The organism is Flavobacterium pasteuri (genome assembly GCF_048286615.1).
Lineage (GTDB): Bacteria > Bacteroidota > Bacteroidia > Flavobacteriales > Flavobacteriaceae > Flavobacterium.
The window spans coordinates 115,343-173,013 of the sequence record NZ_JBLVPN010000007.1 but is presented as its reverse complement, the minus strand read 5'-3'; the positions used below and the strand labels follow the sequence as shown (position 1 = coordinate 173,013).

General features: G+C 33.1%; 55 protein-coding genes and 1 pseudogene (2 of these 56 running past the window's edge). 5 read left to right on the top strand and 51 right to left on the bottom strand.

What is annotated here, in order from left to right; all coding sequences use genetic code 11:
* Nucleotides 1-824 carry the 5' portion of a lysophospholipid acyltransferase family protein gene (locus tag ACNQF6_RS12005; protein WP_417966141.1) on the bottom strand. Its footprint begins 46 nt before the window's first position, so 824 of the gene's 870 nt are visible here — the first part of the coding sequence; it begins with the start codon at nucleotides 822-824; its stop codon lies off the left edge, out of view.
* A 115-nt stretch (nucleotides 825-939) separates the two neighbouring features.
* On the opposite strand from ACNQF6_RS12005, the gene ACNQF6_RS12000 reads away from it, so the two are divergent.
* A complete protein-coding gene (locus tag ACNQF6_RS12000) occupies nucleotides 940-1,578 on the top strand; it encodes a rhomboid family intramembrane serine protease (RefSeq protein WP_417966140.1) in 639 nt (212 codons plus the stop codon).
* A 50-nt stretch (nucleotides 1,579-1,628) separates the two neighbouring features.
* Entirely contained in the window at nucleotides 1,629-2,318 is a 690-nt protein-coding gene (locus ACNQF6_RS11995) for an SIMPL domain-containing protein (RefSeq protein WP_417966139.1), read from the top strand.
* A gap of 764 nt (nucleotides 2,319-3,082) precedes the next feature.
* Here the strand turns inward: ACNQF6_RS11995 and ACNQF6_RS11990 are convergent.
* The 37 genes and pseudogenes from ACNQF6_RS11990 to ACNQF6_RS11810 form a co-directional block, all read right to left on the bottom strand.
* Nucleotides 3,083-3,163 (bottom strand): annotated as a pseudogene (locus tag ACNQF6_RS11990) (hypothetical protein); the annotation flags it as partial.
* A 104-nt stretch (nucleotides 3,164-3,267) separates the two neighbouring features.
* Nucleotides 3,268-3,630, bottom strand: a complete 363-nt coding sequence (locus tag ACNQF6_RS11985) for a Fe-Mn family superoxide dismutase (protein ID WP_417966138.1) — start codon at nucleotides 3,628-3,630, stop codon at nucleotides 3,268-3,270.
* Nucleotides 3,631-3,638: 8 nt separating this feature from the next.
* Nucleotides 3,639-3,809 (bottom strand): hypothetical protein, encoded by a 171-nt coding sequence (locus tag ACNQF6_RS11980; protein ID WP_417966137.1) that lies wholly within the window; start codon nucleotides 3,807-3,809, stop codon nucleotides 3,639-3,641.
* 18 nt (nucleotides 3,810-3,827) lie between these two features.
* Nucleotides 3,828-4,952, bottom strand: coding sequence for an efflux RND transporter periplasmic adaptor subunit (locus tag ACNQF6_RS11975; protein ID WP_417966136.1), 1,125 nt, complete (start codon nucleotides 4,950-4,952; stop codon nucleotides 3,828-3,830).
* Nucleotides 4,953-5,022: 70 nt separating this feature from the next.
* Nucleotides 5,023-6,867: a heavy metal translocating P-type ATPase gene (locus ACNQF6_RS11970; RefSeq protein WP_417966135.1), complete on the bottom strand. Its 1,845-nt coding sequence runs from the start codon at nucleotides 6,865-6,867 to the stop codon at nucleotides 5,023-5,025.
* Between the two features lie 8 nt (nucleotides 6,868-6,875).
* On the bottom strand, nucleotides 6,876-8,111 hold the full coding sequence (locus ACNQF6_RS11965) for an MFS transporter (RefSeq protein ID WP_417966134.1): 1,236 nt from the start codon (nucleotides 8,109-8,111) through the stop codon (nucleotides 6,876-6,878).
* Nucleotides 8,111-12,451 (bottom strand): CusA/CzcA family heavy metal efflux RND transporter, encoded by a 4,341-nt coding sequence (locus tag ACNQF6_RS11960; protein WP_417966133.1) that lies wholly within the window; start codon nucleotides 12,449-12,451, stop codon nucleotides 8,111-8,113. Before ACNQF6_RS11960 ends, ACNQF6_RS11965 begins: the two co-directional genes overlap by 1 nt.
* Before the next feature lie 30 nt (nucleotides 12,452-12,481).
* Nucleotides 12,482-13,096, bottom strand: coding sequence for a hypothetical protein (locus ACNQF6_RS11955; RefSeq protein WP_417966132.1), 615 nt, complete (start codon nucleotides 13,094-13,096; stop codon nucleotides 12,482-12,484).
* Between the two features lie 10 nt (nucleotides 13,097-13,106).
* Nucleotides 13,107-13,790 carry a HupE/UreJ family protein gene (locus ACNQF6_RS11950; RefSeq protein WP_417966131.1) on the bottom strand — a complete coding sequence of 228 codons (684 nt, stop codon included), beginning with the start codon at nucleotides 13,788-13,790 and terminating at the stop codon, nucleotides 13,107-13,109.
* A gap of 70 nt (nucleotides 13,791-13,860) precedes the next feature.
* Nucleotides 13,861-14,076: a hypothetical protein gene (locus ACNQF6_RS11945; RefSeq protein WP_417966130.1), complete on the bottom strand. Its 216-nt coding sequence runs from the start codon at nucleotides 14,074-14,076 to the stop codon at nucleotides 13,861-13,863.
* 44 nt (nucleotides 14,077-14,120) lie between these two features.
* A complete protein-coding gene (locus ACNQF6_RS11940) occupies nucleotides 14,121-14,549 on the bottom strand; it encodes a hypothetical protein (protein ID WP_417966129.1) in 429 nt (142 codons plus the stop codon).
* A gap of 251 nt (nucleotides 14,550-14,800) precedes the next feature.
* Nucleotides 14,801-15,190 carry a hypothetical protein gene (locus ACNQF6_RS11935; protein WP_417966128.1) on the bottom strand — a complete coding sequence of 130 codons (390 nt, stop codon included), beginning with the start codon at nucleotides 15,188-15,190 and terminating at the stop codon, nucleotides 14,801-14,803.
* An 878-nt stretch (nucleotides 15,191-16,068) separates the two neighbouring features.
* Complete coding sequence (locus ACNQF6_RS11930) at nucleotides 16,069-16,149, bottom strand: heavy metal-binding domain-containing protein (RefSeq protein ID WP_417966212.1); 81 nt, start codon at nucleotides 16,147-16,149, stop codon at nucleotides 16,069-16,071.
* Between the two features lie 157 nt (nucleotides 16,150-16,306).
* The gene (locus ACNQF6_RS11925; RefSeq protein ID WP_417966126.1) at nucleotides 16,307-16,444 is read right to left on the bottom strand and encodes a hypothetical protein; all 138 of its coding nucleotides are present in this window, start codon (nucleotides 16,442-16,444) and stop codon (nucleotides 16,307-16,309) included.
* A 30-nt stretch (nucleotides 16,445-16,474) separates the two neighbouring features.
* Complete coding sequence (locus ACNQF6_RS11920; protein ID WP_417966125.1) at nucleotides 16,475-17,092, bottom strand: membrane or secreted protein; 618 nt, start codon at nucleotides 17,090-17,092, stop codon at nucleotides 16,475-16,477.
* An 84-nt stretch (nucleotides 17,093-17,176) separates the two neighbouring features.
* Nucleotides 17,177-17,284 carry a heavy metal-binding domain-containing protein gene (locus ACNQF6_RS11915; RefSeq protein WP_417966123.1) on the bottom strand — a complete coding sequence of 36 codons (108 nt, stop codon included), beginning with the start codon at nucleotides 17,282-17,284 and terminating at the stop codon, nucleotides 17,177-17,179.
* Nucleotides 17,285-17,317: 33 nt separating this feature from the next.
* Nucleotides 17,318-17,740: a membrane or secreted protein gene (locus ACNQF6_RS11910; RefSeq protein WP_417966122.1), complete on the bottom strand. Its 423-nt coding sequence runs from the start codon at nucleotides 17,738-17,740 to the stop codon at nucleotides 17,318-17,320.
* Between the two features lie 86 nt (nucleotides 17,741-17,826).
* The gene (locus ACNQF6_RS11905) at nucleotides 17,827-18,174 is read right to left on the bottom strand and encodes a four-helix bundle copper-binding protein (protein ID WP_470303393.1); all 348 of its coding nucleotides are present in this window, start codon (nucleotides 18,172-18,174) and stop codon (nucleotides 17,827-17,829) included.
* A 205-nt stretch (nucleotides 18,175-18,379) separates the two neighbouring features.
* Entirely contained in the window at nucleotides 18,380-21,256 is a 2,877-nt protein-coding gene (locus tag ACNQF6_RS11900) for a multicopper oxidase domain-containing protein (protein ID WP_417966120.1), read from the bottom strand.
* A gap of 37 nt (nucleotides 21,257-21,293) precedes the next feature.
* A complete protein-coding gene (locus tag ACNQF6_RS11895) occupies nucleotides 21,294-21,779 on the bottom strand; it encodes a DUF305 domain-containing protein (protein WP_417966119.1) in 486 nt (161 codons plus the stop codon).
* Nucleotides 21,780-21,808: 29 nt separating this feature from the next.
* Nucleotides 21,809-22,678, bottom strand: a complete 870-nt coding sequence (locus ACNQF6_RS11890) for a DUF2911 domain-containing protein (protein ID WP_417966118.1) — start codon at nucleotides 22,676-22,678, stop codon at nucleotides 21,809-21,811.
* A 40-nt stretch (nucleotides 22,679-22,718) separates the two neighbouring features.
* Entirely contained in the window at nucleotides 22,719-23,783 is a 1,065-nt protein-coding gene (locus ACNQF6_RS11885; protein WP_417966117.1) for a YncE family protein, read from the bottom strand.
* An 11-nt stretch (nucleotides 23,784-23,794) separates the two neighbouring features.
* Entirely contained in the window at nucleotides 23,795-25,039 is a 1,245-nt protein-coding gene (locus tag ACNQF6_RS11880) for a hypothetical protein (protein WP_417966116.1), read from the bottom strand.
* Nucleotides 25,040-25,073: 34 nt separating this feature from the next.
* Nucleotides 25,074-27,611, bottom strand: a complete 2,538-nt coding sequence (locus tag ACNQF6_RS11875) for a heavy metal translocating P-type ATPase (protein ID WP_417966115.1) — start codon at nucleotides 27,609-27,611, stop codon at nucleotides 25,074-25,076.
* The gene (locus tag ACNQF6_RS11870; protein ID WP_417966114.1) at nucleotides 27,608-28,147 is read right to left on the bottom strand and encodes an AAA family ATPase; all 540 of its coding nucleotides are present in this window, start codon (nucleotides 28,145-28,147) and stop codon (nucleotides 27,608-27,610) included. The genes ACNQF6_RS11875 and ACNQF6_RS11870 overlap by 4 nt, the downstream gene beginning before the upstream one ends.
* Nucleotides 28,148-28,330: 183 nt before the next feature.
* The gene (locus ACNQF6_RS11865; protein ID WP_417966113.1) at nucleotides 28,331-29,545 is read right to left on the bottom strand and encodes a heavy metal-binding domain-containing protein; all 1,215 of its coding nucleotides are present in this window, start codon (nucleotides 29,543-29,545) and stop codon (nucleotides 28,331-28,333) included.
* Between the two features lie 2 nt (nucleotides 29,546-29,547).
* Nucleotides 29,548-30,795 (bottom strand): heavy metal-binding domain-containing protein, encoded by a 1,248-nt coding sequence (locus ACNQF6_RS11860; protein ID WP_417966112.1) that lies wholly within the window; start codon nucleotides 30,793-30,795, stop codon nucleotides 29,548-29,550.
* Between the two features lie 2 nt (nucleotides 30,796-30,797).
* The gene (locus ACNQF6_RS11855; protein WP_417966111.1) at nucleotides 30,798-32,051 is read right to left on the bottom strand and encodes a TolC family protein; all 1,254 of its coding nucleotides are present in this window, start codon (nucleotides 32,049-32,051) and stop codon (nucleotides 30,798-30,800) included.
* The gene (locus ACNQF6_RS11850; RefSeq protein WP_417966110.1) at nucleotides 32,038-33,975 is read right to left on the bottom strand and encodes an efflux RND transporter permease subunit; all 1,938 of its coding nucleotides are present in this window, start codon (nucleotides 33,973-33,975) and stop codon (nucleotides 32,038-32,040) included. The genes ACNQF6_RS11855 and ACNQF6_RS11850 overlap by 14 nt, the downstream gene beginning before the upstream one ends.
* A complete protein-coding gene (locus ACNQF6_RS11845; RefSeq protein ID WP_417966108.1) occupies nucleotides 33,972-35,270 on the bottom strand; it encodes an efflux RND transporter permease subunit in 1,299 nt (432 codons plus the stop codon). The genes ACNQF6_RS11850 and ACNQF6_RS11845 overlap by 4 nt, the downstream gene beginning before the upstream one ends.
* A 5-nt stretch (nucleotides 35,271-35,275) precedes the next feature.
* Nucleotides 35,276-35,746, bottom strand: coding sequence for a heme-binding domain-containing protein (locus tag ACNQF6_RS11840; protein WP_086452985.1), 471 nt, complete (start codon nucleotides 35,744-35,746; stop codon nucleotides 35,276-35,278).
* A gap of 1 nt (nucleotide 35,747) precedes the next feature.
* Entirely contained in the window at nucleotides 35,748-36,482 is a 735-nt protein-coding gene (locus ACNQF6_RS11835) for a DUF3347 domain-containing protein (protein ID WP_099716324.1), read from the bottom strand.
* Between the two features lie 189 nt (nucleotides 36,483-36,671).
* Nucleotides 36,672-37,298, bottom strand: coding sequence for a heavy metal-binding domain-containing protein (locus tag ACNQF6_RS11830; protein ID WP_417966107.1), 627 nt, complete (start codon nucleotides 37,296-37,298; stop codon nucleotides 36,672-36,674).
* 103 nt (nucleotides 37,299-37,401) lie between these two features.
* Entirely contained in the window at nucleotides 37,402-38,454 is a 1,053-nt protein-coding gene (locus ACNQF6_RS11825; RefSeq protein WP_417966106.1) for a YncE family protein, read from the bottom strand.
* A gap of 20 nt (nucleotides 38,455-38,474) precedes the next feature.
* Nucleotides 38,475-39,320, bottom strand: a complete 846-nt coding sequence (locus ACNQF6_RS11820) for a DUF3347 domain-containing protein (protein ID WP_417966105.1) — start codon at nucleotides 39,318-39,320, stop codon at nucleotides 38,475-38,477.
* A 153-nt stretch (nucleotides 39,321-39,473) separates the two neighbouring features.
* On the bottom strand, nucleotides 39,474-39,842 hold the full coding sequence (locus tag ACNQF6_RS11815; RefSeq protein WP_417966104.1) for a hypothetical protein: 369 nt from the start codon (nucleotides 39,840-39,842) through the stop codon (nucleotides 39,474-39,476).
* Nucleotides 39,843-40,366: 524 nt separating this feature from the next.
* Complete coding sequence (locus ACNQF6_RS11810; RefSeq protein WP_417966103.1) at nucleotides 40,367-41,071, bottom strand: hypothetical protein; 705 nt, start codon at nucleotides 41,069-41,071, stop codon at nucleotides 40,367-40,369.
* Between the two features lie 133 nt (nucleotides 41,072-41,204).
* Between ACNQF6_RS11810 and ACNQF6_RS11805 the strand changes: the two genes are divergently transcribed.
* From ACNQF6_RS11805 to ACNQF6_RS11795, 3 genes are all read left to right on the top strand, one after another.
* Nucleotides 41,205-42,335, top strand: coding sequence for a serine hydrolase domain-containing protein (locus ACNQF6_RS11805; RefSeq protein ID WP_417966102.1), 1,131 nt, complete (start codon nucleotides 41,205-41,207; stop codon nucleotides 42,333-42,335).
* A 284-nt stretch (nucleotides 42,336-42,619) separates the two neighbouring features.
* Complete coding sequence (locus ACNQF6_RS11800) at nucleotides 42,620-42,931, top strand: diacylglycerol/lipid kinase family protein (protein ID WP_417966101.1); 312 nt, start codon at nucleotides 42,620-42,622, stop codon at nucleotides 42,929-42,931.
* Between the two features lie 470 nt (nucleotides 42,932-43,401).
* Entirely contained in the window at nucleotides 43,402-44,142 is a 741-nt protein-coding gene (locus ACNQF6_RS11795; protein ID WP_417966099.1) for a phosphatase PAP2 family protein, read from the top strand.
* 270 nt (nucleotides 44,143-44,412) lie between these two features.
* On the opposite strand, the gene ACNQF6_RS11790 is transcribed toward ACNQF6_RS11795, so the two are convergent.
* From ACNQF6_RS11790 to ACNQF6_RS11730, 13 genes are all read right to left on the bottom strand, one after another.
* Nucleotides 44,413-45,927, bottom strand: a complete 1,515-nt coding sequence (locus ACNQF6_RS11790; RefSeq protein WP_417966097.1) for an MFS transporter — start codon at nucleotides 45,925-45,927, stop codon at nucleotides 44,413-44,415.
* A gap of 251 nt (nucleotides 45,928-46,178) precedes the next feature.
* Nucleotides 46,179-46,388, bottom strand: coding sequence for an SHOCT domain-containing protein (locus ACNQF6_RS11785; protein ID WP_417966095.1), 210 nt, complete (start codon nucleotides 46,386-46,388; stop codon nucleotides 46,179-46,181).
* A 4-nt stretch (nucleotides 46,389-46,392) separates the two neighbouring features.
* Nucleotides 46,393-47,031: a class I SAM-dependent DNA methyltransferase gene (locus tag ACNQF6_RS11780; protein ID WP_417966093.1), complete on the bottom strand. Its 639-nt coding sequence runs from the start codon at nucleotides 47,029-47,031 to the stop codon at nucleotides 46,393-46,395.
* Nucleotides 47,032-47,044: 13 nt separating this feature from the next.
* The gene (locus ACNQF6_RS11775; RefSeq protein WP_417966090.1) at nucleotides 47,045-47,776 is read right to left on the bottom strand and encodes a thioredoxin domain-containing protein; all 732 of its coding nucleotides are present in this window, start codon (nucleotides 47,774-47,776) and stop codon (nucleotides 47,045-47,047) included.
* 88 nt (nucleotides 47,777-47,864) lie between these two features.
* A complete protein-coding gene (locus ACNQF6_RS11770; RefSeq protein WP_417966087.1) occupies nucleotides 47,865-48,464 on the bottom strand; it encodes a Crp/Fnr family transcriptional regulator in 600 nt (199 codons plus the stop codon).
* A 15-nt stretch (nucleotides 48,465-48,479) separates the two neighbouring features.
* Nucleotides 48,480-48,710 (bottom strand): acetolactate decarboxylase, encoded by a 231-nt coding sequence (locus ACNQF6_RS11765; protein ID WP_417966211.1) that lies wholly within the window; start codon nucleotides 48,708-48,710, stop codon nucleotides 48,480-48,482.
* A gap of 392 nt (nucleotides 48,711-49,102) precedes the next feature.
* Nucleotides 49,103-50,551, bottom strand: a complete 1,449-nt coding sequence (locus ACNQF6_RS11760; protein WP_417966085.1) for an IS1182 family transposase — start codon at nucleotides 50,549-50,551, stop codon at nucleotides 49,103-49,105.
* Nucleotides 50,552-50,701: 150 nt separating this feature from the next.
* A complete protein-coding gene (locus ACNQF6_RS11755) occupies nucleotides 50,702-52,750 on the bottom strand; it encodes a heavy metal translocating P-type ATPase (protein ID WP_417966083.1) in 2,049 nt (682 codons plus the stop codon).
* A gap of 159 nt (nucleotides 52,751-52,909) precedes the next feature.
* Complete coding sequence (locus ACNQF6_RS11750; RefSeq protein ID WP_417966081.1) at nucleotides 52,910-53,593, bottom strand: DUF1345 domain-containing protein; 684 nt, start codon at nucleotides 53,591-53,593, stop codon at nucleotides 52,910-52,912.
* Nucleotides 53,594-53,621: 28 nt separating this feature from the next.
* Nucleotides 53,622-54,089 (bottom strand): MgtC/SapB family protein, encoded by a 468-nt coding sequence (locus ACNQF6_RS11745; RefSeq protein WP_395381482.1) that lies wholly within the window; start codon nucleotides 54,087-54,089, stop codon nucleotides 53,622-53,624.
* A gap of 11 nt (nucleotides 54,090-54,100) precedes the next feature.
* Nucleotides 54,101-54,976, bottom strand: coding sequence for a bestrophin family protein (locus tag ACNQF6_RS11740; protein WP_305629089.1), 876 nt, complete (start codon nucleotides 54,974-54,976; stop codon nucleotides 54,101-54,103).
* 154 nt (nucleotides 54,977-55,130) lie between these two features.
* Entirely contained in the window at nucleotides 55,131-56,390 is a 1,260-nt protein-coding gene (locus ACNQF6_RS11735) for an efflux RND transporter periplasmic adaptor subunit (protein ID WP_417966078.1), read from the bottom strand.
* 8 nt (nucleotides 56,391-56,398) lie between these two features.
* A protein-coding gene (locus tag ACNQF6_RS11730; RefSeq protein WP_417966076.1) for a CusA/CzcA family heavy metal efflux RND transporter crosses the window boundary here: on the bottom strand, nucleotides 56,399-57,671 show its 3' end. Its footprint extends 3,050 nt past the window's final position; 1,273 of the gene's 4,323 nt are visible here — the last part of the coding sequence; the start codon falls outside the window, past its right edge — the gene reads right to left on this strand; the stop codon is at nucleotides 56,399-56,401.

Genomic DNA, 57,671 nt, shown 5'->3' with positions numbered 1-57,671 from the left:
GGAGCTTCCAGAATTTGTTTTTCTACTTCTCGTAAAAAGGTATTGGTAATTTCAAAATCAGGAATTGATGTGGGATTGTCTGTAATGGGTACAAAAGTAGCTTCATAAAAACCTCTTTTTACTTTTTTTACTTTTACAAAAAGAATATTCAAATCATATTTTTTGGCTAGCATTTCGGCACCGGTATGAACTGGAACTTCAATGCCCATGAATTTATCCCAATGAAAAGCTCTGTTTAATTTTGGAGATTGATCACTGGCAAGTCCGTACATACTAAGAATTCCATTTTTTTGGTTTTCTGCCATCAACGGAATCGCTTTTTTAGTTTCTACTAATTCAGCATTGTATTTGGAACGAATGTCACGTATTAGTTTATCAAAATATTTATTGGCAATTTTTTTATAAACGCCTATTCCTTTAAATTTTGTTTTCTGGTTAATAGATAATAACCACTCCCAACTTGCATAATGAGAGGCCAGTAAAACAGTGCTTTTGCCTTTGTTTTCATATTCTTTTACCAATTCAATATTGGTAACAACAAATCTTTTGTTCATTTCTGCAGATGAAATCGTCATAGTTTTAATCATTTCTAAAAACATATCACATAAATGGTGGTACGATTTCTTTTCAATTGTAAGACGTTCTTTGTCATTGAGATGAGGTAATGCCAAAGCTAAATTTTCCTTTACGGTTTTTTTGCGGTAGCCAATAATATGATAAACTATTAAATAGATGAAATCAGAAAACCAATAGAAAATCCTAAATGGAAGAATGGAAATAATCCATAAAAACGGGAAGGCTAAGATAAAAACAAGAAATTGCATGCCGTTATTTTTCTTGCAAATATAAGCCAAAAATGTAGACTGATATAAATTTTGACAGCTTACTGTATCCCTATTTTAGAATGACTATATTTACAATTCACAATAAATATACTTTATGAATACCGTTTTAATAGCAATAATTGTAGTAAATGTTTTAATTAGTTACAAAGGGTTTAATGACCTTTCTTTTTTTAGAAAATATGAATTCCATGTTGGAAGTATTCGTTCCGGAGAACAAATTAGGATGTTATCCTCTGGTTTTCTTCATACTGATATGACCCATTTGATTTTTAATATGTTGACACTTTGGTTTTTTGCGCCTGTAGTCATTAGTTATTTAGGTGATTTTTCCTTTTTATTGGTTTATTTCGGGAGTTTGATTTTTGGAAGTTTACTAACAATGGTTTTTCATAAAAATGATTATGGTTACAGAGCTGTAGGAGCATCTGGAGCGGTAACTGGAGTTTTATATTCGGCAATATTGTTGCAGCCTGACATGATGTTGGGAATCTTTTTCGTTATTCCAATGCCCGCTTACATTTTTGGAATCCTTTATTTGTTGTATTCCATTTATGGTATGAAGGCTAAGAATGATAATATTGGTCATACTGCCCATTTTGGAGGTGCTGTAGGAGGTTATTTGATTACTTTACTAAAAGAACCTACATTGTTAGTAGATCATACTTTAATGGTGATATTATTAGCTATTCCAATAGTCATTCTTTTCGTGATGGAAAAAATGGGAAAATTATAATGGCACAACTTTTGAAAAGGAATTAGTACAAACAATTAAATTATATAAAAATGAAAAAAGCACTATTAATTCTGTCTGTTCTATTTATTTCTATGTCTTATGGACAAGAAGTTAAGCAAGTTCCTCAAATAAATGTAAGTGGAGAAGGAAAAGTAAAAGTTATTCCGGATCAGGCTACTATGACAGTAACTGTTGAAACAAAAGGGAATAATGCCAAAGATGTAAAAAAACAAAATGATGAAAAAATTGAGGCTGTTTTAAAGTTTATAAAAAAAATGAACTTAGCGCCAGCAGATTTTAAGACACAACGTGTTTCATTGAATCCACAATACGATTATGAAAAAAAGAAACACAGTTATAATGCCACTCAAACAATTGAAATTCTATTGAGAGATTTATCTAAATATGATGAATTGATGGAAGGTTTGGTAGACCAAGGAATTAATAGAATTGATAATGTTACTTTCCAATCTTCAAAATTAGCACAATATCAATCTGAAGCTAGAAAATTAGCGATGAAGGATGCAAAATTGAAAGCCGAAGATTATGTTTCTGTTTTAGGACAAAAAGTAGGGCGTGCAATGACTATATCGGATAATTCACAAACCTATTATCCGCAACCGATGTATGCAGCAATGAAAACAATGGAAAGTAGTGATGCTAGTGCTCCAAGAGAAACGTTAGCGGTAGGAGAGATCAATATTACGGCTAATGTGACTGTGAGTTTTATTTTAGAATAAAGAAGCTAAAAATTATATTTTAGAAATCCCATCTCAGATAAAAATGAGATGGGATTTTTTTTGAATCAACTATATCCTAAATATATAAAAGTATCAATTAAGGTAAATAAAAAAACTCTTCAATTGTTTGAAGAGTTTTCGTGGGGAGAGCAGTCCCGAAGCTTCGGGAGAACCTGCTAAATTGTTTGCAAAAAAAATGTCTCAATTGCTTGAAACGTTTTAGTGGGGAGAGTAGTCCCGTAGCTTCGGGAGAACCTGCTAAATTGTTTGCAAAAAAAAACGTCTCAATTGCTTGAAACGTTTTAGTGGGGAGAGCAGGATTCGAACCAATAAGTTGGAACCCGCGCCTATACTGCATTTTCAACTACTTATAAACTGATGTGCCACGATTTTGCCACAAAACTCAACATGACAATTTTAAGCCATTTTTTAAGTAAATTATTTAATTAACTTGTTTAAATTGAATGATGTAATTCATGTTTTGAAAATCAAAATTAAGTAATTTTATGATAGTCTAAAAAGTTTATTTAATATTTTTTTAGTTTACGCTAATTTAATATTTTTTACTAATAGTGTCCTAAACAGTATCTTGAATCAATTGTAATACAGAAAAAGACATTGCTTTTGGATGGAAATGCGTATCGAACTCCAAGAATGAATGTGATTTAAAATAATATTTATTTGATTAACAACGATTTAATGAATAAAAGAACCTGACTAATGAGTCATTTTCTGATTTGTCCTGATACCCTAATTTCAAAATTTTATAATGTCAATTTTAACGCATCATTTAGTCGTAATGCTACATTATCCCAATTAATATTAGTAAACAAAGCATCCACGAAATCGGTTCGTTTATTTTTGTATTTTAAACAATAGGCCTATTCCGTAACATCAATAACCAATAAAGGAATGGGAGCCATTGTGTTAGTTTTTCGTGGTTTTCGCATTATAAAATTACCAAACTATCGCTGTATGGCTGATATGCCAAAATTCCCCAACCATTGCCATCTACATTTTTTGAGGTAGCAGCAATTAATATTTTAAGTTTATCGAAACTCCCTAAATTTTTCTCAATTCGCTTTAGCAACTCGTCTTGTGATGCTGTTTTTTTATTAGTTAGGTTTGTCCAAAATATGGAATGTAAGATATGCGATGAAAAATGATAGGATAACTTCTTTGTCCAGAAATCTACAGTTTCCAAATTGTTTTCGTCCGACGCTTTTTTTATCATTTGCAAATCCTTCTTTGCTACTTTTACCCCATCACCGTGATGAAAAGTATAATGTAGATGTAAGGTTTTGGCATCCATATAAGGTTCTAAAAACTTTCGTTATATGATAAAGTCTGTTGAATATAATTACCATTGGCATCGACCAATTCATCAATTGAATTTTCAGCTAAATTTTTAGCAAATGCGCTTGTGGTTGGAAGCATTAATGCAGATGCGCCAAATAACGTACTTGATTTTAGAAACTCTTTTCTGTCCATACTGTGAAGTTACTTTTTTTAGTCTTCTACATTCTTCATTTTCATCAAAAGTGAATAAGCCCCTTTTATCACGATCTTTGCATCATTTAAATCCTCTGAAATAATTTCAGTAAATTCATTTTCTGTATTTCCTGTTGTTACTTCTCTCATTTCAAATTGATTGGTTCCCTTTTCTATAAAGATATAATTTTTGTTTTCATAATTCACAATAGCTTCAGATGGCAGCACATTTGACTGCTGGCTACTTAACTCAATTTCAGCATTCATATACATTCCCGGTAAAAGTGCTTTGTCGAAGTTTGTAAAATGGCAGTGCATTTCGGTACTTCTGTTTTCGGAAAAATCTTTACCGATTAGAATAATTTTGCAATAATATTTTTTCTCTGTATTGGTATTGGTATAAGCAACTACCGATTGGCCAATAGCCAATTTATCGATATCTTTTTCAAAAACGGTCAAGGCCAAATGAATGTCAGATGGATTTACAATCTCGAATAAAATGTCGCTTGGGCTTACATATTTGCCAGTATTTACATTTACTTTCGATACATAACCGCTTATTGGCGAATAAATATTGATACTTTTTGAAATGTTCTTGGTAGAAACATTACTTGGATTTATCCCTGCGAATTTTAATTTCGCTCCATATGTTTGGATCATTACCGATAGTGAGTTGTATTCTGATTGTGCTTGTTGATACACTTTATCGCTGCTAGCTTTGCTTCGGTTGAGTTCTCTTTGTCTTTCGAATTCGGCTTTTGCATATCCTATTTTTGCTTTAGCCAAAAGGTAATCTTCCTGCAGTTGAATGTATTGTTGGTCTTCTACCACACACAAGACCTGCCCTTTGGTTACATACATTCCCTCTAAAAGTTTGGTGTATTTTAAATAACCACCCATCGGCACACTTATTGACACTAAGCTTTGAGGCGGTACATCTATTTTACCATTTAATTTTAAGGTAGAAGAAACTTCTTTTTGCTCAATTTTTCCCGTTACAATACCTGCATTTTTTATTTGTGCATCAGTAAGAGTTGTCGTGTTTTCGACAGTTGGAGTGACTTCTGTTTCGCTTTCCGTTTTCTTGTCTCCACAGGAAGAAAGGAAGATTAAAGCTGCAATTGTAATGACTATATTTTTCATAATTTGTATTATTTGTTTTGAAGATTTTAAGAGATTGATTTAATAATTCTCTTTTTAAATAAATGATTTGTTATACTTCTATTTTAACACGAAGAAGTTTTATGGAATTTATAAAGACTAAAGTATCAGGAAGTAAATGAATAGCTGCAGCTTCAATCGGTCCAATTATTCTAAGCAAAACAAGGGTAATTCCAATTACATGAACGACACCAACCCCTACAAAAATATTTTCACGAATAGTTCGATAGGCTCTTTTACTAATAGCACGAGCCTTGGCGATTTTTTCCAACTTATCCTGCATCAGAACGATATCAGCCGCTTCCATTGCTGCTTCTGTTCCCATAGCACCCATTGCTATGCCAATATTTGCCTGGACTAAAGCAGGCGCATCATTAATGCCGTCGCCCACCATTGCAATCTTAGAACCGTCTTTTTGCAATTCTTTTATGATATTGATTTTGTCTTCGGGCAATAAATTGGCTCTGAAATCGGTAATTCCTATCTGATTGGCAACGTGCTTGGCCGTTTCAGGATTATCTCCGGTAAGCATAACTATGTTTTCAATTCCACTTCTTCTTAAACCTTCAATCATTTCTTTTGCACCTTCACGTATCGCATCGGATATATAAAAGATACCCGCCAATTTATTATCAACTGAAAGGTAAATAACAGAATCGGTACTACTTTCTGAGGATTTCGACACCGGTACTTTACTTTCTTCCATAAAGAGCTTGTTTCCTAATAAAACAGACCTGCCATCTATTTTTGCTGAAACACCACGTCCTTTTACCACCTCGAAATTTTCAGGCTCGCCATAGGTAAGTTTTAATTGATCGGCATAGCTTAAGATTGCTTTTGCCAATGGATGACTGGAACGTCGGTCAACAGCAGCAGCAAATTGAACTAATTGGATTTCATTATAAGCTGGATCTAATATTTCAACGGCATTCACAATAGGACTTCCAACAGTTAATGTGCCGGTTTTATCAAAAACAATGGTTGTTACTTTTGCAAGCTCTTCTAAAAATAAACCTCCTTTTATCAAAATGCCTTCTCTCGCAGCACGTGCAATCGCCGCAATGGTAACAAGCGGTGTTGCCAAACCTAATTCGGCAGGGGAGGTAAAAATCAGCAATGCAATGACCAGTTTGACGTCACGTGTAAAAAAGTAAACCGTACCCACAAAAATAAATACCACCGGAATAAGCCACGAAGCCACTTTGTCGGTGAATTTTTCAATAGGTGCTTGCTGGCTTTCTGCCTCTTCCACCAGTGAAATGATTCGTGAAAAAACGGTATCTAATCCTGCTTTTGTCATTTCTATATCGAGCGCACCTAATTCCAGTATGGTTCCGGCAAATGCTTCACTTCCTGCTGTTTTTTCCTGAGGTACACTTTCGCCGGTTATAGGTGCCTGGTTCACAGAACCCGATCCGCCAATCACTTTACCATCAACTGGGATTTTTTCTCCGGCTTTTACCAGAACAATATCACCTATTTTTAAATCGGTTATTTGCACTACGGATTCTTGATTCTCTTTTTTTACTATTGCCGTTTTAGGAACGGAACCTATTAACTCTTTGATAGAAGCTCTTGCTTTTTCGGTACTCGCACTTGCGATATATTCTGCAATAAGGATTATCATAAGTACGACAGCACCAGCCAAATATTCCTTACCAAGAACTGAAATTATTACCGCTATGGTAATAAACAATTCGGTACCTATTTTTTTTTCTTTGATGATATCCAGTACTGCGGTTTTTACTAATGAATAAAGACCGAAAGCCATTGCGACTATCAAAACGGGTAATGGAATAATTTCAAAATAAAATAACAAGCTCGCAATTCCTACGGTGATAATCCGTACAATTTCCCAAAGGAACTGCCGCGAAAAAAAGGTTTGTGTATAATTCATAATTAAAATTATTTATTTTGAAAATTAATATTTGGCTTAAAAATAATAACACATAAAATGGCTAAAGATAAGGTTAGAATCCCACCATATAAAAAGTCAGTTTTAGGGAACTGCGAACCTAAAAAACCAGCTATCGGATAGGCTATTGCCCACCATAGATGCGAAAATGCAAAGTGGGAACCATATACTTTTCCCTGATTTTCGGATGAAATGGTTTCGGCAATTAATGTTTCTGAAGGCATTTCAGCGAGACTTTGGCCTAAACCCGCAAAGAGCCATAAAACTAGAAGTGTTGCATATCCAAAATAATTAACCAAACAAATTGAAATCCCTAATAATAATGCACCACTGATTAATGATGTACTTCGTGTTTTAGATTTGTCTAAACTTCCTAAAATAAAAGCTGAAATGGCTGCACCAATCCCGAAAGTTGCCATGGCCCAACCATAATATTTATCGTCAAGCAACAAATCATTCTTAATGTGACTTATGGTATTTACCAAAATCATTGCACCGGCAATTGCAGAAACAAATTCGATACCCAAAGCAAATTGCAATATTTTATTACCGAACAACAAGCGAATCCCTTTTATTACATCGTTCCAGGTACTGCTTGATTGTTTTGCCAGATCATTCACTCCTTTTTGAAGATCGTTGGCAGAAATAGAAAGAATTAAAATTCCTGCAATAATAAACGAAATTGCATCTAAAAAAAATATTTGTCTTACGCCAAACCAAACGGCTACAATTCCTGCTAATGCTGGACCTAAAATTCCCAGTAATTGAAATGTTGCAGTTGACAGTCCAATAGCTTCCCTGTAATATTTATTTTCAATAATTTGTGGAATGATAGCACGGTAGGTTGGGGTAAAAAAGGCATTAAACACATTTAATAAAAATACTAAAACGTAAATTTGCCAAGCAGACGTGATAAAAGGAAGACAACAAACCAGTGCCATTCGTGTAAAATGGGTTACATATAGAATTTTTTTTCGTTGTACTTTATCAGCCAAAACTCCTGCAAATGGAGAAAAAATTATAAATGCAGTAACTCGTAAAGTTAATGCTGTTGCGAGAATTATTGGTGAATTTGCTGCGTCTATCTGATAGGCTAATAAAGCCAACCCAACCCACGAAAACGCATCACCCAAAAGACTGATGGTTTGCGCCATATACAACTTAGCAAAGGTTTTATTTTCTAATACTATGAAAGGTTCAATCAATATTTGTTTTAAATTCATCATTAATTAGATAGATAATTAAGTTCAACAACACTTATATTCAATTTTTTAACCGCTTCAATATAATTGTTTTGAATTTCGGTACTTTGATTAATAAGCATTACCCATTCCAAATAATTGATATCACCATTGATGAATTTATCATTAGCAGCTTTGGTTACCGAATCCACATTTTTCAACGCCTGACTTTCGTAATAGGCAATCGTTTCTTTGTGTTTTTTATATTCCTGGACTACTTGCTGATATTGATTTTGAAACTTGATTTTTTCATTATTTAAATTATTTTCAGCTATTTGAGTGTTTATCTCTAATGCCTTTTTCCTGTTATTAATTGCTGTATTGAATACCGGAAGTGCCACTCCAAATTGTCCGTAAACACCATTATAACTGTCTTGAAACTCAGTATTTGCTTTGAAAGTCTGCCAATACACGCCGCCTATTAATTCGGGCAATTTTTTAGATTTTTCAAGTGAAACTTCCGCTTTGCTGCTATTGACTTCTTGCTCAAATAATTTTATACTGGGTTGATTTCCAATAGAATTTTTATCTAAATTTTCGGTAAAATCCATTTTTAATTTATCGGAAACCGGGACAAAGTCTTTATCGGAATTAAGTAAATACTTGAATTGTGATTGTATTATTTTATAATCACTTTGTAATCCCAGAAGTTGAATTTTTATTTGCCCAGATTGGTTCTCAGCGGTTGCTTTTTCTAATATATTGCTTTCGCCTTTGTCAAAACGAAGCGCTGAAATCCTTAAAAATTCAGAATAAACACTATCACTTTTTAGCAACAATTTTTCCTTTTCTTGTAGATACATCATTTCGTAAAACACGACTGTTACCTGTCTGGTCAATTCCTTTCTTTGAATAGCTTCGTTCCATTGCCCTTTTTTGGCTTCTTCAATTAAAAGTTGTTTCTGCCTTTTGTAAACGGTTGGAAATTTTATGCTTTGCGAAATACCAATTTTCATATCATTTACATTGCTGTTAAACTGACCGTATTCGCCAATAATTCCCGTGTTGGAAATGTCATAACCTGTTTTGGTCATTTGTTGCAAGTACTCTGAATTTAGTTTTCCGCTTTTAATTTTGATATTATTTGAAAGAGCCGTTTCAATCGCTTTCTCTAATGAAATTTTTTCCTGAGCATCTGCATTTTGAAAAGAAAAAAACAGTCCCAATACCATGATTGTTGTAATTGATTTTATCCTTTTTGGTTTTAAATTAATTCCTTTTTCAAACATGATATATAATATTGGTAAAACAAATAATGTTAAGAATGTGGCCACTAATAATCCTCCGATCACAACAGTTGCTAATGGTTTTTGCACTTCGGCTCCGGAACCGTTGCTTAATGCCATCGGTAAAAATCCTAATGAGGCTACAAATGCGGTCATTAAAACTGGGCGTAAACGTACTTTGGTGCCTTGTAAAACAATTGATTTTAAATCGGTTTCACCCGATTTTCGTATGCTATTGAATTCTGCAATCAATACCAATCCATTCAGAACCGCTACACCAAATAAAGCTATAAAACCAACTCCGGCACTAATGCTAAAAGGCATTCCCCGCAACGCTAAAAAGAAAATACCTCCAATTGCCGAAAGTGGAATTGCAGAGTAAATCAATAGCCCTTGTTTTACTGAATTGAATGCGAAATAGAGCAGAATAAATATTAATAGTAATGAAACCGGCACAGCAATCATCAAACGGTTTTTGGCTTCATTTAAGTTTTCAAAAGCTCCGCCATAAGTAGGGTAGTAACCCGCAGGAAATTTTATTTGAGCATTGACTTTGCCTTGTAATTCTTTTACAATACTTTGTACATCACGGCCACGAACATTAAAACCAACAACAATCCTACGTTTGGCATCTTCTCTTTGGATTTGATTTGGGCCTTCGGTAATTTCAACTTTGGCCAACTGTGATAAAGGAATTTGCGAACCCGTGGACGTTGGAATTAATAAATTTTGAACATCCGCCAAATCCTGACGTTTTTCGCCTGTTAAACGAACCACTAAATCAAATCGTTTTTCACCTTCGTAAACAACCCCAGTACTTTGTCCTGCAAATGCGGTGTTTACTATTCGATTAATATCCTGAATATTCAATCCGTATTGCGCAATAGAAGCTCTGTTGTAGTCAATTACCACTTGTGGCATTCCAGTAACAGTTTCTACATAAAGGTCGGAAGTTCCTTCTACTGTATTTACAATTTTACCTAATTTATTAGCGTACAAAGCCAGTGAGTCTAAATTTTCTCCAAATATTTTGCAGACTACATCTTGCCTTGCACCAGTCATTAATTCATTAAATCGCATTTGCACTGGATACTGAAAACCGTAAGAAACACCGGGGACAGCTTCTAATTCTTTTGCCATTTTTTCTGACAATTCATCAAAAGTTTTAGCAGAAGTCCATTCGCTTTTGTCCTTTAAGATGATCATCATATCACTGGCATCAATGGGCATTGGATCAGTAGGCACTTCACTACTTCCTGTTTTGCCTACAATTTTCTCCACTTCGGGAAATTTTTCTAGTAATATTTTTGCACCTTGCGAAATGGCTGTCATCGAAGTTTGCAAATTACTTCCCGGCAAAACCCTTGTTTCTACTGCGAAATCTCCTTCTTCTAATGAGGGCATAAATTCGCCACCCATAAACGAAAGTGTAATCAGTGCTAAAACAAATAATGCCAAAGTTACAGCGATAATTGTTCTTGGAATTCCTAATGCTTTGTTCAGAATGGGTTGGTAGAAATTTTCTAATTTTTCCATCATTCTATCTGAAAAATTTTTTTTGTGGGATATATTTTTATTCAAAAATAAAGCGGTCATCATCGGAACATAAGTCAGCGACAATATAAAAGCACCAAACAGAGCAAATGCAATTGTTTGTGCCATAGGCAAAAACATTTTCCCTTCAATACCACGCAAAGTAAAAATGGGAATGTACACGATCAATATAATCAACTCCCCAAATACGGATACATTACGCATTTTTATTGACGTTTTCAATACGGTGTTGTCCATATCTTGCTGTGAAATTTGTGAAGCTTTCCTGCTGTGAAGACTAAATAAACAGGCTTCAACAATAATAACTGCACCATCTACAATCAGTCCAAAATCTAATGCTCCTAAACTCATTAAATTACCGCTCACCCCAAACATATTCATCAGTATGACCGCTATCAACATCGCTAAGGGAATAACTGAGGCAACAATTAATCCTGCTCTTATATTTCCTAAAAAGAAAATTAAAACAAAAAGTACAATTAATGCTCCTTCCAATAAGTTTTTTTCTACTGTTGAAATGGAATTATTCACCATTTTGGTTCGGTCTAGAAAAGGTTCCAGAATAACGCCTTCGGGTAATGTTTTTTCGATTTGTGCAATACGATCCTTAATACTTTTAATAACCACATTACTATTGGCTCCTTTTAACATCATTACTACCGCACCCGAAACTTCGCCAGATTGCACTCCTTTCTTATTAAAAGTCATTGCACCATATCGAATAGCGCTACCAATACGAACATCGGCTACGTCACGGATAAATAACGGGCTACCACTATTCGTGTTTTTAATAGAAATGTCTTTTATATTTTCGATGGTACTAATTAATCCTTCACTTCGGATGTATAAAACTTTAGGTCCTTTTTCAATATAAGCACCACCCGTATTTTGATTGTTTTTTTCTAATGCAGTAAAAACATCCGTAATTGTAATATTATACGATTGCAATTTATTTGGATCAATGGCAATTTCAAATTGTTTCAATTTTCCACCGAAACTACTTACTTCTGCAACACCTTCAACGCTTAATAATTGACGGCGAACAATCCAATCCTGAATAGTTCTCAACTCGGTTACATCATATTTTTTTTCGTAACCGGGTTTGGTTCGAACAGCATATTGGTAAATTTCACCTAGTCCTGTTGTTACTGGAGCCAGAAATGGATCTCCAATACCTTTGGGGATTTGGTCTTTTACCGCACTTAATCTTTCGGTGACTTGCTGTCTCGCCCAGTACACATTCGTTGCATCATTAAAAACAATGGTAACCACTGATAAACCGAAACGAGAAAAACTTCGAATTTCTTTCAGTCCAGGAATATTACTGTTGGCTTGTTCAATTGGAAAAGTAATCAGTCGTTCAATATCGGTTGCACCCAATGAAGGTGCCGATGTAATAACCTGAACTTGATTGTCTGTAATATCAGGAACGGCATCGATTGGCAATTTGGTAAATTGATAACTCCCATATCCGATGAGCGCAAAAATAAATAGTCCAATAATGAGTTTGTTTTTGATTGAAAACTCTATAATTTTATTTAGCATATTTTTTTTAGATTTATGGTTAGTCAATAGTTAAATTGAATATTGACCTTTTAATTTTAGAGTAACTGTAATATCTTTATTTTCATTATTCCTAAAAAACCATCCATGCTTTCCTTCAAAAGGAGCATAAAAAGTTCCTACCATATTATTGGAATAAGCAAGGGTGTAACTTTCAAAATAGACATCATTAACTGCCTTTGCCTGTTTTACTTCACCGTGAAAATCTAAATAAACGGTTCCATCATTAGTTTTCCATTCGTATTTCATTTTCCCACCTTTTAGCATATAGGTCTTATATTCAATCCCTTTTCCTGCAGGAACAATTACTTCAACCGTATCTTCTCTTTCTGCGTATTGCTTTTTTGGAATAGGATTATCTGCCTCGACTGGTCTTTTTACTTCTGGTCCAGAACCTGCTTTTTCCATTTTTATTAGAGGAAATATTTTTTGTGCAGTTGTTTCTTCTTGATTTTTTTGAACATGAAGCTTACTGAACCCGAACAATTTGCCTGTTCCTATTGGGTCTATTCCATATTCGGCAGGTAAAACAGCGCTTACTAAAATTAATATGGAAAGTAGTAAAGCGAAGATAACTGCTTTGATAATTTGTTTTTTATTTACTGTTTGATGATTTATTTCTGACATTTTTTAATTTTTAAGATGTAAAATAACCTGTTAATTGATACCCTATTAAAACAAATCCAGCAGCCATAAGTATCGTATTTGTTATTGTTGAAAATTTCATAAAGCTGGAATGTCTGCGCCATAAAGTGATAAAGATTAACACAAAAGTTAATGCTATAAATTGACCTATTTCGACACCAATATTGAACCCAAGCAGATTACTATACAATCCTTCTTTTTCAAATTTGAAATCCTGCAATTTGCTGGCAAGCCCGAAACCATGAAATAATCCGAAAATCAAAACAGCTGCTTTTGTATTGGGTTGCATTCCGAAAAATCTCTTGAAACCACCTAAATTATCAAAACCTTTGTACACTATTGAAAGCGCAATGATTGCATCAATTAAATACGAATTAATTGATATATTACTCATAACGCCAAATAACAATGTTGCGCTGTGACCAATTGTAAAGAAACTTACATAAAGCAAAACTTCTTTTGGGCGATAAAGGAAAAAGATAACGCCCACTAAAAAAAGCAAATGATCGTAACCCGTAAGCATGTGTTTTGCACCAATGTAAAGAAATGGACCAAAAGCTACGCCATCATTTCCTGTTAAAAAAGTCTTTGTATTTTCATCGACACCATGAGCAAATACATTTCCGATGCATACAAAAAGTAGTATGACAAGGAGTATTATTTTTTTTGAGTTCATAATTTTATTTTCTTTTAAAAACTACTTCTCTCCTGAAATTTTCGGAAGAGAAGCAGCCTGATAAATTATACTAATGAGTGTGTCCATGAGCCGCATCAACTTTGTCTTGCTCCGCTTGATTAATGCTATCCGTACTTACTTGATTAGTAGTATCTGTGATTGTTTGAACTTGTTCTGTGGTTTCGATTGTTTGAACTTCAGTGTTCTCCGTTTCGTTGTTTGCTTTTTTGTTACAAGAAATTAACATTCCGATTGCTATAGCAGCTAGGATTAAAATTTTTTTCATAATTGTAAATTTAAATTGGGTTTATAAAGAATAATAAAATTGAATTAATGTTGATGTCCATGATTAATATCTTGTTCAGAAACTTGGCTGTTTCTAAATTTAGAAGAGATTGTCTTTCCATTGACAAGTAATGTGATGGTACAATACGCATATATGCTTGCTTTAGGAACTTGGACAAATAAAGAATTGTTGGTGTCCAAAGAAACTGGATTAGTTGCTTTTGTTTTATTGAAAAATTCAAAAACTACCAATCCAGTAATTTTTTTATTTGAAACTGTTTTTCCTTTCGCATTGAGTACGTAAAAACTAATATTATTTTCTCTTTTGACCATTTCTATTTTGTAGTCGCCTGAATTCTGAATGATGCCACCATTTGGTCCTTTTGATTGATTTTCGTTTACTTGTGCATTAGAAATTATTGTTCCTGCTACTAGTAAGAATATGCCAATTGCGATTGATTTTATTTTTTGCATTATGGATGTTTTTAGAGTTAAAAAAATGCATTGCATTACAGGAAAGCACTAAAAACGCTATGAGAGTTTGTGATAACTAAAAAGATTTTAGTTATTGGGTAACATAAAATTCTTAAACGTCTCGCTAGTGATGAATGGTAATGGAATTGATACAAGGTGTCGATTGCTATAGGAAAATAGCAAAGCCTATTTTAAAATAAGCAATCAGAAATATTTAAAATATAACTAATTACGATTTAAAATAAAATTAATTAACTCAACTTAGGAGGAAGCCAGATAGAGGCAAAAACGCTGGAAATGTAAAAATCCTGACTGAAAGGTACAGTGCGGTTTAGATTAATAATGTTAGGCTTGCGAAAAGAAAACTCTGTTTGGTTTTCAAAAGCAAGAACCGTATTCACATTTGCATTAATTGTCTTGAAAGGTAAATTTTGATGATTCTCATTTTCTTTGCTCGAGTGTTTCTCAGTATTATTATAATGAAAATCAATAAAATCAGCAAATGAAATATCAAGATCATCATCGTGGTCGTGATGTTCTGTAAAGTGTTCTATTAAGCTGGGTAATTTCAATAATTGCCACATCTCTGTGTTGGCACACAAAAAGATGAATAGGAATGATATGGAAATTATTTTTTTCAAGAATGTAAAAGTAATAAATTTTATTGATTACCAATATTTTGAAAACAAAATATTAAGTAAATCTTAATTTACCAAAACTTCTAAACCAATTTTAATAATGGCGCATCAATTGTGTTGACTTTTAGATTGTAATGTTCTCTGTCAACTAATCAATAGATGTATTTTATTAGGTATTTCATACTAAACTCATTTAAAATCGTTTGAAATAAGATTTTTTTAAAATTGTAATCTGAAGTTGTCATCACTAAGTAATTTGGCTTGTACATTTATAAACATAGGTAAAGTATTATTAGACATGGCGATGGCGATATGGGTAGAATAAAGACGATAAAACTGCTAATTGTTTTATGAAGTTAATCATTCCTACAGTATGGAATATATTATTTATTTGTGAAAATAAAAAATTCCTAGTTACATCCTTAATTGAACCGTAAATTTATAGTAAAAAGTATCGAGAATTTGTATTTGGTTGATGGTTTAACTTAAAAACTAGAACGACAACTGTGAAAAAATCAAATCAATATGATGAGTCCTTCAGTCACACTCTGCGTAAACTCTTCCGAGCTACCAAAATAGAGTTTACGATCATTACCAGAGAAGGAAGTATTGAGGTTATTGCCTCATACGGAGATTCTATAATAATAGCCAATAGCAATCATTTGTTTGTTTTAATCAATTATGAAACTGCTGAAATCGGGTTAACACTTAGTCCAACTACTTTACGCACTACAATAGATTCAATGAATGTAAAACTTATTAACACATCCATAAAGCTAATAATCCTGAAAGGAAAACTGAACATTCCCTACTTGAAGACATTTACATCCAGATCACAAACTAAATTTTGAAGCTTACTTTTTTTGAACGGATTTTTTTACCTATTTTGCTTTTTCCTTAATCAAATCCATACCGCATTTGGGACATTTTCCCGGTTTAATGGCATGAATTTCAGGATGCATTATACAAGTGTGGGTTATAGACTGCGTCTAGAGAATATCTGTTTTTTTGAAAATTTTCCTTTCATTTCTATCTTCTGCATAGCATAGGAGCTTATCGCGAGTATAAATGCTAATGCTATTATTATTCCCATTTCTATAATTATAAAAGTCGCATTAATCATTTTCTTCTTCTGAAATTGTTGGCTCCTATAACGAGTATTAAAATAATAACTACTATAAAAACCCACCAAAAAGTGTGCATTCCCATGAAAGCATAATCTCTCAAATACATTTCTCCGTTACCGTTATTCAACATAATTCTATAGTGTTAGGGTTAAATAAATTATTAATGATGCGCTTTATGATCTTCTTTCTTTTCTGGCTTTTTATCCATTCCTTTCATTTTATTCATGTCTATTTTTTCTTTTTTCATTTTCTCCATCATTTTCATCATTTTCTCACTTCCCATCATCTCCTTACACATTCCAGCCATCATAGCGTCATCGCCTTGTGATGATTCTACCATTTTTGACATCATGCTTTTCATCATTTCTGGATTATCTTTCATTCCTTTCATCATTTCTGACATCATGCTTTTCATCATTTCAGGATTTTCTTTCATCATTGCCATCATTTTAGCATGATTTTCTTTCATCATTTCTGGATTCTTCATCATCATCTCTGACATCATACTTTTCATCATTTCCGGATTTTCCTTCATCATTCCCATCATTTTCGCATTACTATCCTTCATCATTTCCTTTTCCTTCTCCTGCATCATTATACCGCTTTTGCTATTCATAAGTATCCCCATCATCTCTTTTGACATACTTTCATTATTAGCAATCTCATTCATAATTTCCATTTTCTTATCTGATTTTGAGAGAACTTGGTTGGTTGACTGGCAGGAATATAGAAGACCAATTAAAACAACCGTTAATGCAACTTTTTGTACCGTTTTCATGATATTGAATTTATTTGTTAAACATATTAACAGTATAAAGGTCTGCGTTTTAAAGCGAAAAAACCTTGTTAAATATTAGAATTTTCATTCTTTTTTCTCCATTAAATTCATTCTCCATTTGGGACATTTTCCGGGTTTATCCGAAGTAACTTCTGGGTGCATGGGGCAGGTATACGTTTTTTGAGTTTCCATTTTTTTTATATTTTAATGTTGTTTGTATTTGTATTATTTGGACATATCCATATTTTTATCCATTCCAGTCATTTTGTGTGATTGCATTTTTTTATCATTCATCATATCCATCATTTTAGGATTATCCATCATCGATTTACACATTTCAGACATCATCGTAGTATCTGTTTTAGATGCTTCCATCATTTCGGTCATCATTCCTTTCATCATAGCTGGATTATCCTTCATCATTTTTATAATATTTTCGTGATTTGTCATCATCATTTTTCCTTTACTACTGGTCATCATTGCTTGCATCATATCTTTAAACATATCGCTATTGTTAGCAATAGTATCTATAATTGCCTTTTTTGTATCTGAATTTGAAAGAATTTGATTTACATCAGTTTTGGATTGACACGATGTAAACAAACCAATCGATACAATAATTAATGTGATTTTTTGTAATGTTTTCATAGTTTATAATTTTGATTGTTTAAAATCTCTTAAATAATTCCTCTAAACGAAACTTTATTTAAGAGATTTAAATACTCATATTTTACTCATGATACTGCACTTAACTTACTCATATTACTGCACTCAACAGCACATTTGCGACAGGCTTCTGCACAATTTTTGCAATGCTCCATGTGCACATGTTTTTCACATTCTTCGGCGCAAGCTGTACAAATTTCGGCGCATAATTTGCAGATTTTTTCAGCAAACTCGCTTCCGCTTGCCATAGCCTGCATTGCAAATAAACAAATAGCTGCGCAATCATGATCTAGTTTTATGCAACGCGCTAACATTTTTACGTCTTGCTCATTCAAACATTCACTTTCACAATGTGAACACTCAACTGCACATTCTGAACATGCATCGATACAATCTTGAAATTTTTGATGACTCATCTTTTTTAAATTTAAATTGCAAATTAATTTTCGCAGTATAAAGGTAGATTTTTAGCATATAAAAACGTAAAAGAATTCTATAAAATAATTACATAATTCACACATTATAAGAAGCTTATCGTCATTTTATAAAATGTAATTGCAAAAAAAGGACACTTGTCTTTTAGAACAAGCATCCTTTATATAAATTTAAAATTTGAGTTTTTTAATAATTCAAAGTAGCACCAAAACCAATTCCCATATCACTATCATAGTGTGTAGTTATTCCAAAGTTTCTTTTGATAATATAACGTAAGCCTGCCATATATTCTTTGTCGGTATTCCACATTAAACTCATTCGTAGTCTTTTAGAAACTGGGATGTCTTTTCGTTCAAACTGTAAACGCACATTTCCATCAGTAAACACTTCGGCTTGTGCCATTATAAGCAGTGGTAAAGTGTAATTAACCCCTGCACTAAAAACAGCTCTATTGTCTTTGGTATTCGTTTGCCCAAATAGATTTCTTTCTTGCACGTCTATTCCCCCTTTTCTAGATCTCCAATCAAAACCTATAAAAGGCATTATCCATTGCATTTTTCCAATGTATCTTCCAATATGGGTTTCGGTTTCATAACCGTGGTGTTCTTTGTAACCTAAACGCCATTCTGTTCCTATGCTCCAACGTGTACTTTGATACATTGCTTCTCCATCGTTTCCGTTTGTGGCAAAATCATTTTCGGCCATAAAGTGAAATGCTCTATCGTCAGCAAACAATTTGCGTTGCGCCAATTTAGGGTTTGGGATTAATGGATTTGCAGGTGAGTCTTCATAACTAAAAACCCTGCCCATTCCGCTCATCATGTGATATAAAATATGACAATGAAAAAACCAATCGCCACTTTCTGTTGCAGCAAATTCGAGCGTATCAGTTTCCATTGGCATAATGTCAATGATGTTTTTCATTGGAGCGTAATCTTCTTGACCGTTGATTACCCTAAAATCATGTCCGTGCAAGTGCATTGGATGGCGCATCATAGAATTGTTGTGAAGTATCATGCGTACGATTTCTCCTTTTTTAATTAAGATTTTATCACTTTCTGAAACTACTTTGTTATCCAGACTCCAAACATAACGATTCATATTTCCGGTAAGTTCAAACTTTAATTCTTTTACTGGTGCATCTTTCGGAAGATTGGTTTTTGTTGGCGATTTGAGCATGGCATAATTTAATGTAGTAATATCTGAAAGTGCATTGGAATCATATTGATTGTCCATGCCTTGCATTTTATGGTCTCCCATATTCATACCCTCTTTTTTCTCCTTGCCTTTATCCTTATCTTTCATCTCCCATTTATTCATCTCCATTCCATCCATTTTATCTCCCTCCATATTCATATCCGGCATTTTATCGTCGCCTTTTTTCTTTAGCTCACCAGTAATTTCGGGATACATGACTACGTTCATGTCCATTTGGTTAAGCGACATTTGCATTCCCATATCGTCTAGATCTCCGTTCATTTTCATCATGCCGTTCATCATCTTCATTCCTTCAAAATATTTTAACTTGGGTAGAGGAGAGGCTAATTGCTTGATACCATCACCTAAATATAATGAAGCTGATTTCGTGCGATCTTCGGATGTAACTAAAAATTCATACGCCGTTTTATCGGCAGGAATGGTAACGATAACATCGTAGGTCTCGGAAACGGCGATAATTAATCGATCTACTTCGACTGGTTCTACATCGTTACCATCGCTTGCTACAACTGTTATTTTACCGCCAGCATACGTTAGCCAGAAATAAGTGGAGGCACCTCCATTTGATATTCGTAATCGGACTTTATCGCCTGCTTTAAATTGTGAAAGTTGGCTTTCATTTTTTCCGTTTATTAAGAATTTATCGTAGTACACATCGCTCACATCCATCGCGTTCATTCGCTTCCATTCGTTCTTAAGTTTGGTTTTAAAATAGCCGCTTCTTATGGCTTCTGCATAACTTTGGGTTGTTCCTTTTTTAATAGCAAACCAATCCGAAGCATTATGCAACATTCGATGTACATTATTGGGATTCAGATCTGTCCACTCACTCAAAACTATGGGTATGGTGGGAATATCAAGCTCTTCTCTTTTATTCATAGTAAAAGAACCGTACATCCCTATTTGTTCCTGTAATCCAGTATGGCTATGATACCAGTGCGTACCGTGCTGAATAATTGGAAATTTATACAAGTGGGTAGTATGCGGTTTGATTGGCATTTGTGTAAGGTTTGGTACACCATCTTCTTTGTTGGGTAAAAACAAACCGTGCCAATGCAACGATGTTTCTTCGTCCAATTCATTGTGCACATAAATTTCAGCGGTATCGCCTTCCGTAAACGTAAGTGTTGGCATTGGTATTTGTCCGTTTACGGCAATGGCTCTTTTAGGTTTACCCGTGAAATTTACGATGGTGTCTCTCACATACAAATCGTACCGAACTGTTCTTGGCGGTGTATTGTTTACAATTGTTTTTATGGAGCCTAAGTTTGCTTTTGGCATATCCATTTTGCCCATCTCATGATTTTTAGGAGCCTCATTATTATCCGTTTTCATATTGTCCATGTTGTCTTTCTTTTCAGAAGTCTTTTCCATGGGCATTTGCATATCATCATGCTTTTTAACTACCGATTTCTTAACTGCTTTCGGTTTTTCCTTTATCAAAGTCATCCCGCATTTAGGGCATTTTCCTGGCTTGTCAGCGTGAATTTCGGGGTGCATTGGGCAGGTGTATGTTGTGGATGCCACCTTATTATTATCCGTTTTCATATTGTCCATGTCGTCCTTCTTGTTAGAAGCCTTTTTCATGGGCATTTGCATTTCATCCTGCTTTTTAACTACCGATTTCTTAACCGCTTTTCTTTTTTCCTTTATCAATGTCATTCCACATTTAGGGCATTTTCCCGGTTTGTCAGCGTGAATTTCGGGGTGCATTGGGCAGGTGTACGTTGTGGGCTGCACCTTTTGCGTCTTTTCTTTTTTTGACATATCCATACCTTTCATATCCTGTGCTTGGGCAAAGGAATAAATAGACATAATGAATATTAATACTATAATTTTTCTCATTTTTTTTAGTTTAAAATTGATTTACTAATTCTCATGGTTATTTGTCCAATTCTTTGAGCTTTGCTTTCATCTGGTCAATTTCCGCTTGCTGGCTGGTAATAATATTTTTAATTAATTCCTTTATTTCAGGGTCGGTAACCGATGACTCTTTACCCATTAATATTGCTGCAGCATGGTGTGGTATCATTGATTTTAAAAATTCTTTATCTCCAACCGCTGCCTGTTGCCTAATGCCTGCAAAAAATAGAATCAAAGCAATAAAACCAGTGACAATCAGTGAAATATTTAATTTCTTATTTCCGTACATGCTACCCATTACTAGAAGTTCAATTATGAGCATCGGCATGGTCATCAGTCCAGCCATGTAAAATTGGTTTATATTGGGTATTACATTGGCAAAAACATCTACCATTGAATACATTAGTATGTACATAGCTATAAATGATACCACTATCATAATCGCTAATTTCTTGTACATAGTCAAACTTAGTGCTTTTGGATGCTCTTCTGTTGTGTGTTTCATTTCCATAAATTTTTGATTTAAAAATTAATTTATTTTTTCAATAGTAACTCTAACTCTAAAATTTGTTTTTTAAGTGATTCAACACTTTTCATTTTTTTTAGTTCTGCTATTGATAAAGCTTTTTTCCCTGCTTCAATTGCACTTGGATAGTCTTTTAGTTCCGTTGCTATTTTTTGTCTCAAATTAGGATAGTAAAAATTCTGCGGATCTAATTTTTCGGCTTCAATTAGCCAAGCTATTGCTTGTTTGGAATCTCTGTTTGTACTGTAATAATAGTTTGCCGCTTGAAATAATAAATTAGCATCTTGAGTTCTTTCTTTAATGATGTTTTTATCTATTACTGCTAAAATATTTTCATCTGCTTTACTTTTTAATGGAATTTTCACCATCGAATTTTCCCATACTATTTTTAGAAATCCCTCCCCTTTACTGTTAATATCATTTACTTCGATTGTAAATGTTTCATAGAAATTGGGTATGCTTTCTACTGGAACTGTAAAACGAAAAACATCTTTTTTGGCATCATATCCAGTTTCGCCATGTAATGTAGTATCTGTATTTACAATTATTGTCCACTCCTTTTTTGAAGGTATTGTGAATATTGAGTAACTACCCATTTTTAAAGTAGTATTTCCAAACACAATATCTTCATTGGTCGTTATTGAAGTACAATCACTGGCGCCAGTTCGCCAGAGTTTTTCAAAAGGGACTAATTCACCAAATATTTTTCTGCCTCTTGCTAGTGGTCTGCTGTAAGAAACTTTGATCATTGTGCTACCCAATTCTTGTTCAAAGGATGCAGATGGACTTGCAGAAGTTAGTTTTATTTGAGCTTTTTCTTGTGCCGAAATTACTAAAGCTTGTAAAATAAAGAAATGTATTAGAATTACTTTTTTCATGGTTTTTAATTTTAAATTGTTTTTTTTATTATCTTAATTTCTATTCCATTCCGCCACTTTCGGACAAATAACTTATACCATTCGGTTTTTTGCCTACTGCAATTGTATTAATTACTTTTTGAGTTGCCACCTCTATTACTGAAACAGTATTGTCACCACTATTGGTTACATAAACTGTTTTTCCGTCTTTGCTAATCACTACACCATGCGCTTTTTTGCCTACGGTTATCGTTTTAATAACTTTGTTACTTGTTATGTCAATTACAAAAACTTTATTTGAAACAGATCTACCCATTGTTTCCCCTTGATCGGCTACATATAAAAATTTGCTGTCTGGCGTGGCATATAATTGAATTGGACCTTGTGCATCATTTGGTAATTTTATTCTTGTTATTTGAGCATTTTTAATATCATATTTTACTACTTCTTTAGTATCATACAAACTCGCAAAAATAAATTTTTCATCTTGTGTAGTTGCAACTTGCACAGCCACTCCTCCCAGAGGAATATCAGTTATTGTGCCATCAGCAATAGTAATAATCGACATACTTTTTGCATCCATATTCGCAACATAAAGTTTTCCGTTTTGATGTCTAAAACCGTGTGGTAAATATCCTTTTCCTAGTTCAAATTTTTGAGTTATTTTATATGTTTTGGCATCGACTTTAAATATCTGATTTGTTTCATTTGCAGATGCATAAGCATATTCTGATTTATTATCTAAAACGACATGCGCCAGATGCAAATCCTTACCAAGCTCAATACGTTTTTTTATTGAATTAGTGTTTGGATCGATTACTATCAATTGGTTTGTTGCTGTACTATCCATAGGTATTGCCGTCACCCAAACAGATTTTCCATCAGGTGCAACTTGTACGTTATGAGCCATGAACATCATTCCTGAAGAGTCACTAATTGATATTTCTGTATTTTTTGTACTGTCCTGAAGGTTTATAACAGAAATACTACCTCCGTCCTCATTGGCTACGTATACTTTTGCTAATTGCATTGTTTTTTTAGGATTATTGCAGCTGCCAATTATTAAGCCAGCCACTACTAATACTACCATAATCTGAAATTTTTTGAGTACTACAAGATTTTTCATTTTTTTATTATTTAAGTTGATTTTGCTATTTTTTCCATTATTGAATAGTCTGAGCCAAATTTGCAAATTGCGTCACATTGGTTTCGCAATTCAGAAAACAGAATGTATTTGATATTCATTTTTGAATTTTTTATGACTGGTCTATTTAGCTGAAGAATCACATCTTTTTCGCGACTGTCCGGAATGATGATATAGAACACCTCTTCGCCATTGGAAATACTAAAATACAAGTCGGAAAGTCTTAAAATTCCAGAATAAATACTGGTGCTTTTTTCGACTTCAAATGCACCGATGATACTGTTTGTTCCTTTTTTAAACCAAAGTACATCAATGAGTTTAATCGTGTTTTGGGTGTCTTTGTCCGTTGGTAATTCTGGAAACTTACTAATTGACATAAACGAAAAACTTTGACCATTAAACGCTTTACTTTTATCATTACTGGCTGGTGTAACATCATAACCCAATGAAACTCCAATTTTAAGCAAATGGTACTGCATTTCGTTATGAAGATTTTCTGCCAATTTTTCTTCCTGAATTTCTTTTTGTCGTTTTAGTATATTCTTTTCAAACCGAGTACGTTCGTCTTCGCTTAAATATTCATCATTACCAATTAGCATTTTTTGGGTTCCAATTTCAAAACACAATCCCGCAATCGCTCCTAAATCATTTGATAATTCAGATTTATGTTTGCTGTTGGTTTCTATTAATGTCTCTCTAATTTTTAAATATTCTGTCCAACTTCCTAACTTCTTTTTGTCTTTGAATAAAAAATTAAATCCGTTTAGAATTGCCGTATTGAAAGGCGGACACCAGGTTGGGTGTAAAAAATATAAGATACTTGCCACTGCGGGGCCTAAACCTTTTATTTTTAATTCATCCAATTTTACAATTTCTTTTACAACTTGTTCCTCGGTTTTTGCGTTTATACAGTTTTCGAGAAATTGCCCAAAAGCGATTTTATTATTTTGATTTTCGTAAATATCTGGAATTCTTAATTTTGGTTTCCAATAAAAAGGATGTGCAACTCCAACAAATATTTGTTTTTGTTCTGCAATACAACTCAACACAAATTCTAAACTACTCCCTTTAAAATCATTTGGAAAAGTCTTGTTTTTGATATCGTCAATGACTTGTAAAATTCCTCTACGAATGGTTCGAAACGCTTTTAATCTTTGGTCGTTATCGACAAACCAAGTATTGTAGACACTTTCTGTATCAGTTTTGTATTGTTGAATGATTTGAGTAAGGTTATTCATTTTAATTCATTATATAAATTTCTATTCTTATTTTCTAAAGTTTCAAACTTCTTAATCTTAACGCATTTACAATTACCGATACAGAACTAAAACTCATTGCCAAAGCCGCTATCATAGGAGAAAGTAAAATCCCGGAAAATGGATATAAAACTCCGGCTGCAATTGGCACACCTAAAACATTGTAGAAAAAGGCAAAAAACAAATTTTGTTTAATGTTACTCATTACTGCGTGGCTCAAATTTTTGGCTTTCACAATACCTTGTAAATCGCCTTTTACTAAAGTTATTTTAGCACTTTCTATCGCCACGTCAGTTCCGGTTCCCATGGCAATTCCGATGTCTGACTGTGCTAATGCAGGGGCATCGTTGATGCCGTCTCCTGCCATGGCGACAATTTTTCCTAGGGATTGGAGGCGTTTTATTTCATTTAGTTTGTCTTCGGGGAGGGCTCCTGCGATGAATGAACTAAGGCCGAGTTCGGCGGCAACGGCTTTTGCGGTGTTTTCATTGTCGCCCGTTATCATTATTACTTCAACACCCTGACGCATCAGTTCTTTTATTGCTTCTTTGCTTGTCTCTTTTATCTTGTCTGCAATGGTAACAAAACCAATTACAATTCTATCTACAGCAATATAGGAGACGGTTTTTCCTAGTTTTTGTTCGGCTACAATTTTATTTTCCAATTCATCAGAAACTGTGGCGTTCACTTGCTCCATTAGTTTTTTATTTCCGAGTGCCACTTTCTTACTGGTTACCGTACCAATAACCCCTTTTCCGGCAATAGCTTCAAAATCCTTTACGTCGATTAATGAAATGTTTTTAGCTTTCGCAAAATTGACTACGGCTTGCGCCAAAGGATGTTCGCTGTACTGATTTAAGGAAGCGATGTTTTGCAATAGTCCATTTTCGTCATTTTGTAAGGAGAACACTTTTTCAACAGAGGGTTTTCCTTCGGTAATGGTACCTGTTTTATCGGTTATCAGAACATTTACCTTGTTCATGTTTTCCAATGCTTCCGCATTTTTTATGAGCACTCCAGATTGTGCCCCTTTACCTACGCCAACCATTACCGACATTGGTGTGGCTAATCCCAAAGCACAAGGACAGGCAATTATTAATACTGCAATGGCATTGATAAAACCATAGACTAGGGCAGGTTCCGGTCCAAATTTTGCCCAAACAAAAAAGGTTAAGACAGAAACTACAACTACAATCGGTACAAAATATTTTGCAATGCTATCCGCGAGTTTTTGAATCGGTGCTTTGGATCGGCTCGCATCATTTACCATCTTAACAATTTGCGAAAGCAAGGTTTCCGAACCAACTTTCTCGGCAATCATAACAAAGGATTTATTTCCGTTTATTGTTCCCGCTATAACTGAATCATCAATCTTTTTATCAACAGGAATAGGCTCTCCTGAGATCATAGATTCATCTATAGTACTTTCTCCATCAGTAATTTTTCCATCTACTGGAATTTTATCTCCCGGTTTTACTCGTAATAAATCTCCTTTTTTGATGTCGTGAATCGAGATTACTTTGTCCCCTCCTTCGATAACCAAAGTCGCTTCGGTGGGCGCTAATTTCAATAATTCTTTTATGGCACCGCTAGTTTGACTGTGTGCTCTTGCTTCTAATAATTGGCCTAACAAAACCAAGGTTAATATGACCGTTGTTGCTTCAAAATAAAGTAACACTGTGCCGCTTACGGTTTTAAATTCATTTGGAAAAATATCAGGAAAAAACATGCCAACCAAACTAAACAAGAAAGCTACTCCAGTACCAATTCCTATCAGCGTAAACATGTTGAGATTCCAGGTAACAATTGACTTCCAGGCGCGAACAAAGAACATCCAACACGCATAAAAAACCACGGGAAGCGTCAAAATCAATTGTACCCAATTCCAGTATGAAATGCCCATTATCTTTTCTAACGGATTATTTGACATCATTTCTATAGTAGCTATTGCGAAAACAGGAATTGTAAAGGCTGTTGCTACTTTCATTTTCTTAAGCAAATCATTGTAAACCTTTTTGTCTTCACTATCTGTAGGTTCCATTGGTACTAAATCCATTCCGCAAATAGGGCAGGAGCCAGGTTCTTCTTTGATTACCTCCGGGTGCATCGGACAGGTGTATAATTTTTTGACCGCACTTAATTCATGAACTTTTTCTAAATTCATTCCGCATACTGGACAACTCCCGGGCTTATCGTAAACCTTGTCTCCTTCACAATGCATCGGACAATAGTATTTGCCTTGATCATTACTTAGTGAAGGTATTGTATCCATGTTATCACTAGTTTTAGTACTGCAACACGATTTTGTTATTGGCTCATTGACATTTTTGTGAGTTGTATCGTTAGCGCTACTCATTTCTATAGTGTACTTTCCAACGGTTGTTAATGCCTCTTGAAATTGATTCAGTGGAATGTGTTTTTCCATTGTTATTGTTGCAATTGGAGGATCCAAAGTAACCGTTGCTTGAATTCCATCGATGGCATTCAATGTTTTTTCCACTTTAGAACGACAGCTATCGCAAGTCATTCCGGTAATTTTATAGGTATGTATCATATGTTTTTTAAAATAAAATTTACTCTTTCATTTGGTGTTAATAATGGAACAAAAATGACTGGAAAACTTAATGTATTGTAAACCTCAATAATTAATCTATGAATGGTTTTTTGTGCTTCTTCGTCTTCTGTTCTTGCATAGTCTTTTGTAAATGGTAATCGGTCTAAAATAAAAATCTTTTTATAAGATACCTTCTTAATGGCACTAAGTAATTTTTCGTCAAAATCAAGATTTAAAAATTGATAGTAAGCCATTGCATCAGGAATAGCCCTGTCAAGAAAAACAGTTTCAATCGGTGATAATTCTGCTTCTTGTTCAATTTGCATATCTAACACCGCTAATTGAAATTTTCTTTTGTTTTCTCTTATTTCTTCTAGACTTTTACCTTCTTTCCTCATACTATCAATATAATGCCTAGCGTGCTCAATACTTGTTTTATAGCCCCTTTTAGATAATATATCAATTACTGTTGTTTTACCTGTACTGGGTCCACCTGTAATAACATACCAATTGGTATCTACTTTTTGATTATCCATTTTCATAACTTTTAAAATTGAAAGTAGAATATGCTTTATTCGTACTCGTTTCAATTCGCTATTTATTTGTTATCGTTCCAAGTTTTGTCAATGATTTTTGCAAAGCACGCAGATAACATTTTTTTATTATAGAACACCTCCCGTCCCAGTAATAGTATGAGTGTGTGTCATAATTTTTTATTTTTACATTTTCATTCCTTCCATCGGGTCACTTCCTTTTCTGAATTTATATTCACTATTTATGGCATATGCTCCGGTAATAACCACTTTTTTAGAGCTATCTATTTCAGATTTGATTTCAATCATCCCATTTATTTCTATTCCAGTTTCTACCATAAGATTTTCGAATACTCCTGTTCTTTTTTCAATCCATATATAAGAAGCATTTTCTTCCCTGATAACAGCATCAGTAGGTATGAATACTCCTTTTATATTGGATTGTGTCAATCTTGCAATTGCCTGCATTCCGGGTTTCAACAGCAAGTTTTGATTGGGCACCTCCATTCGAATTAAAAGCAGTCTGGTATCTGGATTTATTTCAGGATTGATAAATGAAATTTTTGCAATTATAGTTTTATCAGGATAATCAGTAAATGAAACTTTGGCGTTTTGTCCAAGGTGCATGCTTTTTGCATAATTTATATTCACCTGTGTTTCGAGCCAAAGACTTTTTAAATCTGCCAATTTAATTATACCAACACCCTCCATTGCATAACTGCCCTCTGTTGCTATTATCTCCGAGATAGTTCCACTGCTATTACTATAGAAAATAGTGTACGGAGAAATTTCTTTACTCGATTTTATAGTTTCAATTTGGGCATTGGATAAACCAAAGAATAATAGTTTTTGTTTGGCAGCAATGAGCATCGTACGTGCATTTTTTCCAAAATCACCTGGCATGGTAAGTTGTTTGTATGCTGTGAAGTAATCTTGTTTGGCTATGGCAATATCTTCACTATACAATTGATATACTGGTTCGTTTTTAGCAACATAATCACCAACCGTTTTGAAGTATAACTTTTCAATTCGCCCCATTGCTCTAGCAGAAATGGTGTTAATTTTTTCTTGATTAATTGTTAAAACCCCTGTATAATTTTGCTCTAAACTGCTTTGAGTTGTTGCAACAGTTTGCGTGGTGATGTTCCCCAATTGTAGCTGTTGTTTACTCAAGCTTATCTCATTTGCAGCTGTGTCATCACTTTTTATTGGAGTTAACTCCATATGACAAATGGGACATTTTCCGGGCTTATCTTCCTTTACTTGAGGATCCATAGAACAAGTGTAAAAAATAGTTTCTTTGTTTTTATGTTTGCTATGGTCTTCTTTGTTTTTAGTATTGCAAGCTATAAATACTGCAAATAGTATTGATAGAATGCCTATTATTTTTATCGTTTTCATAATTACTCGGTTTTAATAAAGCTTTCGCTATCAATTAAATATTGTGCATTTTTAGCAAGGGTATCTTCAACGGCAATTCCACTGATAATTTGAATAAAATCATCTATTTCAATTCCTGCTTTTATTGCAGTTGCTTTAAAGCCATTATTCTTTTTTATAAAAACTATTTTCTTGTTGCCAATACTCACTAATGCTTGTTTTTGCAACCAAACCCCTTGTATTGAATTTGTTTTCACAATTCCTTGTAATCGCAGACCTATGGGGAATTTTATTTTATTGTTGTTTAGGTATACCCTAATTCTATTGGATTTATCTGCTGGATTAAATTGAGTTTCAATAAAATTTATTTGTGCATCAATGAATTCATTTTTGTCTAATTCTGTAGCAATTTTGATAGTTTGATTGGTTTTGATTAGACTATTGTACCCTTGACTAACATTAAAGATACCCCATACTTTATCTGTATTTACTAATTTAAAAACTACTTCTCCCTTTTTTATATAGTTACCTTCTTTTATATTTAATATTTCGGTATTGTTACTTGCACTTTGCATCGTCGAATTGCTTGTATTATCCATTTTTTCTGTTCCTTGAATAATTCCAGAAGCTGGACTGTAAATTGAAACTTGAGGATTTACTTTTTTGGAAGAAGACAATGAATTTATCTGATTTTTAGTCATTCCATAAAGCAATAATTTTTGCTTTGAGGCTTTAATAATTGATGTATTATCGGAATCATTGGAAACTAAATAAATAAAATTTTGCTGTTCTGTCAATAACTCAGGGCTGTATAAATCAAATAATTTCTGTCCTTTAGCTACTTTTTGGTACTTATAATTTACATACATTTTTTCTATTCTTCCACTTATTCGAGCAGCAATATTTACTGATGAATTTGGATCGTAAGCCACGATACCGGGCAAATTTATCTCACTGCTTAATGTAGTGTCTTTGGCTGTTGTAGTTTGATAATTCCCGACGATAAAATTATCAGTAGGTTTCAAAAGATTGTCAATAGAATTATCTTCCTCAGCTTGGCTTTCTGTTATTTTTTTTACTAAAGTCATTCCGCAAATAGGACAATTACCAGGTTTGTCGCGAATAATTTCGGGATGCATAGAACAGGTATAAACTTCTGTTTGATGTGAATTCTCCGAGTGAATCTCTGACTTTATTGAAAAGAAATAGACAGCAAATCCTATACTAGAAATTACGATTAAAATTAAACTATATTTTAAATATTTATTCATAATTATTTGATTTCCAGTTGTTTTTCAATTTCTACTTGTGTGCTTAAAATATTTTGTAATTTATCCAGAACATCAATTTGTGCCATATTTAATGCTTCCCAAGCATCCAATACTACAAACAGATCTCCCGTATTATTCTGCCAAGCCAATATTGCAGTATCATAGTTTCGTTTTAAGGCAGGAATGATATTTTTTTCAGCAATATCATATTGTTTTTTTAGGTTTATCAATTCTGTATTCATACCCGAAATCATTCCTGCTGCTTCATTCAAAATCATTTGCTTTTGCCAGTTGAGACCTTCATTCTTGATTTTAAAACTGTTGATATTGGCTGTATTCATTTTTGTTGACCAAGGCATGGGAATAGTAATCATTCCCATTAAAGAGAATTGTTTTGGCTGTTCTCCAAAGGCAAACATATGGTCATATTTGATACCAAATTCTGGCAATAATTTTGCTTTTTCGGTTTCAATTTTTAATTGATTTAATACCATTGTTTTTTCAATAGCTTTAACATCACTTCGGTTTTGGGAAAGTGAGGTTGTATCTGCTTTTATGGCATCAAAATCATTTAATTTATAGGTTTCATCTATTTCAAACAAAGTGTTTTTATCTCTAGCCATCAAGGTATTTAGCATAATTCGCTTCTGGGAAATATCGTTTTGTAACATTACAATCATACTTTGTAATGCACCGTATTGCGATTTTGCTTTGTAATAGGTTGGCAATTTATCCATATTATACTGATAGCGTATTTCCATACTTTTTATCATATAGTCTAAGAGCAATAAATTATCATCAGCAATTTTTATTTTTTTATTTAATACCAGCCATTGGTAATAATTCGTTTTTGCCAGTGCCTTTAATTGATTAATCGTATAACCTTTATTTTCTTTTTCAACAGATGACATTGCATTCATGTAATTGAAATCAGACCTAAGTTTTCTAGCATTCGGTATCATTTGTGTAACACCAACCATGTAAGATCCCATTCCTGGGCCCATTTCATCGGCTTTCCATAATTTACTATTGTAAGGCGTCATAAAAAAACCCGTTTCCACTTGTGGAGGCATCCAACTTCTGGCTCCTTTTGCCGCAGCATCCATACTTTGAATATCGGCATCATACATTTTTAGTTGTGGATTATTTGTTTTGATATTCGTCAAAACAGCATCCAACGAAAGTGTTTGCGCCACCATATTAGCAGTACTTAAAATCAAACAGCTTATTGCGATATAATAGTTATTCTTTAACATCTATAAGTTCTATTTTGCCTTTTGTTTTTAATTCTCGAAGTTTCACCATCTCAAAAACTATAGGGGTTACTAATAATACATAAATTGTTGAGGTAATTGTACCCCCAATGAGTGGAACCGTAATTGGCAGCATCACATCTGCACCCGTTCCTGTTGCCCAAAGAATAGGGATTAATCCAAACAAGGAAACGGAAACGGTCATCAATTTTGGTCTCAACCTTTTGGCAGAACCGTCAATAATGTATTGTTTCAAAATTGCTTCTGTAATTGTCGCTGCACTGTTCCCGTGTTTTTCTACCATTTTATTCATTGCTTCATTCAAATAAATAGTCATTAACATAGCGGTTTCGATTGCCATTCCAAACAATGCTATAAAACCAACTGCAACGGCTACTGATAAATTTATTCCATAAAAATAGACCATAAAAATCCCTCCAATTAAAGCAAACGGTACGGTTATCATTGTAATCAGTGCTTCTTTCATAGAATGATAGGTGAAGTACAGAATAAGGAAAATAATGATAACAACTATAGGTAAAATCATGCTTAATGTTTTATTGGCTCTGATTTGGTTTTCCCACTGTCCGCTCCACTCCACATAATAGCCTTTTGGCATTTTAGTAATCATTGCATTCAATTTTTTTTGCGCTTCTTTTACCGTACTTCCTAAATCACGCTCTCGTACATTAAACAGTACACTGCCTCGAAGCATTGCATTTTCGCTATTTATCATTGGAGGACCATCGCTTATTTTTACATCGGCAACGGCTTCTAATGGAATAGGACCAAACTCCATTGTTTGCACTTGGAGTTTTTTTAACGCCTCAATACTATTTCTGTATTCTTGAGCATATCTTGCATTTACAGAAAATCGTTGTCTTCCTTCTATAGTTGTGGTAAGTTTCATTCCACCAATAGACGCTTCCACCACATTGTTTATATCATCTATTGTAAGTCCGTATCTTCCAATGACCTCTCTTTTTGCCTCGATATCGATGTACTTTCCGCCAGTAATCGGTTCCGCATATAAATCTTTTACGCCAGAAGTACCTTCAAGGGCTTTTTTTATTTTTTGAGATAAAACATTGATAGTGTCTAAGCTTGCTCCGTAAATCTTTATTCCTACATCGGTTCTAATACCAGTAGAAAGCATATTAATCCTATTAATGATGGGCTGTGTAAAACCATTCGTAACTCCTGGAATTTGAAGTTTATTATTTATTTCATTAACAATATCGGCTTTCGTTTTGTCTTCTCTCCATTCGTGTTGGGGTTTTAGTAAAACAATAGTTTCAATCATGCTTATTGGACTATTATCGGTAGCAGTGTTAGCGCGTCCGGCTTTTCCTAAAACATGAGCCACTTCGGGTATCGATTTTATCAATTTGTCTTGCACTTGCAAAATTCTTTTCACCTCAGAATTGGATACGTCTGGTAATGTTACAGGCATAAAAAGCACGGAACCTTCATCTAAAGGAGGCATAAATTCTGTACCTAAACGGGTAAACATTAAAACACCAATCAGGAGCGCAATTATATTAATACCTAATACTGTTTTCCTCCATTTTAAACAAAAAATTAAAATAGGAGTATATATGCTTTCTAGTTTTTTATTGATTGGATTTTTGTTTTCTGGACGAAGTTTGCCTTTAAGCAGAAAACTAATTAGAACTGGAGTAAGGGTAATGGCTAAAAAAGCATCTACTATAAGTATAAACGATTTTGTCCATGCCAATGGGCTGAATAATTTACCTTCCATACCTGTGAGAAGAAATACAGGTAAAAAGGAAGCTATCACAATGAGTGTTGAATAAAAGACACCTGGGCCAACTAATTTTGAAGACTTTTCTATAAGTTGTAACTTTTCTTCAGAAGATAAGGGGTCATGTTCTTTTTTGAATATATTTTTTATTTTATCTTTCATTTTATTTCCGAATTATTTTGATTACTCTCCATTTCTTCCTGTTTCTCCGAAATTGTCCTATACGCATTTTCCACCATTACAATTCCGTCATCGACAACAACACCTATAGCTAATGCAATACCCGTTAATGACATGATATTAGATGATATACCAAATGCTTCAAGCAAAATAAAGCCAATAGCCACAGATATAGGCAATTGTATTAAGATAATTAAAGCACTTCGCCAATGAAAAAGAAAAAGTAGTATAACAATTGAAACAACAATCATTTCTTCTATTAAAGTTCCTTTAACAGATGCGATTGCTTTTTCTATCAATTCACTTCTGTCATAAGACGTTTTAAAAGAAACGCCTTCAGGCAATCCTTTTTCAACTTCTTTCATTTTTTCTTTTACTGCTTTTATAACTTTATCTGCATTTTCACCATAACGCATGACTACAATTCCTCCTACAACTTCACCTGTTCCATTTTCGTCAAAAATTCCCAAGCGTAAATCTCCACCCATTTGTATCGAACCAATGTCTTTTACCTTTACTGGAACGGAATTATAATTTTTAATAGCAATGTCTTCTACATCTTTTATGTTTTTTATGTACCCTAAACCTCTTACTATGTAAGACATATTACTCATCTCAAATTTTCGACCACCAACATCATTGTTATTTGCTTTAACAGCATTCATCACTTCCATCATACTCACATTGTAGTACTGCATTTTTAAGGGATCTAACACTAATTGGTACTGTTTTTCAAAACCACCAAATGATGCTACTTCAGCCACGCCGGGAACAGTTTGTAATGCAAATTTCACGTACCAATCTTGTAAAGCTCTTTGTTCTCCCAAGTCCATACCGTTAGCCTTTAAATGATACCAAAAAATATGGCCAACTCCAGTTCCATCTGGTCCTAATGTGGGCACTACATTTTGAGGTAATAATCGTTGGGCATAATTCAACCGTTCCAACACTCGAGTTCTTGCCCAATACACATCTACATTATCTTCAAAGATGATATATACGAAACTCATCCCAAACATAGATGCACCGCGAATATTTTTAACTTTTGGTATTCCTTGCAGGTTTGAAACCAAAGGATAGGTTACTTGTGCTTCTATAACCTGTGGACTTCTTCCCATCCATTCTGTAAATACAATAACTTGATTCTCGGACAAATCCGGAATGGCATCTATGGGGTTTTGTTGTACGCTATAAATACCCCAAGCTAATAAGCAAGCTGAGACGAGAAGAACAACAAATCTATTTTTTAGTGAAAATGATATTAATTTTTCTACCATAATGTTTAGTTTTCTAATGAAAGACTATCTTTTGTTTTATTTATCCAATTGATTACTTCCTCTTTTTGAGCAGGTGTTACTATTGCATTTTTATGAAGTAGCGTGTAGGACGCTAAGGGCATTTCATCAGATTTTATTTGTTTGATGATAGCTTCTAATTTGTTTTCTTGTTTTCGCTTGGAATACTTTCCAAACTCATTAAAGTTCAAATCCTTTTTACCATCTTTAATGTGTTCTTCCATAAAAAACCGTGCTGGCTGAATGTAAGAATATAATGGATAATTGGTATTGTTACTGTGACAATCGTAGCAAGATGTCCGTAAAATAGTTTCAACATTTTTAGGAACATCGTACATTTTTGTGAAATTTGCAGTTAATTCCTGCTCATAACTTTCATTACGAGCAGGTTGATATAACTGCATCAACAAAAAAATAACAAACCCAATTATGAGTATTTTCTTGATGATTTTTTTCATTTTATAATTGTTTTTTCATAGAACCACAAGTAAGCATTTTCGAACCGTAGTAAGGATTTTTTATTTCTTTGCTTTCACTTATCCAAATAGCCCCTTTTCCTTCATTATACATAGGACAAAAGTCTTGATATAGTTTTTGTTTTGCTCCAAATATTTTTATCAAATCATTCACATCTTTACTCAACATCGCAAAATGTTCTCTTTGGTGGTCAATTTTCCCACCATTATCACCAATGTGTTCTGCGTGTTCTTTAGCATCATCAGCAATATCAATATATTCTGTTTTCAATTTTGGATCTATTGCATTGGTATTGACTTTATTGAAAGTTGCATATAATGCTTTACCCGCATTGGCTGCTCCTTTTGTATCGTCTTTTGTGAGTGCGTTTTTGAGTTTTAAATAACCAGAGATTATTTCGCTTGTTGAAAATGTTGTTTGGGTAACCGATGTAGCTTCAGTATTAACTTCAACTGTTGTTGTATCATTATGACTATGACTACCATCAGTATGATCATGAGCTGCTTCATTTTGTACAACTGGTTCGGTTAATTCCATTCCACATTTTGAACATTTTTCACCTTTTTTTCCTGTAACCTCTGGGTGCATTGGACACGCGTATAATTGCGAGGTACTCTCTGTTGTTTCCGAATTAGTTGTTGCAGCTTCTTTATTTTTTTGATTACAAGAAACTAGTACAAATGCCATCGCTATGGCTGAAAGGATTAGATTTTTCATTTTATTATTTTTTTAATTGATATTGTTGGTATTTGCAACATTTTTTGATGAATATTTTTTTGAAAACCCATTTTTATATAGAAATTAATTTTTTCATTTTATAGGGTCATTAAAATCATTGCATCCTTATTATTGGTATCATGTGCATTGAATTAAACTAAAAGGAAATTTAAAATTTATGCGACTGGATTATTTTTTCTTACCCTCCGTTTTAGCCATTTCCATTCCACATTTAGGACATTCCCCCGGTTTGTCAGAAGTTGAGCCATCCATTGGACAAACATATTTTGTTACAATTTTAGTTTTAGGTTGACTGCCTTTTGTAGCGTGAGTATCTATCTTTTCGGTAATTTTTACCATTCCAGTTCCACATTTAGAACATTTCCCTTCGGTATCAGAAGTTGAGCCGTCCATTGGACAAACATATTTTGTTACAATTTTAGTTTTAGGTTGACTGCCTTTTGTAGCGTGAGTATCTATCTTTTCGGTAATTTTTACCATCCTAGTTCCACATTTAGAACATTTCCCTTCGGTATCAGAAGTTGAGCCGTCCATTGGACAAACATATTTTGTTACAATTTTAGTTTTAGGTTGACTGCCTTTTGTAGCGTGAGTATCTATTTTTTTAGTGGTTTTTACCATTGTCATTCCACATTTGCTACATTTTCCTTCTATTAAACTCACTTCTTCTGGATGCATTGGGCAAGTATAAGTTGTTTTTTGAGCTTCCTTTTGCGAAGATTTTGTAGCTTCTTGAGCTGATGCTACTGTGCTAACTGCTAAGAATACGCTTAGTACGATAATTAGATTTTTCATTTTTTACAGTTTTAATTAATTGTTTATAATATTAACACTGATCAATTGCAAGCCATTTTAATCGTTTATCAAATTTACATTTGATATTTTAGAAATTAATAGTTTACATTTTTATTACAACCCCATTTGGTTTTTTACCAACATTGATTGTTTTAGTAACGGTATGATTGGTAACATTTACAACAGAAACTGTATTTGCTGTTTGGTTGGTTACATAGGCAGTGTTTCCGTCCATAGTGAAAGAAATTGCGTGAGCACCAGCACCCGTATTAAAAGCGCCACCGTGCATCCACATCATCATACCAGCATCCCAAGTCCAATAATGTACTTTTCCATTCATTGGATCTGAAACCCATAATTCGCTTTTTGTTCCGTTGTGTGAGGCAATTCCGGGCATAAATCCTAAAATAATAGTTTGGTCAACGGCATTTGTAGCTACATTTATAACAGAAATAGATTGTCCGTCTTCGTTATCAACATACATTTTACCATCTGTACCAGTCCAAGCTCCAACAGGATTGTTACCAACTGTAACCGTTGCAACTACTGATTTTGATGCTACATTGATTACTGAAACGTTATCATCATCGCCATTAGCAACATAGGCTTTTGTCCCGTCCGAAGAGAAAGTTAATTCTGCAGGCATCATACCTACAGTAATTGTACTTTTCAACGCATAAGTTGTAGCGTCATACACCAATACTTTTCCGTTCATATCCATTTGAGGCACCCAAATTTCTGTACCATTTGGAGAATAAATAGTATTGTGGTTCATTACAGGTAAACCCATTTTTTTAACAATTGAACCAGTTGTTGCATCAATAACAACAAGTTTACCCGACATAGTTCCTGTCACTGCGTGTCCTGCGCTTAAATCCATTCCCGGAACTCCAATTGCAAGATGATTTGAATGTGAAGAAATATGGTGTGGCCACATTATCATATCTGTATCGGTTCCCATCAATGGAATAGTTCCTGTAACTTCATTAGTTGATAATTTGATTACTGAAATTGTTGCATCTTCACCATTGACAACATACGCTGCTGGATAATTAACGTTTAATGCTGCATTTGTCATATCCATATTATCATCTTTATTACAAGATGATAAAAGTATTGCTCCAATTATTGATGCGGTAAAAGATATATTCTTCATTTTTTAAAGTTTTAATTTTATTATTTTATTGTTTCTACTGTTTTACCACAACTCAACATTTGTGATCCGTAGTAAGGATTTTTAATTGTATTTTCTTTACTTAACCAATTGGCATCTTGCATCGGGCAATATTGATAATAAACCGGTTCAGTAAATTTTGAAACTTTTATCAACTCATACGTATTTTTAGATAATGATTTGAAAAGCTCTCTTTGCTTTTTGATATCCTGTGTTTCAGAAATATTTTTTGCATCAGCAGTTAAATCTTTATAAACTTTCATCCAAGTCATATGTACATCCATTTTCAATGTTTCCATTTTTACGACAGTGATTGCGGTTAAAAAATCTTTTGACTTTGCAGAAGCCGTTTTACTATCTGTTTTTACCAAGGCATCTTTCAATGAAAAATAATTATCGAAAACTGGTTTTAGTTGGTCTGTTCCTTGGTTTTCAGTCATTGTTGAATGGTCGTTCATTTCCATTTTAGTTTCTTCGGATTTTGTTTCCGTTTTTACTGCAACTTTTGCTTCACGATCGTATTGACAACATCCCGGAAGTTTTGAATATGCAGCATCTGGAGCAAGGAATTTTTCGCTATCATAACCCGCAAGTGCAATACGTTTTAAGATTTCATCCTGATTGGTTTTTTTAGCATCATAAGTAAGCGTAGCCATTTTGGTGTCTTTATTCCAATCAACATTGGCAATTTTCTTGTGACTTCCTGCTTTTTCTATGGTGGTTTCGCACATTCCACAATTCCCGAATATTTTTACGGTTTCAGTTTTAGCGTTTTTGATTTGCGCATTAGACACTGTGAATGATAGCAATAGAGTTATTGCCATCACTATTTTTTTTAGTGATTTCATTGTAAAATAATTTTAAATTGAATTAGTTAAACAAGAACAAAATGACAGCACAACAAAGCCAGCCTTTTGAAAATGAAATTAACTGAGAAAGTAAATGATTTAAAGCAATAATTGCTTTTGATTTGACACAATTATGGCTATCAAATTTAAAATTTAGCCTATTTTTGGTATAAGCCATAAAGAATTGAAACCAGAAGAAATGGAGGTTTCGTAATTGTAAAAATTTTGTTTTTCTGAAAAGAAATTAAAAATATTTTTATTAAAGTTCAATTCATTAATAGAAACAGATGTTTTGCAAGAAGAAGCACAACCACATTTAGAATGGCTGCATTTTCCTCCACAACCCTTGTCGTTTTTAGTTTTTGAATGACTATTGTCTTTACAACAATCATCTTTGTCTATTTTTGAGGAAGTCTCTTTTGAAGAAGAATGTTTCGATGAATTATTTTCACACGCAAAAGTTACTGCTGGCATCAACAATAAACCAACAACAACGATTAATAAAATGTGAAACTTTTTCATTTCTGTAAAAAAATAAATATTGTAACAAATGTAGAGAAATAATCTTAATACTCGCTAAAAACTTACTAATTTTTTATCACTACAATTTAGCTTTAATTTTTATTAAAAGTATTATTAGGGAAGCGAATAGATAAAGACTGAATACTTTAATCTTTGATATTTAAAAAAAAAACAACTTTTAAAATTTATTTAAATATAGAAAACGCTAACAAAATTATTTTTGGGATAAGTAGTTTAACGATATCGTATTTAATAAAATAATCTTAAATTAAGTAAACAAATATCAAGAACTTAAGTTACAAATAATTTTGAATCAACCTCTTTAAGCAGTATTTAAATAATTATTTAAAAGATGTGTTGTCTCATAAAGAAATCTCTGAGCAAACTGAGAATGTATTACTTATTAATAATGATTAACAACCAAGAAACCTGATAAAATCTACTACAAAAAAATGTGTTGTTTCAAATGCTTGTTAGATTAAATACATTTTCTTTTTTTTAATTTTATTACTGTTTTTTTTATCTTATATACTTTTTTCTAATACATCAACTAATGTTAAATCCATATTTGAAAAAACTCTACATATCTTAACATCTTTATTTTTTATACCAATTGATAAGCCCTCAAAAAGCAGATCAAAAGTGTCTTTTAAATTTTTATCAGCAACTTTTGGACTCAATGAAGCCCATATTTTTTGTGAATTTTCAGTAATATGTTTAAGTTTCTCCCAATCAACGTTATTTTGATTTAATAATGCCAAATTTTTAAAACCCATATAATCTAAATGTTCAATTTGAATTTGATTATCTATTTTAGATCCGTCCGTAAAATTACTTATGTTGAATTCAAAAATTTCTGTCGAGAACAATGCAATTTCATTGTAGCTATTATGATTTATTAATTTTTTTAGTCTTTCAATTTTAGTCTTAAGTAATAGTACACTTTGTGAAGCAATATTTTTTTCAAAAATTCCTTTAGAATTAATTTCTTCAATTTTACTCATTGATTTTATAATTCCATTTTTATTTTTATCTAACGCAAATTCCGTCATATCCTCAAATGGAGATAAAATGAGATCCAAATTATCAAAAACTACTTTATTGGGTTCTGTTTTAATTTCCTTTTTAATTACTCTTGATTTTAATTCAATAGCATCTGATTTTTTCTGTTGGCAAGAAATGATGAAAATCATTATCATTCCTGTCATTAAGCTTTTCAAATTTTTCATTTTATTGTGTTATTTAATAATTTCGAGTAAAATTAGGTGGCAATTCTAATTTAATTCTATCGGTTAATAAAATAATAAAAAAACAGTTTTTCTACAGTTTTTAATTTCATTTTTGTTTATTAAAACATTTTAAATGTCAAAATATATACTTCTAGTTCTCGTTATTTTAAGTTTTACTTCATGTGATGTTTATAAAACGTTGCGTTATGGTGGCCTGCCAAGCCAAAACGATTATAAGCATTTTGCTCAAAGAATTATAGAAAATGAAAGTCCTGTTTACAATTTTTACAATTCTAATAATAAGTATCAGTTAGGTAAAACGATTGGTGTTACAAGTCGTGATTTAAATGCAACAAATATTAGTTTAGATAGTTTTGCTGTTATTCATAAAACAAAAGCATTACTAATAATTCGTAACGACACAATTTTATATGAAAACTATAATAAAAACTATAATAAAACATCTACCTTTTCTAGTTTTTCAGCAGTAAAACCTATTGTTTCAAGTTTAATAGGAATAGCAATTGACGAAGGAAAAATAAAAAGTGAAAATGATTTGTTAATTACCTATTTACCTCAATACAAATCCAAATCTGGTTGGGAAAAAATTACCATAAAAAATCTATTACAACATACATCTGGAATAAAATTTACTGATAACCCATTTAATCCTATTTCTGATAATGCCGAATTTTATTGGGGAGACAATTTAAGAGAAGAATTAATGGATTTAAAATTAGAGAGCTTACCTAATTTAAAATTCAAATACAGTAGTGCAAATACTATGTTATTAGGTTTAATTATTGAAAAGGTATCAGGAGGAACAATTTCACAAAATTTGGAAGAAAAAATTTGGAAACCTATAGGAATGGAAGCATCTGCATCCTGGAGTTTAGACCGAAATGATAGTCAAGCAATCGAAAAAGTCTTTTGCTGTTTACAGGCTAGAGCGATAGATTTTGCTAAATTCGGCCGCTTATACCTTAATAATGGCAATTGGAATGGCATTCAAATTATTTCAAAAGATTGGATTTATAATTCAACACATACTGATCCCGAAGGAAATAACAAGCATTTTTATAATAATAATTGGGGAATAGGCCCCTTAAAATATGGAAGTTATTACGCAATTGGTTTGTATGGTCAATTCATATATGTGTATCCGGAAAAAAATATAATTATTATTCGATTTGGAGATACTGATACAAAGTATCATCCTAGCTATTGGAAAGATATTTTTATTCAGATTATTGATCAAATGTAATTACTATTATAATAATTACTTTATTTCTCTTTAGGCATAGAATTACTAGTTTAAATTTTATTGAATAAAAAATAATCAAACTAGCAAAAAAGTAAAACTAATTAAAAAAAATACACTTACGAATTACTTTTAAAAATGACCATTTTTTATATCTAAAAGGTTATTATTTGCTTATTATTAAATTACTTAAACAATGCAAAAAATATATTTCATAGTAAATTCAATTTACTTTAAAGAAAATAACAATTTATCACTTGAATTAATTAAATCATTATTTGAGGAATATGAGTACGAAGTTAATATCAGTTATTCTGAATACACAAAAACATTCCATTAAATTAACAAAAGAAGCTATAGAAAATAAGCCAAACAGTATCATTGCTTGTGGAGATTATGGAACCAGAAATGGAATAGCATCAATGCTAATTAATACATCAATAAAATTCGGAATTATTCCTATTGGAAGTGGATTAGCATCAAGTCTTAAGATTCCAATTGAAATAACAAATGCTTTGGAAGTGATTAAAAAAGGGAATACTACTTGTATTGATGTAGGGAAAATAAATGAATACTTTTTTTCAATAATACAGGGTTAGGAATAGATGCGGAAATAATAAAAAAACAATATGAATCTGCTAAAAAAATACTTTCGTCTTGTGTTATATATTCAATAGAAGCTAGTCTTACATATAAACCCAAAACATTAAAATATACGTTAGAAAAAATAAACATAAAATTGATCCAATATTGTTATTTGTCTCAAATTCAAACAAAATAGATATAATTTATCTTTAACTCCTGAAGCTTTTTTATCAGATGGATATTTAGATTTAGTAATTGTTTCTAGAGTAAATTTGTTAAAAAAAAGTATTTTAGGAATTCAGATTTTATCAAAAAAATATGAAAATAAGAACGTCACTAGAAGATTGATAAAGGATTTAAACATATATTTCGAAAAAAAACAAGATTGTTTAATCTAAATTGACGGAAAACATTTAAGTATAAATGTTGAACGAATTCACATAAAAATACTAGAAAAAAGTTTAACAATAATAAATTAATAAATATGGATAGTAGAATCCTATTAATAGCATTTTTCATTACCCAGACTATCTTTTCACAGCAAATACAAAAAGATTCTGTAGTTGTGAAAAAAATTACTTATAAAGAACTAATCATACCAACGGTACTTATTGGCTATGGTGTTGTTGGTATTGAAAGTGATGGATTAAAATTTGTAAATTATGGAATAAAAGAAGAAGTCAACGAGAACATTGATAAAAAAATTACAATTGACGATTTCTCACAGTATGCCCCGGCATTATCAGTTTATGGCTTAAACGCATTGGGTATAAAAGGAAAGCATAATTTTAAAGATAGAACAATAATACTGGGTACTTCCTATTTAATAATGTCAGCCTCAGTATTAAGTTTAAAATCAATTACAAAAGTGGAAAGACCCGATGGCTCAGCTTTCAATTCGTTTCCTTCAGGACACACAGCTACTGCTTTTGCAGGTGCAGAGTTTTTATGGCAAGAGTACAAAGATGTTTCAATTTGGTATGGTATTTCGGGATATATAATTGCAACTGGAACAGGTGCTTTCAGAATTTATAATGATAAACATTGGCTGACAGATGTTGTTGCAGGTGCCGGAATAGGTATTTTAAGCACTAAAATTGCCTATTGGATTAATCCATGGATTGAGAAAAAAATATTCAACTCAAAAGAGAAAAATAGTATGTCAGCTATTGCGCCTTTTTATAATGGTAAACAATTAGGTATTGGGCTTTTAAAAACTTTCTAACACAAAAGACATCAATACCTTTTTCAGGTACTGTAATTGAAAGTATACAACTGTCTCTAATGATAAAAAATCTTGTAGTGTAGATGGTTCTTGTTGTGCAGGAGGAAAAATACCTCCAAAAAAAATCATAAATATTTTAAAGAGCGTCCCTATTGAGGGACGCTTCTTATTTATTTCAGATTTAAAACTTCATTCGCTGTATTCTCACGGCATTTAAAATGGCTTATAAAAGCAAGCTAATATCAGTGAAAATTTTACATAATTAAAATTTTATTTAATATCTAGCCATTTATTTGTTCCACCACAAAGCCAATTTGCATTGTAACCTAAATCGTTTAATAGTTTTGCTGCGTCAGAAGAACGGCCACCACCTTTTCCACATGCTGTAACAAATAGACATTCTTTATCAAAGTCTTTAATTTGATCTTTTAGCTCTGTTATGACAATATTTATGGCATTTGGAATGTGTGCTTGTTCGAATTCTTCTTTTGATCTTACGTCAATAATTTGTACTTTTCTGTTTTGTTGAATTACTTTTTTCACTTCGTCCACTTCAATACAGTTTTTCATTATTTTTATTGTTTCTGGCATACGAAATTTAATAATGATGGAAGATACTATTGTAAGTCCACCAATGAGAAAAATAGCATAATCGACTCCAAATAGATCTGCTGTTATGCCTGAAATGAAAGCTCCAAACGCATATCCCAAATCTCTCCAAAGACGAAATGTACCAATACTTTCAGCTCGTTGTTTTGGACTGGTAGCCTCGGCAATTGCGGCTAAAAAAGTAGGGTAAACTAATGCTGTTCCTAAACCTAAAACTGCTGAAATGCTCGCAAGCATAATAAAACTATGACTGAAGGGCAAAAAAATAATCGCTATTCCTTGTAACAGCATTCCCCAAAACAACATTGCTTTTTTAGAATAAATATCAGACATTTTGCCTGTAAAGAGTTGCCCGATTCCCCAAACTGTTGGATAAATGGCGGTTATAATCCCAATGTTTTCTGTATTATAATGGAGTGAAAGCAGAACAATTGGCAATAAGCCCCAAATCATCCCGTCGTTAAGATTGTTGATTAAGCCTGCTTGTGTAACGGAACTTAAAGTTTTGTTTTTAAAAGTTGTTTCCATAAACACATTGTCCAATTGTTTTGTATTATCTGTTAAACTTTCTTTTTGTGTATGTAATCTTGTATTTTTTACAAAGAAAAGGGTTAATAAAAAACCAATAATAGAAATTCCAACGCCAATATAAAAAGGATAAGGTGTTATACCATATTTGTTAGCAACATACCCTGATAAAAACGCAACGATACCCACCGCAAAATAGCCTGCAAATTCATTTAAACCCATGGCCAACCCACGATCTTTTTCGCCAACTAAGTCAATTTTCATAACTACGGTGCTACTCCAGGTTAAACCTTGACTAATGCCTAATAAAATGTTTGCAAAAATCACCCAATTCCAAGTCTCTGCATTCATTAATATGAAGGGAATAGGCAAAGCTACAAACCAACCAAATAGCAACAAATTTTTTCTGCCAAATCGATTGGCTAATTTTCCAGCAAAATAATTAGTTATTGCTTTGGTAATTCCGAAGGCGGTAATAAATGATAAAATAGCTGTCTTTGATGCGATTCCAAATTCAACTTCTGCAAATTTCGGGAATATACTTCGTTCCATTCCAATCATTCCACCAACGAAGGCATTGACAATGACCAATATGGTAAACTGCTTCCAATTTTCTTTTAACCCCAGTTTTATGTGTTCTGTATTCATATTGTTTTACCTTTTTTTATTAATTTCATAGTATCGTTTAAAATGTCATTACTATTTTATTCTTTCGTACCAGTTCATATAGGTTTTTCATTGACGAAAACCTGCTAACTATGGTTCTTAATTTTTCCAGATTAATTTCTTAATAAGCCACTCTGCTCTTTATTAAAAAGCAGTAATATGGTTCAGTCCGAAAAAATAATATATTGTATGTCGTTAATTGTACAGCACTATTTTTCTATTTACTACGCCGTTTAAGAAATGTTTTTTTTTATTTCTTCAAATTGTTCTTTGGTGATTTCACCATTTGCGTATCTTCTCTTTAAAATTTCTATTGGTGATTCAGAATTCGGCCCGCTTTTGGTTTGCAAATATTTTTTTACTAAAAAATAAATTGCGAGAATGATGATAATGGGAATGAACCACATTCCCCATCCCATTCCCCAACCTGAATTGTTCATCATAATTTTAGATTTTAATTGATTTTAAGACTACAAAACTTCCTTTACCGAAACCCGGTTCGGGTTGTTCAATTCTATTTTCATTGGGAACAAAAAGTGTTTGCCAAAAAGTAAAATTTCCAAAACCTGAGTTGGATAATAATTCGGTGATTTCAGCAATGGAATGAAAGTGGGCCTCGTTGTAAAACTTGTTTGTGTTTTTCTGCAGCTCATATTTTTTGCCAAGTTCGCTGTCAAGATCAATCATGCCAATGATAAATTCTCCTTTGGATTTTAAGATGCGATGCACTTCCAGAAATGCTTTTGGAATATCGCTAAGAAAGCAAACGCTTGTAACCATTGTTGCAAAGTCATATGATTGATTTTCTAATGGTAGCTTTTCGGCAACAGCATTGATGCAATTTATCCCTCGCTTTTTGGCAATATTTGCCATACTTTCTGCCGGCTCTACTCCGAATTTTATATTTAATGGCTGTGCAAAACGTCCTGTTCCAACGCCTATTTCAATTCCAGTTTTATTTTCAGGAATGGCTTTCTTTAATGCAAGCAGTTCAGATTGATATAGATTGAAATGTTTGTCAAACCACTCGTCATAATCCGTAGCATACTGGTTATAGACTTGTTTGGATGTATGAGTTGTTTTCATTATTGCGATAGGATTACAAGTTTTGCTCTATCTGTTTTTTTATTTCTTCTTCAGCGATTAAGCCGTTGTGTTTCCATACCTCTTTTCCGTTTTTATAGAGAATAAAAACAGGTACTCCAGCAACGTTATAGGCTTTTCCTACCTCTTTGCTTTTATCCACATCAACTCTCATCACTAAGGCTTTGTCTTTGTAATCGATTTCTATTTTATCCACTATTGGAGCCATTTTCCGGCAAGGCGCACACCAAAAGGTATGGAAATCGACTAATATCAGTTTGTTTGAATTTAGCAGAACATTAAAATCTTTCAGGCTGATTTGTTGAATTTTGTCATCTTTAGCAAATTTAGATTTCGTAATAGGGAATTTATTGTTTTCCCATTGGATAAAACCACCTTCCAGATCGTATATCCTGTTGAATCCATTTTTCTTTAAAATCTCGGCTGCCTGGGAGCTTCTTCCTCCTGATTTGCAGTAAACATAGATTTCTTTATCCTTTGGAATCAGATTTATTTTTTCGACGAAATTATCATCGTAGAAATTAATGATACTTGCATTGTTGATATACCCTTCCGAGATTTCCTGAGGTGTTCTAACATCCAGTATGATACCTTTTCCTGCATCAACGAGTTTTTTAAATGTTTGTGGATTTACAGTTTTAATATAAGGCTGCGTTTCCTGGGCCTCAGCATGAAAGCAAAAAGCGGTAAAAAATATTGCAATTGCTATTATTGAGAGCTGTTTCATAATGTTTTTTTAGAGTATTATATTAACTTAATATGTTCCACAAATTTCAGCAAAATAAAATACTAATCCTTTAACAATTGTTAAATAATTACCGAATTGCAGCCCTAATCCTGCTTAAAGTAACTTGGGTAATTCCCAAATAAGAAGCAATGTGTTTGAGAGGGACTCTTTGTAAAAGAGTAGGTTGTTCTTTTATTAATAATGTGTATCTTTCTTCGGCGGTGTGGAATTGAATTGCTTCCATTCTGTTTACCGTATCGACATAACCGGCTTCAAAAATTTTACGAAATAACCTTTCAGTCTCTGGATAAGTATCGTACAAATCAAAAAGTTGTGTAGCATCAATTGCTACGATTTCGCTGTCTTCTAAAACCTGTATTGCTTTTCGTGATGGCTTTCCTGTAAATAAACTTTCTACTCTGGCTATGATGTTATTTTCAAAGATGAAACTTTCTGTAATATCAACTCCATTATGATAGTAATAAATTCGGGCAATTCCTTTGTTTATGAAATAGATCGTTTTGCAGGTATGACCGATGGATTGCAGGTCTTGATTTCTTTTAATTTTTAATACTGTTGCTATTTCGGCAATAGCTTGAGTTGCCCTTGCTGAAATTGTTTCAACCCCATTTAAATAAACTGCCAATTGAGTATGGGAATTTGGAAGGATGTATTGATTATTTACCATTTAATTTTTATGTTACTACTCGGCAGCGGTATATAATTTCATAGTACCTTTTTTGAATACTACTTCATCGATATGCCCCATTTTTGATTCATCGTTTGTTATTAAGTGCATGTGTAAAAACGTATCGTGGTGTGTAAAAATGGCTTTATGTTCTGTAGAAAAGAAGCCTATAATTTCTGATGACTCGTTTTGTAAATGATAGTTTGTTTGTCCTTTGTGGGCTTCTTCCGGAAATACTTGCTGTATTTTTTATAGGCTTTCTGAACTTGGTCTGTATCTTGTTGGCTCAAATATTTTTTGAGCACGGAAGGCTGAAATAATGACATTGGTAACGCTTTTTTTTGAGTTTACTAATGTAGGATTTTATTTCTGTATAACGTTGGGGTGAATGGAATGAGTTTTAAACAGATTTATATGGTGTTTAAAAAAAATGCTTGTCTTTTTACGAGGGCACTGAAAAACTTCGCTTATTTTGATTAGAGTCGTTTTTTAGACAATAAAGAAACGCTTATAACAGGATTTTAAACATCCGTTATAAGCGTTTTTCTTTTTGTAACTGTTTTTTAATGTAGGTTGTATCAGTCTATTTTTGACTTATATAGTTTCATTTTGCCTAATGCGCGTGTAGATTGCATTTCCTATATTAATTTCAGTATTCTTTTTAAGTTGACCGCGAAAATTGCTATTGCACCTTGCATTTGCATATTGGTAATACCATACGATATCGCTCTATCATACCCATGTACATTTTTTAACTCACTGTTTTTCGCTTCTATTTTGTATCGGTGTTTTGCTTTTTCTTTGTAATAATCAGTTTCTTGAAAGCTGATTTGTTCTTGGTGTAAGTCTGATTTTATCGACACCGAATATGTTTTTGTCTTGGATCCCTCTTTATAACACCCCTCTTTTAAAGGGCAAGTCTTACATTTTTCTACATCAAAATAGTAGGTGTCTACTTGATTCTTTCCAACATTTTTTTTGCCCTGAACAGCCTTTCGTATAGCCATATGACCTGCAGGACAAACAAATCTATCGGCATCTTTATTGTAATCAAATTTATCTTCGTCTTTTCTAGCTCCTTGTGCTATTGTAACATTCAGTCTAGCTACCACTTTAATATTTTGCTCTCTTGTGAGTTTGAGATTTTCTTTTCCTGTATAAGCTCCATCGCCAATAATAGTATCAACATCGATTCCGTTTTCCTGACTAATCTCTAAAAGTTTAGGTAATTCTGGCCCATCTCCTTTTTCGCCTGATGTGACTACAGCCGCTGTAATGATGCGCTCTTCGGTCATCGCCAAATGAGTCTTATATCCAAAGAAGGAACTATCAGCGGATTTATGACCTGTTTTAGCATCTGTATCTTTTGATAACGTAAAATTTTCCTGAGTATCTTCTATTGTTTCTTTAAGCAAGTTTAATTTTTCTTTTACAGCAGGTATAGAGCTTAAAGCTTGTTCTTTTTCAATTACTTTCTCCAACTCTTTACAATAGGTCAATTCCTTTTCTAATTCATTAGTGTTGTTCTTTTCGGGCATGCGTTCTTTCCATTGGTCATCAAATAAATAAACCGTTTTTCGTAGTAGTTTGGAACGCTCTCTCAATACTTCAATTGCTGAAAATGGATTCGATCTCGATAAAGTATGTGTGGCATCAACTATAATAGACTTTGAACGAACAATCCCTTTTTCGATAGCAATAGAAACTGTTTTGCCAATCAATAGATTTAATAAGTCGGTGTCCTTCAAACGTAGTTTTCTAAATTTTGTCAAGGAACTTGAATTTATGACATCTTCCTCCGGTGCCATTTCCAAAAAATACTTAAAAGACATATCAAAACGCGAACGCTCCACTACATCAACATCAGAAACGGTATAAATTGTTTTCAGAAGTAAATACTTGAACATACGCACAGGACTCTCTGCTGTGCGTCCATTATTGGCGCAATACTTATTTAACAACTCATCGTAGATAAATGAAAAATCAATCAACTCATTAATTTTCCTTAGCATATTATCCTTGGGAACGATTAAATCATATAACGAAGAATACGGACTGAACTGAATTTTTTGTTGCTGAACTAACATCTAAAAAGCCTTATGGTTACAGTTAAAAATACGAAAAAAGGAGCAAAAAACTATAGTTTTCTACTCCTTTTTTATTAAATAATTAATTCTTAAAAAGACTTTTTCAGTGCCCTCCTTTTTACAACAAGCATTTTTAAATTTGAATTATAACTAATCTTGAAACTTCATTCTTTGGATTCTAACCGCATTTAGGATGGCTAATAAAGCTACGCCCACATCGGCAAAAACTGCCTCCCACATGGTGGCTAAACCACCTGCACCGAGTATTAAAACAATCGCTTTTACCACAAATGCCAAAGTGATGTTTTGCCACACAATTTTCTTGGTTTGTTTTCCAATGTTTATGGCTGTGAATATTTTATGAGGTTGATCGTTTTGAATCACAATGTCAGCCGTTTCAATTGTTGCATCGCTTCCTAAACCGCCCATTGCAATGCCGGCATCGGCAAGGGCAACTACTGGCGCATCGTTTACACCATCACCAACGAATGCAATTTTTAAGTTTTTTAATTTCAATTCCTCTACTTTTTCCACCTTGTTTTCCGGTAATAAATCGCCATAAGCCTGGTCAATGTTTAATTCTTTTGCCACTGCATCTACAACGGCTTGTTTATCACCTGAAAGCATTACAGTTTTCACGTTTATTTTATGTAAACTCTGAATCGCTTCTTTGGCATCTTCTTTGATTTCATCAGCAATTAAAAAATATCCTGCATATTTTTGATTGATTGCAATAACAATAATCGTGAAAGGTGTAGTATCGATTTCGGGATCATAGATGATATTGAATTTTTTCATCAGTTTTACATTCCCTACCAAAATTTCTTTTCCATCTACTTTTCCTTTAAGACCATGACCTGCAATTTCTTCTACGTCGGTAATTGTTGCTTCTTTTTCTGAACCTTTTGCATATTCGATAATAGCCGTTCCAACAGGATGTGTCGATTTAGTTTCTAGTGCTGCTGTATATTTTATTAAGTCGGCTTCGGAAATATCCACAGCAACTACTTTTTGTACTTTGAAAACCCCTTTGGTCAGCGTTCCTGTTTTGTCCATCACCACTACTTCGATAGATGCCATTAAATCCAGAAAATTAGATCCTTTAAACAAAATCCCATTTTTGCTTGCAGCACCAATTCCTCCAAAATAACCTAACGGAATAGAAATCACCAATGCACATGGGCAGGAAATCACCAGAAAAATTAAGGCTCTATACAACCAATCACTGAAAACGTAGTTTTCCACAAATAGCATTGGAAGCAAACAAATCCCGATTGCCAGAAACACAACCACTGGTGTATAGATTTTGGCGAATTTTCTAATAAATAATTCAGTTGGTGCTTTTTTGGCAGTTGCCTCTTGCACCATTTCTAAGATTTTAGATAATTTACTATCGGTGTAGGCCGTCGTTACTTCGACTAGAACAACCGTATTGAGATTGATCATTCCGGCAAGAACGGTTTCATCTTTTTGTTTGGTATCTGGTTTACTTTCTCCTGTTAGTGCTGCGGTGTTGAACGAAGCGGTATCCGAAAGTAGCTTTCCGTCTAATGCTAGTTTTTCTCCTGGTTTTAACTGAATAATTTCTCCAATAATTATTTCAGATGCTTTTTTTATAGTCGCATTTTCTCCATTCATTACTGTTGCTTCATCAGGTCTTTGGTCTAATAATAATTTGATGTTAGTTTTTGCTCTTTGAACAGCCAAGGTTTGAAACACTTCACCAACGGCATAAAAAAGCATTACAGCAACACCTTCAGGATATTCACGAATTGCAAATGCACCAATGGTAGCAATGCTCATCAATAAAAATTCCGAGAACACTTCTCCTTTACGAATACTTTCGAATGCTTCTTTTAAAACAGGGAAGCCAACTGGAAAATAAGCAACTACATACCAAATTAACCTAATCCAACCTGTAAACCAGATTTGCGTAAAGAAATTATCAAAAGCGATTGCTATGAGTAATAATGTAAAGCTTATTAGTGCCGGAAGAAACATTTTGAGCGTACTTTCATTTCCGCCTGAGTGGTCATGGTCGTCGTGTCCATCATCTTCTGAATGTTCGGATTTGTAATCAACTGTACAACATCCTGATTGCTTATCGGTTTTGCTGTTTATTTTTTCTTCTAGTGTACAACAAAGCTGCTTGCCGTTTGCATCGTATTTATGTTTGTGATTTGGATCTGTATTTATCATAATTATTTAGAATTTAAATTTTAATATTCTCGATTATTTTTTAAGTTTATAAGGTTAATATGTTATTTATATTAAAAAGCACTGGCTGTTTATTTAAATATTTTGTTTGATAAAATTATTTACCAGAATACGCTTTTTGCATTTTATTACGATTAATAATTAACCGCTGAGATTAGAAATCGTATTGATTGTAAGCGCCACAATAATTGTATTAAATACAAATGAAATTAGGCTATGCATTAAAACAAATCTCCTGATTGCCTGAGAAGATATTGTAATATCGGAAACCTGAAATGTCATTCCGATAACAAAAGAGAAATAAGCGAAATCAATATAATCTGGTTGCATTTTGCCTGGAAAATCAATACCACCAACGTTACTTCCAGTGTTTAATTTATTATGATCATGGTATAGGTGCGCATAACGAATTGTGAACATTGTATGCAACAAAATCCATGAAAAAAAAATAGGGGATAACGAAATAATCATATGGACTATTTTATTAGCTGAGTATTCATTTTTTTGAGCTATTAAGACTAAGGTACCAAAAAGGCTAAAGCAAACGGCAATCAATATGATGACGAATATCGCTTTAAGACCGTCATCTTGCTTTTCTACGACTGAGCATAAATCTTTAGAAGTTGTCGAAAAAAAGAATAGCCAGCTTAAAATAATCATTGAAAAACTAAAAGTATCCCAGCCAATTATTATTCTGCTGAATATTTCAATTTTAAAAAATGATAAAAATACAAATACTAAAATGGACACTACTAGACAAAATAGTAGTTTTTTTAGTCCACTTACTTTCGCAATAAATGATAATTCTTTTTGCTGTTTTTTCATGATTGTAATTTTACAATTATTATCGGTATTAGTCTTGCTTTGGGTTTTTATCGTTCTGAATCCTGTTTTGCCAATTTCTGTAAAAACTGAAATGGTTAAGCGACAACATGAAGTACAGCATGGCCGTAGTCACTACGGATATTACGTAAAATCCCAAAGCAGCGGCTACACCGATTGCAGAAACCGCCCATATATTCGCAGCAGTGGTGAGTCCGCTGGATTCGTTGCTTTGCTGTTTATTATAAATAATACCGGCACCCAGAAAACCTACCCCTGTGATTATATTAGCAATAATCCTTGATGAATCATCAGTTTCTGAAAAATGCATTCCGACAGCTGTAAACAGAGCGGCACCGGCACTTACTGCGCCAAAAGTACGTATCCCTGCATTTTTGTTCTCGCGTTCTCGCTGGTAACCGATTATGCAACCAAGTATTGCAGCCATAAGTATTTTGGCTACCATTATCAGTTCAAATTTTATATCTGCATCTATCATTTCATAAAGTATTACATTAAGTAAAAAGAGGTTGGCTTTTCTTGTATTGGTAAATTTGTATCGTTTATCATTTCTTTGAGATTAATCTCAATGGTTATAGCAAGGTTTGTCATTGGTGTATCTGAAGGGGAATTTTCAAAAGGGTCTTGCAATATTATAGCTGTACGCTCTATAGTGATGAATATTAAGGGTATCAATGTAGTTAAAAAAATTTCTTCAATTATGTACTTATCATCTAATCCAAAAGGTAGTAACGTAGCAAATACATAAATTAATAAATGGATTAACAAGCTGTAAGATTTTGGAAACACTGTGTTTTTAATACGTTCGCATTTTCCCATGGCATCGCACAAACGGCTTAAAGTACTGTCAATATGAACTTGCTTAAATTCACTTATTTCAAGTTGAGACAATGCGACACTATGTTTGTTCAGAATTGCGTTTGGAACATTTTTGTCTGTGATGTTTTGCTCATTAATATATTGTTTCACTTTATTTGAAAAAGGTAATCCTCGTAGAGATTCACCCAAGGCGTAGCACCAAATTATTTGTCGATGTGCAAATATTTCAATTGTTTTATTATTGGAATTATTTTTTGGAACAAACTGTATTAATTGTCTTATCAATGTTCTAGAATCATTAACTATAGCACCCCAAACTATTCTTGCTTCCCACCACCTTTCATAAGCCTGAGCTGTTCTGAAAGCTAATAATACAGATAAGGCAGTTGCTATTATTGCTGTCATACTAGTCGGGATTGATATTTTAGACAGAAAAGAGTATTGATCTACAATGCCTACTACAACTGCATAGGTTACAATGGTGATAATATCATACTTAATTTCTCTAATGAAAGTGAAAATTGATATTTTTCTATTTAACAGCATATTTTTTTGATTATGAATTAGCCTTTATAATTGTTTCGATAGCTTAGGTGTTTCCTTTTATAAACTGCCTCCCAATAGTGTCTAACTTTTTTTGGGGGCAGTCTATTTGTAAGGTTTATTTATTTTGATCGTATTATAGTTTAAAATTCACTTTTTAATGATCGTGTGATCCGCCGCCTTTCATTGCAGAAAGTAGATAAAAAGCTCCTTTTACAACAATTTTGGCATTGGCAGGAATTGCTTGTACAAATTTTATTTGAGTATAACCTAAATCAGTAGTTCCCGGTACCACTTCAATCGCTTTAAAGTGCATTTCGTTGTGCTCTTCTTCTTCTCCTTCTGCGTGTTCAGCGTGTGCCTCTCCTTCTTTGTGATCGTGAGTTTCTTCTTTTGCTACTGGTTTTTTTTCTTCGTGGTGTTCCTCTTGGATATAAACAAAGTATTTATCCCCATTTCTCACAATTGCATCTTTTGGCAATGCAGGAACAGTTTCATTATTGAGGTTGATATTGGCAGAAACATACATACCGGAAATCAATCCTTTTGCATCAGCCGGATTTATTTTCGCGTGCACCGCTACAGTTTTACTTTCGTTAGAAAACGATTTATTAATACCAAATATTTTCCCTTTTATTGCCTTATTGGATTGATTGGTCAATACAAAATCGACTTCCTGACCTACTGAAATAGCACCTAAATCTTTCTCATACACATTCAAATCCAAGTGCATTTGGCTGTTATCAACCACTTCAAAAAGCGGAATTCCTGTTTCAGCAAAAGCTCCTTTAGCAATGCTAATTTTTCCGACATATCCACTAATTGGTGAAACTATTGGTATTAAAGCACTATTACTGCTTGTACTTACATTTAATGCTCTTAATTTGTTTTTTGCAGCTTGCGCTCTCGCCTTTTCTACAGCCAGTTTTGCTTTTACTTCCTGTAATGTTTTTCGCGGATTCACATTTTCGTCGGTCAATGTTTTTTGACGGTTGAATTCCAATTGCAAATACTCAATATTGGCTGTTGCCGAATTATAGTCTTCCTGCATTTCAACAACTTCCAGGTTTTGAATGGTTGCCAAGACTTTTCCTTTGTTTACAAAAGTACCTTCCAATACAAAAATATCCTTAACAGTACCACCAATTAGCGTAGCCACTTTAGCGGAATTTTGTGGAGGAACTGTAGTGTATCCATTCGCTTTTATTACTGTATTAAGGTTACGATTCTCAATAGCACCAAATTCAACACCAACCGTTTTAAATTGTGCAGCGGTTAGTGCCACTTCATTTTCGGATTTTTCTTCTTCATGAGTTTCTTCGGCTTTCTTGTCGTTGCAAGATGTAAAAATTAATAGGCAAAAAGCAAATGGTAATAGAAAAAATTTACCGCTCATTTTATTTTTTATATTTTTCATTTTAATGATTATTTGTTGTTATAGAATGATGGGAATTGCAATTGAACAGCACTTTGGTTGTATATATTCAAAGTTTCGGCATATTGCTTTTTGATGTCGATTGCTTGGTTCAGAAAACTGATGTATGTCCAGTAACTCATATCACCATTGGCATAACTTTTTTGTGCCGTTGTAATAATTTGTTCCGCATATTGCAATCCTTCTTTTTGATAATAGGATAATCCTTTTTGTTGCTTTTCAAATTCGTTTTGCAATTCTTGTATTTGTAGTTTCAGCGATAGCGTATTTTTCTCTAATTCCAGCTCAGATTGCGTAACACTTATCGCCGCTGCTTTAGCACGAGCTGTATTAACACCGCCAAACAGCGGAATTTGTAGCCCAGCAGTAAATCCTTGAAACAAAGATTTTGTGTCAATGGTTTGTGCAAAATAACCTAATCCCAGTTTTGGTGTTCGCATTGCCTTGAACGTATTGGCTTCTTTTTGATATACCGAAATTTGTTGTTGATAATAATCGGTTACTAAACTTTCTACTTTCGATTTATTCACATTAGTTAGAGTTGTAAACTGTACTGGTGTATTACTATCCGGCACAATGTTCTCTTCGGTTTGAACAAAAAATTGTAATTGCTTTTGATAAATAGCCAAATCATATTCTAATTGTGCTTTTTGGGTTTCAATTTCTTTAACCTTTACTTTGGCACTAATTACTTCGATGTTGCCACTTTCGCCAGTACTGAAACGAAGTTCTGCATTTTTTAAGAATTTGATATAAATGTCATTCAATTCGTTATTCAGTTTTTGAATGGAAACACCGTATAAATATTGATAATACGATAAGGTTACCGCTTTTTCGATTTCATATTCAGATAATGCTTTTCGTTTTTCGGCAAGTTTTACCAACTCTTCTTGAAGCTGTCGATTGGCTTTAGTAATTTTTCCTATCGGAAAATATTGCTGTACCGAAACATTGTGGTCATAATCTACACTATTAAATTGTCCGCCTTGGTACTGTACTTGCAATGGATCCACTTGAAAAGCCGTCTTTTTGAGGACGGTTTGTTTTTCAATTTCTTTATCGGCAATTTTCAAATTGATGTTATTTGATTTAGCCATTTCTATAGCTTTTTCTAACGTAATTGTTTGACTATTTTGAGCAAAAGAGAAACTACTTATCAATAAAATAATTACTGTTACAATGGGTTTTGACATATTTTTTCTTCTTTTAATTCCTTTTTCAGATAATAAATATAAAATCGGTAAAACGATAAGCGTTAGCAAT

Bases quoted from the DNA above. Each gene is read 5' to 3' on its own strand.
- ACNQF6_RS12000 (WP_417966140.1), top strand. From the start codon at position 940: ATGAATACCGTTTTAATAGCAATAATTGTAGTAAATGTTTTAATTAGT.
- ACNQF6_RS11995 (WP_417966139.1), top strand. From the start codon at position 1,629: ATGAAAAAAGCACTATTAATTCTGTCTGTTCTATTTATTTCTATGTCT.
- ACNQF6_RS11985 (WP_417966138.1), bottom strand. From the start codon at position 3,630: ATGGATGCCAAAACCTTACATCTACATTATACTTTTCATCACGGTGAT.
- ACNQF6_RS11980 (WP_417966137.1), bottom strand. From the start codon at position 3,809: ATGGACAGAAAAGAGTTTCTAAAATCAAGTACGTTATTTGGCGCATCT.
- ACNQF6_RS11975 (WP_417966136.1), bottom strand. From the start codon at position 4,952: ATGAAAAATATAGTCATTACAATTGCAGCTTTAATCTTCCTTTCTTCC.
- ACNQF6_RS11970 (WP_417966135.1), bottom strand. From the start codon at position 6,867: ATGAATTATACACAAACCTTTTTTTCGCGGCAGTTCCTTTGGGAAATT.
- ACNQF6_RS11965 (WP_417966134.1), bottom strand. From the start codon at position 8,111: ATGATGAATTTAAAACAAATATTGATTGAACCTTTCATAGTATTAGAA.
- ACNQF6_RS11960 (WP_417966133.1), bottom strand. From the start codon at position 12,451: ATGCTAAATAAAATTATAGAGTTTTCAATCAAAAACAAACTCATTATT.
- ACNQF6_RS11955 (WP_417966132.1), bottom strand. From the start codon at position 13,096: ATGTCAGAAATAAATCATCAAACAGTAAATAAAAAACAAATTATCAAA.
- ACNQF6_RS11950 (WP_417966131.1), bottom strand. From the start codon at position 13,790: ATGAACTCAAAAAAAATAATACTCCTTGTCATACTACTTTTTGTATGC.
- ACNQF6_RS11945 (WP_417966130.1), bottom strand. From the start codon at position 14,076: ATGAAAAAAATTTTAATCCTAGCTGCTATAGCAATCGGAATGTTAATT.
- ACNQF6_RS11940 (WP_417966129.1), bottom strand. From the start codon at position 14,549: ATGCAAAAAATAAAATCAATCGCAATTGGCATATTCTTACTAGTAGCA.
- ACNQF6_RS11930 (WP_417966212.1), bottom strand. From the start codon at position 16,149: ATGCATCCTGAAATTCATGCCATTAAACCGGGAAAATGTCCCAAATGC.
- ACNQF6_RS11925 (WP_417966126.1), bottom strand. From the start codon at position 16,444: ATGTTGAATAACGGTAACGGAGAAATGTATTTGAGAGATTATGCTTTC.
- ACNQF6_RS11920 (WP_417966125.1), bottom strand. From the start codon at position 17,092: ATGAAAACGGTACAAAAAGTTGCATTAACGGTTGTTTTAATTGGTCTT.
- ACNQF6_RS11915 (WP_417966123.1), bottom strand. From the start codon at position 17,284: ATGGAAACTCAAAAAACGTATACCTGCCCCATGCACCCAGAAGTTACT.
- ACNQF6_RS11910 (WP_417966122.1), bottom strand. From the start codon at position 17,740: ATGAAAACATTACAAAAAATCACATTAATTATTGTATCGATTGGTTTG.
- ACNQF6_RS11905 (WP_470303393.1), bottom strand. From the start codon at position 18,174: ATGAGTCATCAAAAATTTCAAGATTGTATCGATGCATGTTCAGAATGT.
- ACNQF6_RS11900 (WP_417966120.1), bottom strand. From the start codon at position 21,256: ATGAGAAAAATTATAGTATTAATATTCATTATGTCTATTTATTCCTTT.
- ACNQF6_RS11895 (WP_417966119.1), bottom strand. From the start codon at position 21,779: ATGAAACACACAACAGAAGAGCATCCAAAAGCACTAAGTTTGACTATG.
- ACNQF6_RS11890 (WP_417966118.1), bottom strand. From the start codon at position 22,678: ATGAAAAAAGTAATTCTAATACATTTCTTTATTTTACAAGCTTTAGTA.
- ACNQF6_RS11885 (WP_417966117.1), bottom strand. From the start codon at position 23,783: ATGAAAAATCTTGTAGTACTCAAAAAATTTCAGATTATGGTAGTATTA.
- ACNQF6_RS11880 (WP_417966116.1), bottom strand. From the start codon at position 25,039: ATGAATAACCTTACTCAAATCATTCAACAATACAAAACTGATACAGAA.
- ACNQF6_RS11875 (WP_417966115.1), bottom strand. From the start codon at position 27,611: ATGATACATACCTATAAAATTACCGGAATGACTTGCGATAGCTGTCGT.
- ACNQF6_RS11870 (WP_417966114.1), bottom strand. From the start codon at position 28,147: ATGGATAATCAAAAAGTAGATACCAATTGGTATGTTATTACAGGTGGA.
- ACNQF6_RS11865 (WP_417966113.1), bottom strand. From the start codon at position 29,545: ATGAAAACGATAAAAATAATAGGCATTCTATCAATACTATTTGCAGTA.
- ACNQF6_RS11860 (WP_417966112.1), bottom strand. From the start codon at position 30,795: ATGAATAAATATTTAAAATATAGTTTAATTTTAATCGTAATTTCTAGT.
- ACNQF6_RS11855 (WP_417966111.1), bottom strand. From the start codon at position 32,051: ATGTTAAAGAATAACTATTATATCGCAATAAGCTGTTTGATTTTAAGT.
- ACNQF6_RS11850 (WP_417966110.1), bottom strand. From the start codon at position 33,975: ATGAAAGATAAAATAAAAAATATATTCAAAAAAGAACATGACCCCTTA.
- ACNQF6_RS11845 (WP_417966108.1), bottom strand. From the start codon at position 35,270: ATGGTAGAAAAATTAATATCATTTTCACTAAAAAATAGATTTGTTGTT.
- ACNQF6_RS11840 (WP_086452985.1), bottom strand. From the start codon at position 35,746: ATGAAAAAAATCATCAAGAAAATACTCATAATTGGGTTTGTTATTTTT.
- ACNQF6_RS11835 (WP_099716324.1), bottom strand. From the start codon at position 36,482: ATGAAAAATCTAATCCTTTCAGCCATAGCGATGGCATTTGTACTAGTT.
- ACNQF6_RS11830 (WP_417966107.1), bottom strand. From the start codon at position 37,298: ATGAAAAATCTAATTATCGTACTAAGCGTATTCTTAGCAGTTAGCACA.
- ACNQF6_RS11825 (WP_417966106.1), bottom strand. From the start codon at position 38,454: ATGAAGAATATATCTTTTACCGCATCAATAATTGGAGCAATACTTTTA.
- ACNQF6_RS11820 (WP_417966105.1), bottom strand. From the start codon at position 39,320: ATGAAATCACTAAAAAAAATAGTGATGGCAATAACTCTATTGCTATCA.
- ACNQF6_RS11815 (WP_417966104.1), bottom strand. From the start codon at position 39,842: ATGAAAAAGTTTCACATTTTATTAATCGTTGTTGTTGGTTTATTGTTG.
- ACNQF6_RS11810 (WP_417966103.1), bottom strand. From the start codon at position 41,071: ATGAAAAATTTGAAAAGCTTAATGACAGGAATGATAATGATTTTCATC.
- ACNQF6_RS11805 (WP_417966102.1), top strand. From the start codon at position 41,205: ATGTCAAAATATATACTTCTAGTTCTCGTTATTTTAAGTTTTACTTCA.
- ACNQF6_RS11800 (WP_417966101.1), top strand. From the start codon at position 42,620: ATGAGTACGAAGTTAATATCAGTTATTCTGAATACACAAAAACATTCC.
- ACNQF6_RS11795 (WP_417966099.1), top strand. From the start codon at position 43,402: ATGGATAGTAGAATCCTATTAATAGCATTTTTCATTACCCAGACTATC.
- ACNQF6_RS11790 (WP_417966097.1), bottom strand. From the start codon at position 45,927: ATGAATACAGAACACATAAAACTGGGGTTAAAAGAAAATTGGAAGCAG.
- ACNQF6_RS11785 (WP_417966095.1), bottom strand. From the start codon at position 46,388: ATGATGAACAATTCAGGTTGGGGAATGGGATGGGGAATGTGGTTCATT.
- ACNQF6_RS11780 (WP_417966093.1), bottom strand. From the start codon at position 47,031: ATGAAAACAACTCATACATCCAAACAAGTCTATAACCAGTATGCTACG.
- ACNQF6_RS11775 (WP_417966090.1), bottom strand. From the start codon at position 47,776: ATGAAACAGCTCTCAATAATAGCAATTGCAATATTTTTTACCGCTTTT.
- ACNQF6_RS11770 (WP_417966087.1), bottom strand. From the start codon at position 48,464: ATGGTAAATAATCAATACATCCTTCCAAATTCCCATACTCAATTGGCA.
- ACNQF6_RS11760 (WP_417966085.1), bottom strand. From the start codon at position 50,551: ATGTTAGTTCAGCAACAAAAAATTCAGTTCAGTCCGTATTCTTCGTTA.
- ACNQF6_RS11755 (WP_417966083.1), bottom strand. From the start codon at position 52,750: ATGATAAATACAGATCCAAATCACAAACATAAATACGATGCAAACGGC.
- ACNQF6_RS11750 (WP_417966081.1), bottom strand. From the start codon at position 53,593: ATGAAAAAACAGCAAAAAGAATTATCATTTATTGCGAAAGTAAGTGGA.
- ACNQF6_RS11745 (WP_395381482.1), bottom strand. From the start codon at position 54,089: ATGATAGATGCAGATATAAAATTTGAACTGATAATGGTAGCCAAAATA.
- ACNQF6_RS11740 (WP_305629089.1), bottom strand. From the start codon at position 54,976: ATGCTGTTAAATAGAAAAATATCAATTTTCACTTTCATTAGAGAAATT.
- ACNQF6_RS11735 (WP_417966078.1), bottom strand. From the start codon at position 56,390: ATGAAAAATATAAAAAATAAAATGAGCGGTAAATTTTTTCTATTACCA.